Annotated in this window: 43 protein-coding genes; 16 read left to right on the top strand and 27 right to left on the bottom strand. The window is 64.2% G+C overall.

Features of this window, described 5'->3' with window-relative positions:
• From Q0139_RS09010 to Q0139_RS09025, 4 genes are all read right to left on the bottom strand, one after another.
• A partial coding sequence (locus Q0139_RS09010) for an acyl-CoA dehydrogenase family protein (protein ID WP_298020418.1) occupies positions 1 to 802 on the bottom strand: 802 nt, incomplete at its 3' end.
• A gap of 38 nt (positions 803 to 840) precedes the next feature.
• Positions 841 to 1,269, bottom strand: a complete 429-nt coding sequence (locus Q0139_RS09015) for a MerR family DNA-binding transcriptional regulator (protein WP_298020421.1) — start codon at positions 1,267 to 1,269, stop codon at positions 841 to 843.
• A 68-nt stretch (positions 1,270 to 1,337) separates the two neighbouring features.
• Positions 1,338 to 1,703, bottom strand: a complete 366-nt coding sequence (hisI, locus tag Q0139_RS09020; protein WP_298020424.1) for a phosphoribosyl-AMP cyclohydrolase — start codon at positions 1,701 to 1,703, stop codon at positions 1,338 to 1,340.
• An 8-nt stretch (positions 1,704 to 1,711) separates the two neighbouring features.
• A complete protein-coding gene (locus tag Q0139_RS09025) occupies positions 1,712 to 1,960 on the bottom strand; it encodes a Rho termination factor N-terminal domain-containing protein (RefSeq protein ID WP_298020427.1) in 249 nt (82 codons plus the stop codon).
• A gap of 137 nt (positions 1,961 to 2,097) precedes the next feature.
• Between Q0139_RS09025 and purF the strand changes: the two genes are divergently transcribed.
• From purF to Q0139_RS09040, 3 genes are read left to right on the top strand one after another with little or no spacing between them, the layout of a single operon-like run.
• The gene (purF, locus tag Q0139_RS09030; RefSeq protein WP_298020430.1) at positions 2,098 to 3,570 is read left to right on the top strand and encodes an amidophosphoribosyltransferase; all 1,473 of its coding nucleotides are present in this window, start codon (positions 2,098 to 2,100) and stop codon (positions 3,568 to 3,570) included.
• The gene (locus Q0139_RS09035) at positions 3,567 to 4,277 is read left to right on the top strand and encodes an SDR family NAD(P)-dependent oxidoreductase (RefSeq protein ID WP_298020432.1); all 711 of its coding nucleotides are present in this window, start codon (positions 3,567 to 3,569) and stop codon (positions 4,275 to 4,277) included. Before purF ends, Q0139_RS09035 begins: the two co-directional genes overlap by 4 nt.
• A 13-nt stretch (positions 4,278 to 4,290) precedes the next feature.
• Positions 4,291 to 4,929, top strand: a complete 639-nt coding sequence (locus Q0139_RS09040; RefSeq protein WP_298020435.1) for a metallophosphatase domain-containing protein — start codon at positions 4,291 to 4,293, stop codon at positions 4,927 to 4,929.
• Here Q0139_RS09040 and Q0139_RS09045 read toward each other — a convergent pair.
• The 6 genes from Q0139_RS09045 to Q0139_RS09070 all read right to left on the bottom strand — a co-directional run bounded on the left by Q0139_RS09045 (position 4,926) and on the right by Q0139_RS09070 (position 11,036).
• Positions 4,926 to 5,402 (bottom strand): glutathione peroxidase, encoded by a 477-nt coding sequence (locus Q0139_RS09045; RefSeq protein WP_298020438.1) that lies wholly within the window; start codon positions 5,400 to 5,402, stop codon positions 4,926 to 4,928. The genes Q0139_RS09040 and Q0139_RS09045 overlap by 4 nt on opposite strands.
• A gap of 94 nt (positions 5,403 to 5,496) precedes the next feature.
• Positions 5,497 to 6,171, bottom strand: a complete 675-nt coding sequence (locus Q0139_RS09050; protein WP_298020441.1) for an ABC transporter ATP-binding protein — start codon at positions 6,169 to 6,171, stop codon at positions 5,497 to 5,499.
• Positions 6,164 to 7,414 (bottom strand): lipoprotein-releasing ABC transporter permease subunit, encoded by a 1,251-nt coding sequence (locus tag Q0139_RS09055; RefSeq protein WP_298020444.1) that lies wholly within the window; start codon positions 7,412 to 7,414, stop codon positions 6,164 to 6,166. The genes Q0139_RS09050 and Q0139_RS09055 overlap by 8 nt, the downstream gene beginning before the upstream one ends.
• Positions 7,411 to 8,730 (bottom strand): proline--tRNA ligase, encoded by a 1,320-nt coding sequence (gene proS / locus Q0139_RS09060; protein ID WP_298020447.1) that lies wholly within the window; start codon positions 8,728 to 8,730, stop codon positions 7,411 to 7,413. Before proS ends, Q0139_RS09055 begins: the two co-directional genes overlap by 4 nt.
• A 388-nt stretch (positions 8,731 to 9,118) precedes the next feature.
• Positions 9,119 to 9,793 carry a class I SAM-dependent methyltransferase gene (locus Q0139_RS09065; protein WP_298020451.1) on the bottom strand — a complete coding sequence of 225 codons (675 nt, stop codon included), beginning with the start codon at positions 9,791 to 9,793 and terminating at the stop codon, positions 9,119 to 9,121.
• A complete protein-coding gene (locus Q0139_RS09070) occupies positions 9,777 to 11,036 on the bottom strand; it encodes a DUF3419 family protein (protein ID WP_298020453.1) in 1,260 nt (419 codons plus the stop codon). The genes Q0139_RS09065 and Q0139_RS09070 overlap by 17 nt, the downstream gene beginning before the upstream one ends.
• A 161-nt stretch (positions 11,037 to 11,197) precedes the next feature.
• Here Q0139_RS09070 and Q0139_RS09075 point away from each other — a divergent pair, with 161 nt between their 5' ends.
• Positions 11,198 to 12,712 (top strand): MFS transporter, encoded by a 1,515-nt coding sequence (locus Q0139_RS09075; protein ID WP_298020456.1) that lies wholly within the window; start codon positions 11,198 to 11,200, stop codon positions 12,710 to 12,712.
• Between the two features lie 30 nt (positions 12,713 to 12,742).
• Here Q0139_RS09075 and Q0139_RS09080 read toward each other — a convergent pair whose 3' ends face one another.
• From Q0139_RS09080 to tpiA, 5 genes are all read right to left on the bottom strand, one after another.
• Positions 12,743 to 13,444, bottom strand: a complete 702-nt coding sequence (locus Q0139_RS09080; protein WP_298020460.1) for a Crp/Fnr family transcriptional regulator — start codon at positions 13,442 to 13,444, stop codon at positions 12,743 to 12,745.
• Between the two features lie 54 nt (positions 13,445 to 13,498).
• The gene (locus Q0139_RS09085; protein ID WP_298020463.1) at positions 13,499 to 15,130 is read right to left on the bottom strand and encodes a CTP synthase; all 1,632 of its coding nucleotides are present in this window, start codon (positions 15,128 to 15,130) and stop codon (positions 13,499 to 13,501) included.
• A gap of 143 nt (positions 15,131 to 15,273) precedes the next feature.
• Positions 15,274 to 15,660, bottom strand: a complete 387-nt coding sequence (gene secG, locus Q0139_RS09090; RefSeq protein ID WP_298020466.1) for a preprotein translocase subunit SecG — start codon at positions 15,658 to 15,660, stop codon at positions 15,274 to 15,276.
• Between the two features lie 119 nt (positions 15,661 to 15,779).
• Positions 15,780 to 16,106, bottom strand: a complete 327-nt coding sequence (locus Q0139_RS09095; RefSeq protein ID WP_298020470.1) for a HigA family addiction module antitoxin — start codon at positions 16,104 to 16,106, stop codon at positions 15,780 to 15,782.
• Between the two features lie 35 nt (positions 16,107 to 16,141).
• Positions 16,142 to 16,900, bottom strand: coding sequence for a triose-phosphate isomerase (gene tpiA, locus Q0139_RS09100; RefSeq protein WP_298020472.1), 759 nt, complete (start codon positions 16,898 to 16,900; stop codon positions 16,142 to 16,144).
• A 172-nt stretch (positions 16,901 to 17,072) separates the two neighbouring features.
• On the opposite strand from tpiA, the gene Q0139_RS09105 reads away from it, so the two are divergent.
• The 3 genes from Q0139_RS09105 to Q0139_RS09115 all read left to right on the top strand — a co-directional run bounded on the left by Q0139_RS09105 (position 17,073) and on the right by Q0139_RS09115 (position 21,995).
• Positions 17,073 to 19,007 (top strand): peptidylprolyl isomerase, encoded by a 1,935-nt coding sequence (locus Q0139_RS09105; RefSeq protein ID WP_298020475.1) that lies wholly within the window; start codon positions 17,073 to 17,075, stop codon positions 19,005 to 19,007.
• A gap of 17 nt (positions 19,008 to 19,024) precedes the next feature.
• On the top strand, positions 19,025 to 20,620 hold the full coding sequence (locus tag Q0139_RS09110) for an anthranilate synthase component I family protein (RefSeq protein ID WP_298020478.1): 1,596 nt from the start codon (positions 19,025 to 19,027) through the stop codon (positions 20,618 to 20,620).
• Between the two features lie 100 nt (positions 20,621 to 20,720).
• Positions 20,721 to 21,995, top strand: a complete 1,275-nt coding sequence (locus Q0139_RS09115; RefSeq protein WP_298020481.1) for a S41 family peptidase — start codon at positions 20,721 to 20,723, stop codon at positions 21,993 to 21,995.
• A gap of 55 nt (positions 21,996 to 22,050) precedes the next feature.
• Here Q0139_RS09115 and Q0139_RS09120 read toward each other — a convergent pair whose 3' ends face one another.
• On the bottom strand, positions 22,051 to 24,123 hold the full coding sequence (locus Q0139_RS09120) for a M13 family metallopeptidase (protein ID WP_298020484.1): 2,073 nt from the start codon (positions 24,121 to 24,123) through the stop codon (positions 22,051 to 22,053).
• 161 nt (positions 24,124 to 24,284) lie between these two features.
• Between Q0139_RS09120 and Q0139_RS09125 the strand changes: the two genes are divergently transcribed.
• The 6 genes from Q0139_RS09125 (at position 24,285) to lexA (ending at position 29,098) form a co-directional block, all read left to right on the top strand.
• On the top strand, positions 24,285 to 24,875 hold the full coding sequence (locus tag Q0139_RS09125) for an aminodeoxychorismate/anthranilate synthase component II (protein ID WP_298020487.1): 591 nt from the start codon (positions 24,285 to 24,287) through the stop codon (positions 24,873 to 24,875).
• A gap of 71 nt (positions 24,876 to 24,946) precedes the next feature.
• Complete coding sequence (trpD, locus tag Q0139_RS09130) at positions 24,947 to 25,933, top strand: anthranilate phosphoribosyltransferase (RefSeq protein WP_298020490.1); 987 nt, start codon at positions 24,947 to 24,949, stop codon at positions 25,931 to 25,933.
• Entirely contained in the window at positions 25,930 to 26,727 is a 798-nt protein-coding gene (gene trpC, locus Q0139_RS09135; protein ID WP_298020493.1) for an indole-3-glycerol phosphate synthase TrpC, read from the top strand. The genes trpD and trpC overlap by 4 nt, the downstream gene beginning before the upstream one ends.
• The gene (gene moaC, locus Q0139_RS09140; protein WP_298020496.1) at positions 26,720 to 27,193 is read left to right on the top strand and encodes a cyclic pyranopterin monophosphate synthase MoaC; all 474 of its coding nucleotides are present in this window, start codon (positions 26,720 to 26,722) and stop codon (positions 27,191 to 27,193) included. Before trpC ends, moaC begins: the two co-directional genes overlap by 8 nt.
• Positions 27,190 to 28,380 carry a gephyrin-like molybdotransferase Glp gene (gene glp, locus Q0139_RS09145; protein WP_298020499.1) on the top strand — a complete coding sequence of 397 codons (1,191 nt, stop codon included), beginning with the start codon at positions 27,190 to 27,192 and terminating at the stop codon, positions 28,378 to 28,380. The genes moaC and glp overlap by 4 nt, the downstream gene beginning before the upstream one ends.
• Before the next feature lie 58 nt (positions 28,381 to 28,438).
• Positions 28,439 to 29,098, top strand: coding sequence for a transcriptional repressor LexA (gene lexA, locus Q0139_RS09150; protein WP_298020502.1), 660 nt, complete (start codon positions 28,439 to 28,441; stop codon positions 29,096 to 29,098).
• Here the strand turns inward: lexA and Q0139_RS09155 are convergent.
• Positions 29,092 to 31,194, bottom strand: a complete 2,103-nt coding sequence (locus Q0139_RS09155) for a ComEC/Rec2 family competence protein (protein ID WP_298020504.1) — start codon at positions 31,192 to 31,194, stop codon at positions 29,092 to 29,094. The two genes, lexA and Q0139_RS09155, sit on opposite strands and share 7 nt — an antisense overlap.
• 55 nt (positions 31,195 to 31,249) lie before the next feature.
• Between Q0139_RS09155 and gltX the strand changes: the two genes are divergently transcribed.
• Both gltX and Q0139_RS09165 read left to right on the top strand, forming a co-directional pair.
• On the top strand, positions 31,250 to 32,665 hold the full coding sequence (gene gltX, locus Q0139_RS09160) for a glutamate--tRNA ligase (protein WP_298020507.1): 1,416 nt from the start codon (positions 31,250 to 31,252) through the stop codon (positions 32,663 to 32,665).
• Positions 32,666 to 32,680: 15 nt separating this feature from the next.
• The gene (locus Q0139_RS09165) at positions 32,681 to 33,961 is read left to right on the top strand and encodes a citrate synthase (RefSeq protein ID WP_298020510.1); all 1,281 of its coding nucleotides are present in this window, start codon (positions 32,681 to 32,683) and stop codon (positions 33,959 to 33,961) included.
• On the opposite strand, the gene Q0139_RS09170 is transcribed toward Q0139_RS09165, so the two are convergent.
• From Q0139_RS09170 to Q0139_RS09185, 4 genes are all read right to left on the bottom strand, one after another.
• Complete coding sequence (locus tag Q0139_RS09170) at positions 33,958 to 35,316, bottom strand: HAMP domain-containing sensor histidine kinase (RefSeq protein ID WP_298020513.1); 1,359 nt, start codon at positions 35,314 to 35,316, stop codon at positions 33,958 to 33,960. The genes Q0139_RS09165 and Q0139_RS09170 overlap by 4 nt on opposite strands.
• A gap of 8 nt (positions 35,317 to 35,324) precedes the next feature.
• Positions 35,325 to 36,437, bottom strand: coding sequence for a DUF2336 domain-containing protein (locus Q0139_RS09175; RefSeq protein WP_298020516.1), 1,113 nt, complete (start codon positions 36,435 to 36,437; stop codon positions 35,325 to 35,327).
• Between the two features lie 35 nt (positions 36,438 to 36,472).
• Positions 36,473 to 37,726 (bottom strand): hypothetical protein, encoded by a 1,254-nt coding sequence (locus Q0139_RS09180; protein ID WP_298020518.1) that lies wholly within the window; start codon positions 37,724 to 37,726, stop codon positions 36,473 to 36,475.
• Between the two features lie 89 nt (positions 37,727 to 37,815).
• A complete protein-coding gene (locus tag Q0139_RS09185) occupies positions 37,816 to 38,133 on the bottom strand; it encodes an Hpt domain-containing protein (protein ID WP_298020521.1) in 318 nt (105 codons plus the stop codon).
• 98 nt (positions 38,134 to 38,231) lie between these two features.
• Between Q0139_RS09185 and Q0139_RS09190 the strand changes: the two genes are divergently transcribed.
• A complete protein-coding gene (locus tag Q0139_RS09190) occupies positions 38,232 to 40,523 on the top strand; it encodes a hypothetical protein (protein ID WP_298020524.1) in 2,292 nt (763 codons plus the stop codon).
• 10 nt (positions 40,524 to 40,533) lie between these two features.
• On the opposite strand, the gene Q0139_RS09195 is transcribed toward Q0139_RS09190, so the two are convergent.
• The 6 genes from Q0139_RS09195 to Q0139_RS09220 form a co-directional block, all read right to left on the bottom strand.
• On the bottom strand, positions 40,534 to 40,812 hold the full coding sequence (locus tag Q0139_RS09195) for a DUF1467 family protein (protein WP_298020527.1): 279 nt from the start codon (positions 40,810 to 40,812) through the stop codon (positions 40,534 to 40,536).
• A 2-nt stretch (positions 40,813 to 40,814) separates the two neighbouring features.
• Positions 40,815 to 42,455 (bottom strand): ribonuclease J, encoded by a 1,641-nt coding sequence (locus tag Q0139_RS09200; protein ID WP_298020531.1) that lies wholly within the window; start codon positions 42,453 to 42,455, stop codon positions 40,815 to 40,817.
• 51 nt (positions 42,456 to 42,506) lie between these two features.
• Positions 42,507 to 43,286, bottom strand: a complete 780-nt coding sequence (locus Q0139_RS09205) for a type III pantothenate kinase (RefSeq protein ID WP_298020534.1) — start codon at positions 43,284 to 43,286, stop codon at positions 42,507 to 42,509.
• 20 nt (positions 43,287 to 43,306) lie between these two features.
• Positions 43,307 to 44,017, bottom strand: a complete 711-nt coding sequence (locus Q0139_RS09210) for a biotin--[acetyl-CoA-carboxylase] ligase (RefSeq protein ID WP_298020537.1) — start codon at positions 44,015 to 44,017, stop codon at positions 43,307 to 43,309.
• Between the two features lie 46 nt (positions 44,018 to 44,063).
• The gene (nuoN, locus tag Q0139_RS09215; RefSeq protein WP_298020543.1) at positions 44,064 to 45,506 is read right to left on the bottom strand and encodes an NADH-quinone oxidoreductase subunit NuoN; all 1,443 of its coding nucleotides are present in this window, start codon (positions 45,504 to 45,506) and stop codon (positions 44,064 to 44,066) included.
• Positions 45,503 to 46,746: NADH-quinone oxidoreductase subunit M (locus Q0139_RS09220; protein WP_298020540.1), on the bottom strand; the 1,244-nt coding region annotated here is incomplete at its 5' end. The genes nuoN and Q0139_RS09220, both read right to left, overlap by 4 nt.

The following is a 46,746-nucleotide window of genomic DNA, read 5'->3' on the forward strand; positions in this document are numbered from 1 at the left end:
TGACGCAGGTCGAATTGCCGTGAATGCCCATCTTCTCTTCGATCGAGCCGCAGGAGACTGCGTTGCGATCGCCGAGCGAACCGTCGTCGTTGACCATGAACTTGGGCACGATGAACAGCGAGATGCCCTTCACGCTGTCGGGCGCATTCGGTGTCTTCGCCAACACGAGATGGATGATATTCTCGGTCAGGTCGTGCTCGCCCGAAGAGATGAAGATCTTTGTGCCGGTGATGGCATAGCTGCCATCGCCCTGCGGCTCGGCCTTGGTGCGGATGAGGCCGAGATCGGTCCCGCAATGCGGCTCGGTCAGGTTCATCGTGCCGCCCCATTTGCCGGCGACCATGTTGGGGACGTATTTGTCCTTCTGCTCCTGCGATCCCTTGGCCATGATCGCGGCCGTCGCGCCCATGGTGAGGCCGTTATACATGGCGAAGGCCATATTGGCGGAGATCATATACTCCTCGATCGCCTGGCCGATGACATGCGGCAGGCCCTGGCCGCCGAATTCCTCCGGCCCGGTCAGCGTCGACCAGCCGCCCTCGACGAACTGGTTATAGGCTTCCTTGAACCCGTCCGGCGTCGTAACCGAACCATCGTCGTGCCGCGTGCAGCCCTGTTCGTCGCCGATCTGGTTGAGCGGGAACAGCACTTCGCTGCAGAATTTGCCGCCTTCGGTCAGGATCGCGTCGACCATGTCGGTCGAGGCGTTTTCGAAGCCGGGAAGGTTTGAATAGCGATCGAGCCCGACAATGTGCTCGAGCACATACTGGCTGTCACGAACGGGGGCGGTGTAGCTGGGCATGGGGGATCCTGCTCCTTGCGTTTCTGTCTTGGCGGATTTCAGGCCTTGTCTTCGGCTTCAACCTTGTCGAGCACTTCGAGAAAGCCCTTCAGCTCCTCGATCGCCGAATCGATATCGGTCCGCTGCTCGCTGAGCGCGGCGATTCGCTCTTCGCACTTTTCGCGTGTCACGGCGCGCTGCTTCGTCCGGCCGTCGCCGAGGTCGTAGAGATCGATCATCTCGCGAATATCGGCCAGGCTGAAGCCCACCCGCTTGCCGCGGAGGATCCAGGCGAGCCGCGCCCGGTCGCGCTTGTGATAGACGCGCGTCATGCCATGACGTTCGGGCTGGATCAGCCCTTCGTCCTCGTAGAAGCGCAGCGCGCGCGGCGTCACGCCGAACTCGTCGGAGAGATCGGAAATGGTATAGGTTTCGCGATTATGCTCGTCGGGCGTTTCGATACCCGCATGGTTGAATTCGGTAGCCATCAACATCCCATAAGTTCCGTTCACGTTAACGTCAAGCTATGACGCTACGGCAGGGCCGTGGCTATTTGTTACCGTTCCGTGTCGATGCTTTCCAGAGCCCTCCCAGATACCCGTCGATAAAAGCAGCTTCGCTCGCCGGTATGGCAGACCGGCCCGGCCGGTTCGGCGATCAGCCAGACAGCATCCTGGTCGCAATCGATACGGATATCCCGCACAGCGAGCGTATTTCCAGACGTCTCGCCCTTTTTCCAGAGCTCCTGCCGGCTGCGCGACCAGAAATGCGCGACGCGGGTCTCGATCGTCCGGTCTAGCGCCTCACGGTTCATATGGGCGAGCATCAGAACGTCGCCGCTCGCGGCGTCCGTAACCACCGCCGTGATCAGGCCATTGGCGTCGAATTTCGGATCGAGGCTGTCGGTGTTTTCGCGGTCCATTGGCCCTGCTAGTGCGAACGGATAGCCTCGATCAACTCTTCCTTGTTCATTTCCGACCGCCCCTCGATGCCGATCTCCTGCGCTTCCTCGTAAAGCTCGTCCTTGGTCCGGTCCTCGAGCTTCGTGCCTTTCGCGTCGACCGAATCGTTGGCCTGCGCGTTGGCGATGCGGGCCGCCTTCTCTTTCGAGGCGCCCTGCTTGCGCAGCTCTTCATAGGTCTCGTCGTCCTTGATCTGCGTTCCATGGTCCTTGGCCATGACAATCTCCTTTCCTATATGCGCGCCAACGCATCAGGAGCCCCAAGGCTCCCCCGCGAAATTATGACAGGGGCGAGACAAAGCGGTTCCGCCTCCCTATATGGCGGGCGAACGCCGACCGATGCGCCGGAGCGAGCATGATCAGCACCAATCCGTTCGACACTTTCGATGCCGATGGCGACACGCTGCACGAGGAATGCGGCGTGTTTGGCGTTTGGGGCACCGAGACCGCCGCCGCGGCCGTGGCGCTCGGTCTTCACGCGCTCCAGCATCGCGGACAGGAAGCGGCCGGAATCACCAGCTTCGACGGCAAATGGTTCCACAGCCACCGCGCCGTCGGTCATGTCGCCGGCAATTTCGACGAGGACCGGATCATCCGCCAACTTCCCGGCGAAGCGGCCTGCGGTCATGTCCGTTATTCGACGACCGGCGAGAGCGGACTAAGGAACGTCCAGCCGCTCTATGCCGATCTGGCGACGGGCGGCTTTGCGGTCGCGCATAACGGCAATATCTCGAACGCAATGGCGCTGCGCCACGACCTCGTCAAACACGGCGCCATCTTCCAGTCCACCTCGGACACCGAAACGATTATCCACCTTGTCGCGACGTCCGAATACAAGCTGCTGCTCGACAAGTTCATCGACGCGCTGAAACAGGTCGAGGGCGCCTATTCGCTCGTCTGCCTGACGCCCGAGGGCATGATCGGCTGCCGCGACCCGCTCGGCATCCGCCCGCTCGTCATGGGAAAACTCGGCGACAGCTATATCTTCGCGTCCGAAACGGTCGCGCTCGATGTCGTCGGAGCGGAGTTCGTACGCCAGGTGGAGCCGGGCGAGCTCGTCGTCGTCAACGATACCGGTATCAAGTCCCACCGCCCCTTCGCCCCACACGCGCCGCGCCCCTGCATTTTCGAACATGTCTATTTCTCGCGCCCCGATTCGATCGTCGACGGCATCTCGGTCTATTCGGTGCGCAAGGAGATCGGCGCGCAGCTCGCCATCGAATCGCCGGTCGATGTCGATCTCGTCATCCCCGTACCCGACTCGGGCGTGCCCGCCGCGATCGGCTATGCCCAGCAATCGGGTATCCCCTTCGAGCTTGGTATCATCCGCTCGCATTATGTCGGCCGCACTTTCATCCAGCCCGGCGACAAGGTCCGCCATCTCGGCGTCAAGCTGAAGCACAATGCCAACAAGTCGCTGATCGAGGGCAAGAAGATCGTGCTGATCGACGATTCGATCGTGCGCGGAACGACGTCGACGAAGATAGTCGAGATGATGCGCGAAGCGGGCGCGAAGGAAGTCCATATGCGCATCGCCAGCCCGCCGACGACGCACAGCTGCTTTTACGGCGTCGACACGCCCGAGCGCGAAAAGCTGCTCGCCGCGAAAATGGATGTCGAGCATATGCGCGAATATATCGAGGCCGACAGCCTCGCCTTCCTCTCGATCGACGGCCTCTATCGCGCGATGGGCGAAGAAGGGCGCAATGACGCGCATCCGCAGCGCTGCGATGCCTGTTTCAGTGGCCAGTACCCGACCACGCTGACCGACCATGACGAAAAGGCCGGCAAGGCCGACCTTCCCCTCCTCGCCGAACGCGTCAAATGACCAAGCCTCTCGAAAACAAGCTCGCGCTGGTGACCGGTGCGAGCCGGGGGATCGGCGCGGCCACGGCGAAGGCACTGGCCGCAGCGGGTGCGCATGTGATCCTTGTCGCGCGCACGGCGGGCGGGCTCGAAGAGGTCGAGGACGCGATCCACGAAACCGGCGGCAGTGCCACCATCGCGCCGCTCGACATCGCCGACGGCGACAGCGTCGCGCGGCTCGCGGCAGCCGTGGGCGAACGCTGGGACGCGCTCGACATCCTCGTTCTCAACGCCGCGACGCTCGGTTCGCTGACCCCGCTCGTGCAGATCGATCCGAAGGAGCTGAGCCAGATCTTCACGCTCAACGTGCTGGCGCAGCAGGCGATGATCGCCGGATTCGATCCGATGCTGCGCAAGAGCGAGGCGGGCCGCCTGATCGCGCTGACATCGAGCGTCGGCCGCAATCCGCGTGCCTATTGGGGCGCCTACGGCGGTTCCAAGGCGGCTCTGGAGACGATGGTCACTTCCTATGGCGAGGAGGTGAAGAACCTGTCGTCCGTTCGTACGGCCATCGTCGACCCAGGCGCCACGGCAACGACCATGCGCGCCAACGCCTATCCGGGCGAGGATCCCGCGACGCTGAAATCCCCTGATGTCGTGGCCGACGCGATCGTCGGCCTCGTCACCGGCGATTTCGAGACGGGCCACCGGGTTCGCATTGAAGGCTGAGCACCGCCTGCCAATGGCAGTTTCGATCACCATCATCAGCGACACCCATCAGATGCACGAGGATCTCGTGCTGCCGGGCGGCGACATCCTCATCCATTGCGGCGATTTTCTCGAGCTATTCGATCGCGATGGGCCGGGACTCGGGCCTATGGACGAATGGTTCGGGCGGCAAAACTACCACCATGTTCTCGTCACCGGCGGCAATCATGACATTGCTTTGGAAAACGCATGGCAATTGGGCGTGAAATCATTCGAAAACGCGGAGCTTCTGATCGACGAAGAAGTCACCGTCAGCGGACTACGCATTTACGGCGCGCCATGGCTGCCCGACCTGCCGGGACACGCCTTTTATCTCGATGACGAGGGACTGCGCCGGAAATGGTCGGCCGTTCCGTCGGACGTCGACATCCTCATCACCCATGTCCCGCCCTTCGGCATCCTCGACCGGTCGAGCCGCGGCATGCAGTTCGGATGCGCCCATCTGCGGGACAACCTGCCGCGCATTGCGCCGCGATTGCACTGCTTCGGCCATGTCCATGCGAGCGCGGGCGAGATGCAGAGCGGCGCGACGCTCTTCGTCAACGCGAGTTCGGCGATCAGCGGCCAAAAGGCCGTCCGCCCGCCCTTCACGATCGAGATGGCGCCGCGCTAGAGCAGCTTTTCGATATCGCGTCGCAATTGCTCGGGCTTGGTCGCCGAGCCGTGGCGGGAGACGACATTGCCTTCCCGATCGACGAGGAACTTGGTGAAGTTCCACTTGATCGCCTTGGAACCCAGCACCCCCGATTGCTGCGCCTTGAGATGATTCCAGAGCGGATCGGCATCGCTGCCATTGACCTCGACCTTTCCCAGCACCGGAAACGTCACGTCGTAGGTCAGCGTGCAGAAACTCGCGATCTCTTCGGCATCGCCCGGCTCCTGATGGCCAAACTGGTTGCACGGGAAGCCCAGCACCTCGAACCCCTTGTCGGCATAGTCGCGGTGCAGCGCCTCCAGCCCTTCATATTGCGGCGTAAACCCGCATTTCGACGCGGTGTTGACGATCAGCAGCACCTTGCCGGCATAGGCCGAGAGGTCGAGATCGCTGCCATCGGCGGCTTTCACGGTGAAATCGGTGACCTTCATCTACTTTCTCCCTATGCGCTCAGGCCGAGCCTGTCGAAGCCTCCACCGTGGCGCTTGCACCCTTCGACGAGCTCGGGGTCAGCGCAAGTGGACGCTATTGCAGCCGCCCTTCGTGCAATCGGACCATGCGATCCGTCTTTGCAGCGAGACGCTCATTGTGGGTCGCGATCAACGCCGCGCTTCCCTCCTCGCGAACCAGCGACAGGAACTCGCCGAGCACGACATCGGCCGTTGCCTCGTCGAGATTGCCGGTGGGTTCGTCTGCCAGCACCAGCGCCGGACGGTTGGCCAGCGCGCGTGCCACGGCCACGCGCTGCTGTTCGCCACCCGACAGCGCCGAGGGACGGTGGTCCAGACGGTGGCCGAGGCCGAGCCGGTCGAGCAATTCGGATGCGCGTGCCTCGGCCGCGTCGGTTTCGGTCCCGTAGATCAGCTGCGGAATGACGACATTCTCGCGCGCTGAGAAATCGGGCAGCAAATGGTGGAACTGATAGACGAAGCCCATATGCTCGCGCCGCACGGTAGTACGCGCATCGCCGTTCATCTCGACGACCTGCACGCCGTCAATCTCGATCGACCCGCCGAAGCCGCCTTCGAGCAGCCCCACCGCCTGCAGCATCGTCGACTTGCCCGATCCCGACGGGCCGAGCAGCGAGACGATCTCGCCCTTGCCGATGTCGAGATCGACGCCGCGCAGCACGTCGATGGTGACGCCGCCCTGTTCGAAGCTGCGCGTGAGTTCGCGGACGGAAAGCACGCGGTCACTCATAACGCAGCACCTCGACCGGATCGGTCCCCGCCGCCTTGAACGCCGGGTAGAGGGTGAAAATGAAGGCCGAACCCAGCGCCAGCGCGACGATGCCGAGCACCTCAAACGGGTCGGTGCGCGCGGGCAGCTCGGTGATGAAACGGATCGACGGGTCCCAGAGTTCGGCGCCGGTAACGGTCTGGACGAAACCCACCACCTGTTGCCGGAAACGCAGCAGCAAGAAGCCGAGGATCAGGCCGGCAATCGTCCCGAGCGCGCTCGTCGTCATGCCGATGGTCAGGAAAATCCGCATGATGCCCCGCCGCGTCATCCCCATCGTCCGCATGATGGCGATGTCGCGCCGTTTCGCGCGCACCAGCATTATGAGCGAGGAGAGGATGTTGAACACGGCGACGAGGATGATCAAGGACAGCACCCAGAACATGACGACGCGCTCGACCGCCAGCGCATCGAAGAGCTGGCTGTTCATCCGCCGCCAGTCGGTGAGTTCGGCCCGCCCGGCAACGGCAGCCTCGATCGGCGCCAGGATCTCACCGACATTTTCCGGATCGGTCGTATCGATCTCGATCATGCCGACATCGTCGTCGAGCATCAGCAACGTCTGCGCATCGCCCATCGGCATCAGCACGAACGCCTTGTCGAAATCGTAGATGCCGATCTCGAAAATCGCCGCGACGGTATAGGATACGATGCGGGGGACGGTGCCGAATGGCGTCGAGCGGCCCTGCGGCGAGATCAGCGCAATTTCGCCCCCAGGCACCGCGCCCAGCGTCGTCGCGAGGCGAGAGCCGATGGCAACGCTGTTCGATCCCGGCTGTAGCCGGCTCATGTCGCCGGCGACGATGTTCGAATTGATCGTTTCGTTGGCGCGAATATCCTCGATCTGCATTCCCCGCACGAGCACGCCCTCGACGCGGCCGTCATAGCTCGCCATCAGCGGCTGTTCGATCAGCGGGGTCGCGGACACGACGCCAGGCGTCTCGCGCGTCTGTTCGAGGATTTCCTCCCAGTCCGGAAGGCGGCCGCCATAGCCCTGCACGACCGCATGGCCGTTCAGCCCCACGATCTTGTCGAACAGGTCGGCGCGAAAGCCGTTCATCACGCTCATGACGACGACGAGCGCCATCACGCCGAGCATCACGGCGACGAGGCTGATCGACGCGACGACGAAAATGAACCGCTCGCCCTTGCCGGGGAGCAGATAGCGCTTGGCGATCATCCGCTCGGAGCGGGAAAGGATCACGCGAGCTTCTCCAACGCGGCTTCGGCGCTGAGTTCTTCGCGGTCGCCGGTGGCACGGTTCTTGAGTTCGACGACGCCGTTCTTTATGCCGCGCGGGCCGATCACGAGCTGCCAGGGCAGGCCGATCAGATCCATCGTCGCGAACTTGGCACCGCCGCGTTCGTCGCGATCGTCGTAAAGCACCTCGACCCCGGCGGCCTCCAGCTTCGCATAGAGATCGTCGGCCGCCGCCGCGCACGCATCATCATCGACGCGCATATTGATGAGGCCCACCTTGAACGGCGCCACGGGCTCGGGCCAGACGATGCCGTCATCGTCGTGACTCGCCTCGATGATCGCGCCGACGAGCCGCGATACGCCGATGCCGTAACTGCCGCCCACAGGCGTCACCATCTCGCCATCCGGTCCGGGCAGCTTGAAATCGAGCGGCTTCGAATATTTGTCGCCGAAGTAAAAGATGTGCCCCACCTCGATCCCGCGCGATCGCCGCAGGTCGTCGCCGAGCGCGGCCTCGGCCGCCTCGTCGCGCTTTTCGTCGGTCGCGGCGTAATCGGCCGTCATCGCATCGACGAAGACCTGCAAAGCCTCGGTGTCGTCCGCATCGACCGCATAATCCTCGGCCGAGCGCGCCTCCTCCCAGCTCTTGTGGAAGAAGACCTCGCTCTCGCCCGACGGCGCGAGGATGATGAATTCATGGCTGAGATCGCCGCCGATCGGCCCGGTATCGGCCTGCATCGGAATCGCCCGCAATCCCATCCGCGCAAAGGTGCGCAGATAGGCCGCGAACATGCGGTTGTAGCTGACCCGCGCGCCCGCCTCGTCCAGGTCGAAGCTGTAAGCATCCTTCATCAGGAACTCGCGCCCGCGCATCACGCCGAAGCGCGGGCGGATCTCGTCGCGGAACTTCCACTGGATATGGTAGAGGATGCGCGGAAGGTCGCGATAGCTGTTCGACGCATTCCTGAAGATCGCGGTCAGCATGTCCTCGTTCGTCGGGCCGTAGAGCAGATCGCGATCCTGCCGGTCCGTAATCCGTAGCATTTCAGGGCCATAGGCGTCGTAGCGGCCGGTATCGCGCCAGTAATCGGCCGACTGGATCGTCGGCATCAGCATCTCGATCGCTCCGGCCCGGTCCTGCTCCTCGCGGACGATCTGCTCGATCTTTCTGAGGACGCGATGGCCCATCGGCAGCCAAGCATAGATGCCCGCCGAGGTTTGCCGCACCAGCCCGGCGCGCAGCATCAGCTTGTGGCTGACGATCTGCGCATCGGCCGGCGGCTCCTTGGTCACGGGAAGAAAATAGCGGGAAAGGCGCATCGAAAGCGGGTCCATCAAAGGCAACAATCCGCGCGTCTCTAGGCGGCGCCGGTGGCCACGGCAACCATTTGCGGGCCCCCTCCCCCTGTTGCGCGATTCCCACAGCTTCCAACATATTGAAGCATAAGGACCGGAAAGCCGGTGACATTCGGACCGGCGCGACATAGCAACACTCCCACGAAACACGAGTCACAGGCCGTGGTTCAGGGAGGTTTCCCGCGCAGCGTCCGCATCGGGGGATTGCAGGAGGCGCGACGAGGAAACCAACCAAGGGGGCTGACGAACGTTCGTCACGCATTGTGCCCGGGTCGAAAGGCCCGGGCACTTGCTTTTTGGGGCTCCGGACAATGACGCAACGCGCTATCCGCCCGGACGGCGCCGATGTCTTCTACGGCGTCAAACGGCGGATCACGGCATTCCACGCATAGCCGCGGTAAAGTGGCGCGAAATCCGCGCGCAGGCCTTCATTTTCCGCGGCAAGACTCTCGACCGCTTCTCGCAAGTCGCCGCGCGGCTCGACATGGAAGCGCGCCAACCAAGCAAACAGTATCGCGCGAAACGCGCGCGGCAATCGCTCCTGTTGGCCGAAATCGACGATATGCGCTGCACCACCGGGGGCCAACACCACAGGCAGATGCGCGATTGCCATTCGCCAGGGCGGAGTCATCGAGAGCGTGTAGCTCATGAACGCCCGGTCGAAGCGCGCGAAGCCGAAGGCGCGCGCGGGATCGAAGCGCGCGGCATCGCCCTGCGCCAGCACGATCTGCCCGTCGAGACCGGCGCGCGCGATTTTCGCCCGGGCCGTGGCCAGCATCTCTTCGGAAATGTCGAGCCCGTAAAGCCGCGCCTTCGGATAGCGGCGCGCGGCCAGGATCAGATTGCGCCCTGTACCGCAGCCGATCTCGACAACGCTGCCCCCCTCCGGCGGATCGAGATCCGCAATCAGCCGGTCGCGGCCCAGCAGATAATATTTGCGCGTGATGTCGTAGAAGTGCCGCTGATAGCGATAGACGGCGTCCATCTGCCCCGCATGGCCGGCAGCCGTTTCAGCCTTTGCGGACATAGAGGTGGACGCCTCCATAGATGGACGATCGATCGCGCGCGGTGAGATCGGCCGATGCTTCGGCGCGATAGTCCCAAAGATCGAGGTTGGCATCCGGCACCCGCCCGGGGAGCAAAGTCGGTTCGGCGGCGGTCCGGAACAGCACGCGCGATCCCGGCTTCGCGGTGCGCGTGATCTCCCCCCACAGCGCGGTCAGTTGCGCGTCGGTCATCCAGTCCTGCGCGTCGAGCAGCACATAGCGATCGAGGCTCGCATCGGGCTGTCCGGCCAGATGTTCGCCGTAATTGGCGTGATGGATCGCGATGCGGTCGAGCCGCGCGACGACGTCTTCATAATGCGCCTCCTGCAGATAGGGTGGCAGCGGGGCCGTTTCGCCCTTGCCATAGCCCCTGCCAAAGGCCTGCCAGGCGAAATAATTGTCGGCATAATCGAAATCGCAGGCGAGCTTTTCTAGCCGACGCCGCAACACCGATGACATGCCCCCGGGATCGCCGCCGACCAGCGCTTCATATTGCGCCGGCGGGATGCCCAGGCCGAACAGCGAGGCGGGCTGATCGGTCAGCCAGCGCACGAACTTCTTGTCGAAGATTGGCGAGAGCTTCTCTTCGAACAGCCGCCGTTGCTCCTCGCGCGTTTCGGCGGCAAGCATATCACGCGGATCGACGCCGTAGAGACGGGCAACGAGATGCGCCGCAGTGATGAAGCGGCCGAGCAGACCCCGCCGGTAGAAATGCCGTGCGAAGCCACCGATGCGGCGGCGGCCGAGCGCATCGCGGCCTTCCCAGTAGCGGCGCGTTGCCGCGTCGAGATGCGGCGCGACGTGATCTCGATAGGCGGCGAGGTTTTCCTTCGCACCGGCTTCGGCGAAAAAGCGGCGAAAATGTTCGTAATCGGGGAGGTGCCGGGCTGCGGCGAGCTTGAGCCGCATTAGCGCGACATGGGCGGGATTGAGATCGACCGCGACGATTTCGGCCGGATCGGCGGTCAGGTAGCTCATCGCGTTGCAGCCGCCCGACGCGATGGTGATCATCCGCGAATCGGCTTGCAGTTGCAGCGCCTCGAGATCGACGACCGGATCTTCCCATATCTGCGCGTAGACGAGGCCGCGAAAGGCGAAAGTGAAAGCCCGTTCGAGCAACCCCTGGCGAGACAGATGGCGATGCTGATGAACGGCATTGCGAACGGCGCCATTGCGGGCGGAGCGGCGGAAGGGCGCGGGAGCAACAAGCGACGAAACGGCCATTGCGGGTCTCCTTTCGCCGCCTTTAGGCGATCGCGGTGACGCGAAAATTGCAGCGATGTTGCAGGGATAAGACGGGGGTTCCGCCCCGCCTTTCGTCGAAGCGCCATTGCCGAGCCGCTTGCGCTATGTCAGGCGCAAAAGAAAAAAGTCCGGAGAGTGACATGGCTGAAGGGATAGAGGCCGAGCCCGGCGTGCTCGAAGAGCGCGTATTGGTCGCCGAAACACCCGCCCGCGCGCAAGGCCGCCGCGTGCCGTTGCTGAGCAAATTCGCCTATGGCGTCGGATCGATCGCCTACGGGATCAAGGATCAGGGGTTCAAATATTTCCTGCTGCTCTTCTACGCGCAGGTAGTGGGTCTCGATGCCCGGCTCGTCTCGCTCGCCATCCTCATCGCGCTGATCGCCGATGCGTTCAGCGATCCGATCGTCGGCTATTGGTCGGACAATCTCCGATCGAAATGGGGCCGCCGCCACCCCTTCATGTACGCTGCCGCCATCCCGATCGTCGTCACCTATTATTTCCTCTGGGTGCCGCCGGAGGGGCTGAGCCAGACCCAGCTTTTCTGGTATGTCGTGCTGCTCTCGATCCTGATCCGCACGATCATCACCTTTTACGAAACGCCCGGCGCCGCGCTCGCCGCCGAACTGACACAGGATTACAACGAACGGTCCTCGCTTCTCGGCTGGCGCTATTATTTCGGCTGGTCAGGCGGCAACATCATGACCGTCGTCAGCTTCTCGCTGATTTTCCCCGTTTTCGCGACGGCCTCGATCGACAACGGCCAGTTCAACCCCGATGCTTATCGCGTCTACGCGCTGATCGCCTGCGCCATCATCTTCTGCTCGATCATGGTCTCCGCGCTCGGCACGCACCGGCACATCAAGGATTTGCCCAAAGCGCCGCCCAAACGCCATCTGACGCTCGGCGTCATATTTCGCGAGATCGGGGAGACGTTCAAGACGCGGTCTTTCGCCGCCCTCTTCATCGCCTCCTTGCTAGGCTATATCGCCAGCGGGCTCGGCGCCGGCCTCGCCTTCTATTTCTCGACATTCTTCTGGGGGTTCAGCCCCCAACAGATCGGGATGATCACCGCAGGCGTGTTCCTGTCGGCGCTGATCGGTGCGCCGATCGCGGCGATCGCCAGCCGGACGATGGGAAAGAAGCGCGGCGCGATCATCATCGGCCTCATCGCCTTTATCGGCTCGCCGCTGCCGATCTTTCTGCGGCTGATCGGGGTGATGCCGGAAAATGGCGATCCGATCCTGTTTCCGTTGATCTTCGCGGCGGTCACGATCGATGTCGCGCTGATCATCTGCTACCAGATCCTCGCCGCTTCGATGATCGCCGATCTCGTCGAAGAAGCCGAACTCCGCACACATCGCCGCTCCGAAGGCCTGTTCTTCGCCGCCGCGACCTTCATGCGCAAATGGGGTGAAGGCTTCGGCATCGTCGTCGCCGGCTTCGTCATTTCCACGGTCGGCCTCGCCACGGGTGCGCAGCAGGGCCAGGTGCCCGATGTCACGCTGTTCGATCTCGGCGTGACCTATATTCCGATCTATCTCGGGCTCTATCTCGCAATGATCGGCTGCATCACATTCTACAAGCTCGACAAGACCGAGCATGAGGAGAATTTAAGGCGGCTCGACGAGCGGAAAATCGCGCAGCCGGCGGAGTAGGTTTATCGTCTGAGTTTCACCGGAGCGAAATCATTCGCCCATCGCGGCGATATCCCATAGCGCTTCGGCGTCGAGGATCCGGATCTTCCCCTGGTCGAGCTCGATCAGCCCCGAATCGGCCCAGGCCGATAGCTGCCGGTTGATGTTCTCGCGGCTGATGCCGACGAAATTGCCGAGCTCGCCCTGGCTGATCGATATTCTGAGCTGCTGGCTCGCCGCCTCGGCATCGGTCAGGCGCTGCAGATAGCGGGCAAGGCGCGGGCCTGCGGAAAAGGCACGGTCGCTTTCCACCGTGGAATTCATTTGCCGCAGCCGGCGCGCCATTTCCTGCAGCATACGAAAGAGCACCATCGGATGGCGGATCAGAAACCGTTCCGCCGCATCACGCGACAGCCGCATGATGCTGCCATCTTCGACCATCGTAACGGTGGCCGTCCTGTCTCCGCCGTCGAGCAGTGCGATCTCGCCGACAATCGTACCAGGCTCCAGATAATCGAGCACGATTTCACGTCCGTTGGATGACACCAGATTGATGCGCGCCGTACCTGTTATCAGCACCACCGCCGAATCGCCCGGCTCGCCCTGATGCATCAGCACCTTCTTCTTGGGCGCGAATTCGACCTGGCTTGTCGAAAGCAGATCGTCGAGTTCTTCCGGTTCGCACGCCGCGAGCAGCGAGCCTTTGGGCAAAATCGCCAGCAAATCCTGCGCGCGCATTTTCTCGATCGCCATAATGCCCCTCGCCTTTCCTGTTGTCCGAACCGGCGCGACGCGACTCCGTGCGCGTCAGACCAGCCGGGACTGTTTTACAGCCGCTTCGATGAAGCTGGCAAATAGCGGATGCGGATCGAAGGGGCGCGATTTCAGCTCGGGGTGGAACTGGACGCCGACAAACCAGTCGTGATCGGGCCGTTCGACGATCTCTGGGAGCTGGCCGTCGGGCGACATGCCGGAAAAGACGAGTCCGCCTTTCTCCAGCGGTTCCACGTAATGCGTGTTGACCTCGTAGCGGTGGCGGTGCCGTTCGCTAATCGTCGTCTTGCCGTAGATCGAGGCGACACGGCTGTTGCCATCGAGCTTGGCCTCATAGGCGCCCAATCGCATCGTGCCGCCCAGATCGCCGCCTTCCTCGCGCTTCTGGATACCCTCTTCGCTCATCCATTCGGTGATCAGGCCGACCACGGGCTCCGGCGTCTCACCGAATTCGGTCGACGATGCGCCTTCGATCCCGGCGGCGCGGGCCTCTTCGATACAGGCCATCTGCATCCCGAAGCAGATGCCGAAATAAGGGACGTTGCGTTCGCGCGCAAAGCGGACAGCCGCGATCTTTCCCTCCGCACCGCGTTCGCCGAACGCGCCGGGGACCAGGATCGCATGCATCGGCTCGAGCTGCGAAGCGAGTTCGCTGTCATCGCCTTCGAACACCTCGGCATCGATCCATTTGATATGGACTTTCACCCGGTTGGCGATGCCGCCATGGACGAGCGCTTCGTTGAGCGACTTGTAGGCATCCTGCAGCCCGACATATTTGCCGACGACGCCGATCGTGACTTCGCCCTCGGGGTTTTCGAGAGCGTCGTTGATGTCCTCCCATTTCGTCAGGTCCGGCGCCGCCGCGCCTTCGATCCCGAACGCCTTGAGCACCTCGTCGTCGAGTCCGACGGCATGATAGGTCAGTGGCACGGCATAGATGCTTGATGCGTCGAGCGCCGGGATGACAGCGCTTTTCCGCACGTTGCAGAAGGCGGCGATCTTCGCGCGCTCGCTGTCGGGTAGCGGATGCTCGCAGCGGCAGACCAGCACTTCGGGCTGGATGCCGAGCGATGTCAGTTCGCGCACGCTGTGCTGGGTCGGCTTGGTTTTCAGTTCGCCCGCCGCGGCGATATAGGGCACCAGCGTCGTATGCACCGAGATCGACTGGCCGCGCCCCAGCTCGTTCCTGAGCTGCCGGATCGCCTCCATAAACGGCAGGCTCTCGATATCGCCAACGGTGCCGCCGATCTCGCAGATGACGAAATCGAGATCGCCGAGATCGGCCTTGGCGAAATCCTTGATCGCGTCGGTGACGTGCGGGATCACCTGCACGGTCGCGCCGAGATAGTCGCCGCGCCGTTCCTTGGTGATGATCGTCTGGTAGATGCGGCCCGAAGTGACGTTGTCGCTCTGATGCGCCGACACGCCTGTGAACCGCTCATAGTGACCAAGGTCGAGATCGGTTTCGGCCCCGTCATCGGTGACGTAGACCTCGCCATGCTGATAGGGCGACATCGTCCCCGGATCGACGTTCAGATAGGGATCGAACTTGCGGATGCGGACCTTGTAGCCGCGCGCCTGCAGCAGCGCCGCGAGCGATGCCGCCATGAGACCCTTGCCAAGCGATGAGACCACGCCGCCGGTGATGAAAATGAACCGCGCCATGGGAGGATAGCCTTAGGCGTGCTTTCCGATTCTGGGCAAGCCGGGAAATGCCTGCGGCTGTGATTTATGTGGAGGATTGAGCTTGGGGGTGCGGGCCGGTGCGGCGCTCGACCGACAGGTCGAGTCTGACAAACAATCAGCGCCTATTCCCCTTCGCCCGAATCGCTGCCGAGCGAGCTCAGGATGTCGTCATCGCCGACCGGGTCGGTCGCCGGCGCGGCGTCATCCGCCGGGGCAACCGGAGCCGCCCCCGCATCGCCTTCGGCTGGCGCGACCAGGCTCGTGTCGATCGACGACCCGCGCTGCTGCTGCGTCGCAAGCCCGGCAAGCGCGATGCTCAGGCCGACGAACAGGATTGCCATGAACGCCGTCGCCCGCGTCAGGAAATCGGCCTGCCCGCGCGCCGTCATCAAGCCGGAGCTCGATCCGCCGACCCCCAACCCGCCCCCTTCGGAGCGCTGCATCAGGATCAGCGTGACCAGAACGACGGCGACGACCGCCTGCACGACGAGGAGAAAGGTGAAAAGCATGGCTGTTGTCTCGTTAAATCGCGGCGGCAATCCCGCCGCCCTGTTCGGCGCGCGAGATAGCGATTTGGTGCGGTTTGTTCAAGCGAGGCTCGTTGGGACGATCCTTTGGCAGCAACTGATCACGCATATGCCGCAAATTTCTCGTCCATGGGTTTCGCAATTCTTCTTACCTTGATGTTCTTCGCCGCCGCCTGCGTACGAGCGAGGTCGTGAGAAGACTGCATACGCAGCAGCGTCTTTGCAGATACACGAAACGCCTTTTCGAAGCGGATCGCCATTTCAGGAGAAAGCGCCGACTTCCCGTTCAACAAATTGCTGAGTGCGACGCGCGTTACTCCAAGACGCTCGGCACACTCGGCCTGAGTCAGGCCATAGGGCTCTACGAAATTGCGGCGAAGCCAAGGTCCAGGATGAACCACGATGCTTTTGTGAAGCTTGATAGCCATCAGTGGTAACCTCCAAATTGAGGTCGCCGATCGTTTCATCGTCGACCGTAGAGAAAGCCAGCCGCCTCGATAATCGGCACGAACTTGTCGGCGCTCAGGCTTGCGCCGCCGACCAGCCCGCCATCGACATGGTCGACCGCCAGCAGCTCACCTGCATTGTCGCCGTTCATCGACCCACCGTAGAGGATGCGAATCCCGTCGGCCTCACCGGCGACGAGTTCGCTCAGCTTGGCGCGGATCGCGGCGTGCATCGCGGCGACGTCGTCCATCGTCGGGATGCGGCCGGTGCCGATGGCCCAGACGGGTTCGTAGGCGATCACCGTGTTCGCCGCCGTCGCATCGGGCGGCAGCGAGCCTTCGACTTGCCCCGTCACCACGCTTTCCGCCTCGCCCGCATCGCGCTGTTCCTCGGTTTCGCCGACGCAGATGATCGCGGTCAGGGCATGGCGGTGCGCGGCCTCAGCCTTGCCGCGCACATCGGCATCGGTCTCGCCCTGATCGGCCCGCCGCTCGCTATGGCCGACGATGGTGCATTTCGCGCCCGCCTCGGCCAGCATCGGCGCGGCGAGGCAGCCGGTATGCGCACCGCGGTCCTCGGCATGGCAATCCTGCGCACCGATGGTCAGGCCCGGCACCCGCTGCACCGCCGGCGCGATCAGTGTCGCGGGCGGGCAGATCGCGACATCGACATCGGGATGCGCCTCGGCCGCATTGGCGATCTCGTCCAGCTCGCGCAGGTGATCGAGATGCCCGTTCATCTTCCAGTTGCCGGCGATCAGCTTGCGGCGCGTCATAAATCCACCCTTCCGTTCAATCGGTTCGGCCGCGCTGATAGCGTGCACCCCTGCCCCTGCCAATCGTCCGCCCTTCGCCCAGCTCTTCGCCTCGCTCTTCGCAACGCCGCTTGAAGGGGCGCGGGCACATCCCTAAAGCAACGCGAAACTTTCCCTTCAGGGCGCGGCATCCATGATTCAGTTCTTCCGAAACCTCTTCTCGTCGAAAATCGGTGCGGTCTTCGCGCTGCTCTTCGTCGTGCTGATCTTCTTCGCCTTCGCGCTGGCCGATATCAACGCGCCGGGCGGCATGTTCTCGAGCACCAACGCGATCGCCACGGTCGGCGATCAGGAGATCACCGAGGAACAGATCACCGACCGCCTCAACCAGCGGCTGCAGGCGATCCGGCAGCAGCAGCCCGGCGTCGACATGAACATCCTCGTCCAGCAGGGCGAGCTCGACAATCTGATCGACACCTATGCGCGCATCTTCGCGATGCGGCAGTTCGCCGAGGATAACGGGCTCGTCTTCACCAAGGCGCTTGTCGACGCGGCCATCGCATCCGACCCCAATTTTCGCGGACTGACGGGCGAATTCGACGAGACCGCCTTCCGCCAGATCTTGGCCGCGCGCGGTATTACCGAAGCCAATGTGCGCGAAGACCTGACGTTCCAGCTGGTCGAGCGGCTGGTGCTGAGGCCGATCCAGTCCGGTTTCGTCACGGCCGCCGCGGCCCGCCCGATCGCTGAACTGTTCCTCGAACGGCGTCGCGGCCGTATCGCGGCGGTGCCGGCCGAAGCGATGCCCGAAGGCGATCCGCCGACGGCCGAACAGCTGCAGCGCTATTATAACGACAATATCGATCGTTATACGCTGCCCGAACGGCGCGCGGTGCGTTACGCCGCATTCGATCTCTCGAACGTCGACGTGCCCGATCCGACCGAAGAACAGGTCCGCGCATATTATCGCGAGAACCAGGACGAATATGGCGGCACCCAGACGCGGACGCTGTATCAGGTCATCCTTCCGAGCGAGGGAGAGGCCAACGCCTTCTACCGCGCCGTCAACGGCGGCACGGATTTCGCCGCTGCAGCGCAGGAACGCGGCTTTTCGTCCTCGGCGATCACGGTCAGCAACGTGACGCAGGAGGTCTATGCCCGCCAGTCCGACGAAGCCGTGGCGCGCGCCGCATTTGGCGCGGACGAGGGCGCGCTGGTCCGGCCCGTCGAATCGGACCTTGGGTGGCACGTCGTCAGGGTCAACACGATCACGACACGCGATGCGACGCCGCTGGCCGCCGTGCGCCCCGAAATCACGCAGGCACTGCGCGAGGAATTGTCGCAGCAGGCCTTGGCCGAATTCTATCTCGAGATCGAAAACGCGATCGAGGATGGTGCTTCCTTTGAAGAAGTGGTGGAAGCCAAGGGGCTTCAGGTCCGCAACAGCCCGCTCGTCACCCCCGGCGGCGTTTCGCCGACACGCCCCGACTACCGACCCGATCCGGAACTCGGCCCCGTGCTCCAGCTCGCCTTCCAGATGGACGAGGACGACGATCCCGAGCTCGTCGCGATCACGCAGGACGAACGCTTCGCGCTCGTCGATGTGACGCAGGTCGCGCAGACGGGTCCGCAGCCGCTGCAACGCATCCGGGAGATCGTCTCGGCGCAATATATCGCCGAGCGCGCCAACCGCCGGGCCCGCCGCGTCGCCGACGGGATCGTCGAGAAGGTCAATGACGGCACGCCGCTGACCGAAGCGATGGCCGAGGCCGGGGTAACGCTGCCGCCGCCCGAACAGGTGGCGATGAGCCGCGCGCAACTGCTGCAGATGGGCGAGAACATTCCCGCCCCGCTCGAACTGCTGTTTCAGATGGCGACCGATACGGCGAAACTCATCCGGCTGCCGCAGGATCGTGGCTGGTTCATCGTCATCCTCGACGAGATCATCGCCAGCGACGAGGAATTGCCCGACGGCCTGATCGAACAGACGCGCGAGGAATTCGCGACGATTACCGGCAACGAATATGCGCAGCAGTTCGTCAATGCCGTGCTCGCCGATTACCCGCTGACGCGCGACGAGGCGGCGATCGAGGCGCTCGGCGCGAGACTGACCGGCCGCGCGCCCTGATATGAGCGCCTTGTGACATGAATTGGCGCGCCGAAGCCATTGCGGCGCTTGAAGCGGGCCGGTCGACGGCGATCTGGCGGCGCCAGCTCGCCGATCTCGACACACCGATCGCGGCGGCATTGAAGCTGTTCGAGGCGGATCGCGGCGATTTCATCCTGGAGTCGGTCGAGGGCGGCAATGTGCGCGGCCGCTACAGCTATATCGGTCTTGCACCCGATCTCGTCTTTCGCGCCACCGGCGACCGGCCGGCGATCAACCGCAATTGGCTGAACGACCGGGACGATTTTGTGGATATCCCCGGGGGCAGTATCGCCGCGCTGCGTGCACTGGCCGCCGAATGCCGGTTCGACATGCCCGAAGGCCTCCCCTCCTCGCTCGCCTGTCTCGTCGGCTATTTCGGCTATGAAACGGTCGGACTGGTGGAAAAGCTGCCGCGCCCTGCCGAAAACCCGCTCGAACTTCCCGACATGATGTTCGTGCGGCCGACGCTGATCCTGATTTTCGACAGGCTGGCGGACGAACTCCACTTCGTCGCCCCGCTCTGGGCCAAAGATGGGGACGAATCTGTGGATAAGATCGTGGACGACGCGGTGGAACGGATGGAGGCCGCCGCAGCCCGGCTCGCCCAGCCCTATCTGCCGCGTCATGATTTCGCGCCGTCCGGATCAAATACTACCGATGGCCCTGAGCTTGTCGAAGGGCTGCTTTCTTCCAGGGACAAGAAAGAAGGACAGGGCTTCGACACGCCCGGCCCGAACGGATCATTCAAGCCCGGACTCTCTTCCGAACGCTACCGCGAGATGGTCCTTGCCGCGAAGGAATATATTGCGGCCGGCGACATCTTTCAGGTCGTGCTGGCGCAGCGTTTCACGCGCCCCTTCCCGCTCCCGCCCGTCGATCTCTACCGCGCGCTGAGGCGCATCAACCCCTCCCCCTTCCTCTACTATCTCGACCTGCCCGGCTTCGCGCTGATCGGTTCGTCGCCCGAAATCCTCGTCCGCGCACGCAATGGCGAAGTGACAATCCGCCCGATCGCCGGCACCCGCCCGCGAGGAGCGACGGCGAGCGAGGACGCCGCCAACCGCGAAAGCCTGCTCACCGACCCCAAGGAGCGCGCCGAGCATCTGATGCTGCTCGATCTCGGTCGCAACGATGTCGGCCGCGTCGCCGAAGCGGGCAGCGTCACGGTCACCGACAGCTACACCGTCGAAATGTACAGCCATGTCATGCACATCGTCTCGAACGTCGTCGGCGCGCTTTCGCCCGAATATGACGCACTCGACGCCCTGTTCGCGGGCTTCCCGGCCGGCACGGTCTCCGGCGCGCCCAAGGTCCGCGCCTGCGAGATCATCGCCGAACTCGAGCCCGAAACGCGCGGCGCCTATGCCGGCGGCGTCGGCTATTTCTCGCCCGATGGATCGATGGACAGTTGCATCGTGCTTCGAACCGCGGTGGTGAAGGACGGCGAAATGCACGTGCAAGCCGGCGCCGGCATCGTCGCCGACAGCGACCCGGCCTATGAGCAGCGCGAATGCGAGGCGAAGGCGGGCGCGCTATTTGCTGCGGCCAGGGAAGCGGTGGAACGAGCGGACGAGCCTGGCTTCGGACAGTAACGTCCATCGGCATATAACGACATTTGTCGAAATGGCGTTGCTTCGATCCGGGACGGCGGTGATGACACGCCGACCGCCACATCCGGGGAGAAATTTCGTCATGGCACGCCTGTTACCGGCCCTTTTCCTTGCCTTTTTCATGCACGCCGCCGCCATTGCCCAGGACTGGCAGCCGCGAGACATTGCCGACAGCGTCGCGGCGCAGATCGAAGAGAATTACTTCGACGAGGCAAAGGCGACGGAAGTCGCTGGCGTCGTGCGGCAGCAGGCAAGCGGCGGAGCCTATGACGGCATCACCGATCCGTTTCGTCTGGCAAGCGCGCTCACCGAGACGATCGCCCCCTATGATGGCCATTTCCGCGTGACGTGGTCGCCGCCCGACGAGGCGATCGATGGCGACGATGCTCGCGGCCGCGAACTTTACAGCTTTCCCGACATGATCCGCCGCAACGGCAACGGCTTCCGGCGGGTTTCGAGTCTGCCCGCCAATATCGGCTATATCGAGATGTCCAATTTCGCGAATATCGACTTCGGCGATCCGAACGACCCCGTCCGCCAGTCCGCCGATGCCGCGCTGGCACTCGTTTCCGAGGCGGACGCCGTCATCATCGATCTGCGCGACAATGGCGGCGGTGCGCCGAGCATGGTCGGCTATCTGACGAGCGCCTTCACCCCGCCTGACGCCGACATCTACAATGTCTTCATCGGTCGCGGTCCCGATCAAAGCGAAGCGCCGGAGATATTCTATCCCCACCCGCGGCTCGAAATACCCCTCTACGTCCTCATCAGTGCAAGGACTGGCTCGGCCGCCGAAGCCTTTGCCTACACGGTCAAGAATGCAGGCCGCGCAACCGTGATCGGTGAAGCGAGCGCGGGAGCGGCCAATCCCGGCGGATTAGTCGATGCCGGCAATGGTTTTGCCGTATTCGTTTCATTCGGCGCACCGCGCAGCCCGGTGACGGGCACCAATTGGGAGGGCGACGGCGTGGCGCCGGACGTCCAGGTCCCCGCCAACGAAGCTCTGACTACGGCGCAGCGCATGGCGCTCGATCGCCTCGCCCGATCTTCCGATGCGGCATACCGCCAAGCCATTGCATGGGCGCGGGAATCGCTCGACCAACCTGTCCCGGCTACCGGTCTTGCAGCCTATTCGGGGACCTTCGGGCCTTACAGTTTCGAAGCGGCGGACAATGTCCTGCACCTGTCGCAAGGCCGCCGCCCGGTGCTCACGCTGTTGCCGCTTGGCGACGACACATTCTTCCGGTCCGACGACCCGCTCGTCCGCTACCACTTCATCCGGTCGGACGGTTCGATCGAGGCGGTGGAATCGATGAATGCCCGGGGCACGGTGACGCGGCACGACCGCAGCGAATAGAAAAAGGCCCCGGCGCGTTTTCGCTCCGGGGCCTGATCTTGGGTCGGCGCTGTTCCTACCAGATCCGCACGCGCTCTTCCGGCGGAATGTACATCGCATCGTCCGGGCCGACATCGAACGCTTCGTACCAGGCGTCGATATTCGGGACGACACCATTGGTCCGATATTCGCCCGGGCTGTGCGGATCGGTGAGGAGCCGCTCGCGCAGCGCGTTGTCGCGGATCAGCCCGCGCCACACCTGCGCCCAGGCGAGGAAGAAGCGCTGGTCGCCGGTCAGGCCGTCGATCACCGGCGGCTCGCCATGTTCGGCGACGTACCGGCGATAGGCGCCATAGGCCATTTCGAGCCCGCCCAGATCGCCGATATTCTCGCCCATCGTCAGCGAACCGTTGATGTTGACGCCGGGGATCGGCTCGTAGCTGTCATATTGCGCGCCGAGGCGGCCGGAGCGTTCCTCGAACTGCGCTGCCGTCGCTTCGCTCCACCAGTCGCGGAAGACGCCGGACCCGTCGAACTGCCGGCCCTGATCGTCGAAGCCGTGGCCGATCTCATGCCCGATCACGCCGCCGATGGCGCCGTAATTGACCGCCGGATCGGCATTCGGATCGAAGAAGGGCGGCTGCAGGATCGCGGCCGGGAAGGTGATCTGGTTGAGCAGCGGATTGTAATAGGCGTTCACCGTCTGCGGGTTCATGCCCCACAGGCCGCGATCGACCGGATCGGGCAGCCGTTCCAGATCGAGATCGAAGGCGAACTGACGCGCCCGCATCACATTGCCGAGCAGATCGCCGCGATCGATTTCGAGGCTGCTGTAATCGATCCATTCTTCCGGATGGCCGATCCGCGGTTCGAAGGCGGTGAGCTTGCGGAGCGCCTCGGTGCGGGTCGCCTCGTCCATCCAGTCGCTATTCTCGATCCGCTCGTGCAGCGATGCGCGCAGGTTCGCGATCAGCTCGGTCATCTGCCGCTCGGCCTCGGGCGGATAGTGGCGCTGGACATAAATCTGCCCGATCGCCTCGCCCATATTGTTGTTGACCAGCTCGACACCGCGCTTCCAGCGATCGCGCTGTTCGGGCGTGTCGCGCAGCGTCGCGGTGAAGAAGTTGAAGTTTGCCTGGTCGAACGCCTGCGGCAGATAGGGCGCGTTGTCGCTGAGGAAATGGAAGGTCAGATATTCCTTCCATGTGTCGAGCGGCACGCTCTCCAGCAGTTCCCCCGCTGCCGTGATGGCGGTTGTTTCGGCGGCGATGATCGTACCGACTTCGCCAAAGCCCATGCCGGCAAGCCAGTCGGTCCAGTCGAACTGCGGCGCAAGTTCGGCCAGCTGGTCGCGGTTCATCGGGTTCATGATCTGCTGCATGTCGCGCTGGCGGGCCGGTTCCCACTGGGTTTCCGCCAATTGCGTTTCGAGTGCGATGATGCGGTCGGCGCGGCCAGCCGGATCGTCGAGACCGGCAAGCTCCGAAATCTGAACGATGTAATCGCGATAGGCCGAGCGGAAGGCGTCATATTCCTCGCCCTCTTCGAGATAATAGTCTCGGTTCGGCATACCGAGACCGGCCTGGCCGGCGGCCGCGATCCACTGGGTCGGATCGGCCGGATTGGGCAGCACGCCGACACCCACGGGCGAAGCGTAGCCCACGGTCCCGAACAGTTCGAGCAGGCCGTCGCGATCGCTCACTGCGGCGATGCGATCGAGATAGGGCTGCGCGGGCGCAAGGCCGCGCGCTTCGATCGCGTCGGTGTCCATCCAGGAGGCGTAGAAATCGCCGACCTTCTGCCCCATCGGGCCGGCGCTGGCCGGATCGGCGGCGAGATCGTTGAGGATGTCGTGCACCTGCTGCTCGGAGCGTTCGCGCAGGATGTCGAACGAACCGTAGCGCGAGCGATCGCCCGGCATCTCGGTGTTCGCCATCCAGGTGCCGCCGGCATATTCGTAAAAATCGTCGCCCGGATCGACCGACATGTCGCGGGCATCGAGATCGACGCCCCAGGCGCCGATTTCGGCATGGTCTGCAGATGCCTCGGCGGATGCGGCTTCTTCGTGATGGTCGGCAAGTGCAGGCGATGCCGTGGCAATGGCAAGCAGCGAGGCGGCGGCGGACAACAGGATCGAACGGGTGGTCATCATATACTCCCAAGATGATGAGAAATCGTTGCAAATGCGACGGATATTCCCGGCTATGACTGTCTTACTAACGCCGAACAGTGGCCTTCTGCAAGCCGCCCTTCCGCTTCGGCGAACGACCGGGCTTGGCCTGCCCCGCGCCGCCGGATAAAGCCGTTCGCATGATCCTCGTCGTCGACAATTATGACAGCTTCACCTGGAACCTCGTTCACTATCTGCGCGAGCTGGGGGCCGAGGTGCGGGTCGAACGCAACGATGCGATCAGTGCCAGCGCAGCGTTGGCAAGTGAGGCTCAGGCTTTCCTGATCTCTCCCGGCCCCTGCACGCCGAACGAGGCCGGGATCAGCCTCGATCTCGTCGCCGCCTGCGCCGAAGCGAAACGGCCCCTGCTCGGCGTGTGCCTCGGCCATCAGGCGATCGGACAGCATTTCGGCGGCAAGGTCGTCCGTGGGGGTCTGATGCACGGCAAGACCTCTCCGGTCGAACATGACGGCAGCGGCGTCTTCGCCTCGATCCCCTCGCCTTTTGCCGCGACACGCTATCACTCGCTGATCGTCCCGGCGGACGGCTTGCCCGGCAGTCTGCTGATCAATGCGCGCGGACCCGACGGAACGGTGATGGGCTTTCGCCATCGCGAACTGCCGATCCACGGCGTCCAGTTCCACCCCGAAAGCATCGCCACCGAGCATGGTCACAAATTGCTGGCAAACTTCATGACGCTCGCGGGAATGAAGGCGAAGGCCAGCGCCTGATTCTTCCTCTCCTGCCTGCGGGACGGGAAAAGGCTGGCCATCGGCGCCGGTCCGTGCTTTCAGCCGCCCCGATGACCCACCTTCCCGATCCCACGAAGCCGCTCGACAGCGACACCGCCTATCAGGCTTTCGCCGACCTGCTCGACGGCAAGCCGTCCGAGGACGAGATTGAACGCTTTCTGACGATCATGACCGAGCGCGACGAGAGCGCCGTCGAGATCGCAGCCGCTGCCTCTGCCATGCGCGAGCGGCTGATCCCAATCGACGCGCCCGACGGCGCCATCGACGTGTGCGGTACCGGGGGCGACGGGCAGCATACGCTCAATGTGTCGACCGCGGTTTCGATCGTCATCGCTTCGCTCGGCGTGCCCGTCGCCAAGCATGGCAACCGCGCTGCGTCGAGCAAGGCGGGCGCGTCGGACACGCTGGAAGCGCTGGGCCTCGACCTCCCCCATGCCGGAGAAATCGCAGAACGCTCGCTGGCGCAGCTCAACATCTGCTTCCTCCACGCCGCCAACCACCACCCGGCGATGGCCCGGATCACGCCGATTCGGAAACGGATCGGCAAGCGCACCATCTTCAACCTGATGGGGCCAATTTCTAATCCGGCAGGCGTGACGCGTCAGCTGATCGGTATCGCCCGGCCCGACTATGTGCCAATCTACGCTGCGGCGCTGAAGGAGCTGGGCGCCGAGGCAGCCATGGTCGTCTCGGGCGAGGAAGGGCTGGACGAGCTTTCGATTTCCGGGCCCAGCCGCATTGCCGCCTTCGGCCGGATCGACACCGGCGATCGCGTCGAGCCCGACGATGCGGGCCTCGCCTCCCACCCGATCGAGAAGATTCGCGGCGGCGATGCCGCCCATAACGCCGCGGCGCTGCGCCGGTTGCTCCGAGGCGAGCGCAGCGCGTATCGCGATGCCGTGCTGCTCAACGCGGCGGGCGGGCTGATCGTGGCCGGCCGGGCTGGCGGTTGGGAACATGGTGTCGCGCAGGCGGCGAGCGCCATCGACCAGGGGATCGCCATCGACCTGCTCGACCGCTGGATCGCCTTCCGGTGAGTGACAAGCTTGCCGAAATTTGCGCGGTCAAACGCGAGGAAGTCTCGCGCCGGAAGAGCGTCACATCTCTGGCCGAGGTCGAAGCGGCGGCCTCCGGGCAATCCGCGCCGCGCGGTTTCCGTGCCGCGCTGGACGCCAAGGCCGCAACCGGATTCGCGCTGATCGCAGAGATCAAGAAGGCCAGCCCGTCCAAGGGCCTCATCCGTCGCGATTTCGATCCGCCCACGCATGCTAGGGCCTATGCGGCGGGAGGCGCCGTCTGCCTGTCCGTGCTGACCGACGAGCCCTTTTTCCAAGGCAGCGACGCCTATCTCGCCGCGGCGCGCGATGCCGCCTCGCTGCCTGCCTTGCGCAAGGATTTCATGGTCGATCCTTGGCAGGTGCTCGAAGCCCGCGCCATTGGCGCCGATGCGATCCTGATTATTGTCGCGGCGCTGGATGACGGCGTGATGGGGGAAATCGAGGCCGCGGCAATCGAACAGGGCATGGATGTGCTCATCGAGGTGCATGACGGAGCCGAACTCGATCGCGCCTTGGCCCTCCAATCGACGCTGATCGGCATCAACAATCGCAACCTCCGGACGTTCGAGACCCACCTTTCAACCACCGAGAAACTGGCCGCGCGCGTTCCCGAAGAATATCGCCTCGTCTCGGAAAGCGGCATCGCCACGCATGACGACTTGCTCCGGCTCGCCGATCACGGCGTCCGCGCGTTCCTGGTCGGTGAATCGCTGATGCGCGCCGACGATGTCGAAGCTGCGACCCGCATGCTACTAACCGGCCATCATGGCTGACAAACTCACCCATATCGATGCGACAGGCGAAGCGCGCATGGTCGACGTTTCCGCCAAGGCCGCCACGGCACGCGAAGCCGTCGCGACCGGATCGATCACCATGACCGACGAAGCGCTGGCGGCGATCCGCGCCGGCAATGTGAAGAAGGGCGATGTGCTCGGCACGGCCCGCATCGCCGGCATCATGGCAGCAAAGAAGACGAGCGATCTGATCCCGCTCTGCCACCCGCTGCCGCTCGACGGGGTGACGCTCGACCTCGAAATCCGCAGCGATGATATCAGCGCGACCGCAACCGTCCGCACCACGCACAGCACCGGCGTCGAGATGGAAGCGCTGACCGCCGTCTCGGTCGCGCTGCTGACGATCTACGACATGGCCAAGGCGCTCGATCGCGGCATGGCCATCGGCGGCATCCGCCTGCTCGCGAAATCGGGTGGCCGGTCGGGCGAATGGCGCGCCGAATGAACGCGCTCCTCCCCGTCGACGAAGCGCGCGAGCGGCTGCTGTCGCTGGCCGCACAGTGCGACGAAGAAACGCTTGCCATCGGCAATGCTGACGGACGCTGGCTCGCCCGGCCCGTCCGCGCGCGGCGTAGCCAGCCGCCCGCCGATCTTTCGGCAATGGACGGCTATGCGATCCGCTTCGCCGATATGCCTGGCCCATGGCGCGTGATCGGCGAGAGTGCGGCGGGTCGGCCGTTCGGCAAGACCGTCGGCCAGAAGGAGACGGTGCGCATCTTTACCGGCGCACAGATGCCTGAAGGCGCCGACACGGTCCTCGTTCAGGAAGATACGGATAGCGATGGCGCGCAGGTCAGACTGACTGGCGAAGGTCCCGGCGAACCGGGCCGGCACGTGCGAGCGCTCGGCGGCGATTTTTCCAAGGGCGACGCGATCCTGCCCGCCGGCAGCTTCCTCAATTCCCGGCGGATCGGGTTGATGATCTCCGCCGGGCACGACGATGCGGTGGTCCGCCAGCGCCCGAAGCTCGCGCTGATCTCGACCGGCGACGAACTCGCGCTTCCCGGCAAAGCCGTGGACGACCCCGCCGTCATCCCCGCATCGAACGGCCCCGCATTGATTGCACAGCTTGCGCATCTCCCGGTTCAGATCAGCGATCACGGCATCGTCGCCGACGATCTGGAAGCCCTCGCCAAGGTGCTCGAACGCGCGCGCAAGGCGGATATCATCGTCACCATCGGCGGGGCATCGGTCGGCGATCACGATCTGGTGCAGAAGGCGCTGCGTGCCGCCGGAGCGCGGATCGATTTCTGGCGGATCGCGATGAAACCGGGAAAGCCGCTGATGGCCGGAACGCTCGGCAAGGCGGTGGTGCTCGGGCTTCCCGGCAACCCGGCCTCGGCCTACGTGACGGCGAAGCTGTTCCTCGAACCGCTGATCGCGAAAATGGGCGGCGCCGCCGATCCGGGCCCCGCCTTCGTCCCCGCCATGCTCGCCTCATCGCTTCCCGCTACCGGTGATCGTGAGGAATATCTGCGCGGGCATTGGACCGACGGCGGGGTCTCGCCGCTGGACGGACAGCAGAGCTCACTGATCCGGGCCCTTGCCGATGCCGAGCTGCTGATCCGAAGAAGCGCCGCCGCATCCGAGGCCCGCCCCGGCGATCACATCGAAATCCTCGGCCTGACTTGACAGCGAATCTTTTGTTTCCTAACCGTTCTCCGTCTGTTCCATAGGATGGGGACGAGGAATGTTGACGAAGAAACAGCATGAACTGCTGACCTTCATTCATGATCGGTTGGCCGAGACGGGCGTTTCACCGTCTTTCGAGGAAATGAAGGACGCGCTCGAGCTCAAGTCGAAGTCCGGCGTGCACCGGCTGATTTCGGCGCTCGAGGAACGCGGCTTCATTCGCCGCCTGCCCAATCGGGCCCGCGCGCTCGAAGTCGTGAAGATGCCCGAGCAGATGAGCGCCAAGGGCAAGTCGCCGATCGGCAAGGCGCCGGACATCATGCCGGTCGCCGCAAACGATATTCTCGAATTGCCGCTGCACGGCCGGATCGCCGCCGGCCAGCCGATCGAAGCGATCGAAGGTCAGGACAGCCTCTCCGTCCCAGCCGCGTTCCTCGGATCGGGCGAACATTATGCGCTAGAGGTGTCGGGCGATTCGATGGTCGATGTCGGCATTCTCGACGGCGATTATGCGCTGATCCGCAAGTCGCAGGTCGCGCGCGAGGGCGAGATCGTCGTCGCACTCGTCGACCGGAACGAGGCGACGCTCAAGACCTTCCGGCGCGAAGGCAAGATGGTGCGGCTCGATCCGGCCAATAGGCAGTATGAGCCGCAACGCTACGCCCCCGAACAGGTCGAGATCCAGGGAACGCTGGCAGGATTGCTTCGCCGCTACTGAACGCGGCGCCAGGGGTGATCCTCGCCCGGCGTCCGAACGGTTTCGACCGAAGCCCTGTCGAGGTCGATCGAGACACCGCCGGTTTCGCGCAGCATGTCGCGATCGATCTTCAGCCAGCGCGGCGTGCAGGTCGCCGGCAGTCGCCGGTCGCTGACGACGATATCGGCGGCGGCGCATTCGGACCGCATCGCTTCGATCGGCAGATAATAGGAGCTGCGCGTCGCGAAAATGCGCCATTGCCGCCCTCCCCGCCACATCGTCCAGCGACAGCTGTCGCCATTGCACCACGCCGCCGGCAGATCCGCGAGATCGGTTGCCAGCGCTTCGGTACCCGCCGTCTCGTTGAGCATATCGCGCACATAGTCGCCGGCGCGCGGCCGCAGCAACGCGAGATCGCCGGACGCCGCGCGCACGGCCACATGGCGACCGTCGCCGGTCACATAGACGTCCGGGCTGCCTGCAAGAAAAACGCTCAAGCCGCCGGCGACGACGGCCACCAATCCCCATCGTCTCCACGGGGTTTTCCACAGACATAGCCACAAGCCGCCGGCGACGATGAGGAGGAACGACCCGATCGCCATGGCGGGGAGCAGCGCGACCGCGCCTGGGGCGTTCGACACGAAATGCGCCAGGCCGAGAACGCCGCCCAGCGCACGCTCTACGAGCCACCAGACCGGTGCGCCGAGGCCGATGATGTCGAGCAGCAACGCCAGCGCTTCGAGCGGGATCACGATGAAGGTGGTCAGCGGGATGGCGACGATGTTGGCAAGCGCACCGTATAATCCAGCCTTGTTGAAGTGGTAGAGCGCAATCGGCATCAGCGCGATCTCGACTGCGAGTCCGGTCAGGAACAGACCGAGCGCGAAACGACCGAGTTTGCGCGCCCACGCCTCGTCGCGGCGCGACAAGAGACGCTTCGTCCATTGCTGTTCGTGCAGCGCCACGATCGCGATGACGGCGGCGAAGCTGAGCTGGAAGCTCGGACCGACGAGCGTTTCCGGCCAGAACAGCAGGACGACCAGCGCACCGGTCGCCACCAGCCGCAGCGTGATCGCCTCCCGGCCGAGCGCGATCCCGCCCAGGATAAGCATCGCCGCGACACAGGCGCGGACGGTCGGTACCTGCGAGCCGGTGAACAGCGTATAGGCCAGTCCCGTCAACGCTCCGACGCCCGCTGCGATCAGCACCAGCGGCCATCGCAGCGCCCAACCCGGGTGCAGCGCCAGCAATTTGAGGACGATCAGCATCGTCACGCCGATGACCGCTGTCACGTGAAGCCCGCTTATCGCGAGCAGATGCGCCAATCCGCTGCGCCGCATAGCTTCGGCATCGGCTTCGGAGATGCCGGACCGGTCGCCCGTCGCCAGCGTCGCGGCGATCCCACCCGCACCACCATCCACCGCGCTGCGAATATGATCGGCCATCCGCGATCTCGCAGCAGCCATCGCGGGACCGACGCCGCGCTCGCCATCTGCACGCACGATCTCGATGTCGCCGAATGCACGCCCCGTCGCGCCGAGCCGGTCGAACCACGCCCTGCGCGCAAAGTCATATGCTCCCGGCACTCCCGCTTCGGGCGGCGGCATCAGCCGGGCGCTCATCTGCACCCATGTGCCGGGCCGAAGGCCGGCTGGTGCATCTTCTGCAGCGACGTTGACGCGAAATCGATCGGGAAGATTCTCGCCGCTCGGCCGGACGACCGTCAGGCGCACCGCTTCGCGCGCGGGCAATTCCTCGACAGCCTCGATTTGAGCCACAAATGTCTCGACCACGGGACGGTCGAGCGTCCCGACATCGATCGACACCGCGCGCAACCAGATCAGCGCGATACCCAGCGCAAAAGCAGCAGCCAGCCACATCGCCGCCCGTCCCGTCCGCGTCGTTCTTCCGAGCGCCCATCCGCCAATGAACGCCGACAGCGCACCGCAGAGCGCGGCGATCCAGTGTTCGCGAAACGGCAGCAGGAACCAGCTCCCGATCCCGGCAGCAAGCCCGACGGGCAGCCATAGGGGCAGCTGGTCGCGTTCCGCCTCCAGCCGCGATTCGATCCAGGCCGGCAGCGACGCTCGCGTCGATTGCCGCCCGCCCGCCGCCATGCTAGGCGCTGCGCCGAATAGCCCCCTCATCGTTACAGTCTTGGAGAATGCGCGCATGGGCGCAACCGAAAACGTCGTCACCCGCTTTGCCCCCTCGCCCACCGGCTTTCTGCATATCGGTGGCGCGCGCACGGCGCTGTTCAACTGGCTCTTCGCGCGGCACCATGGCGGCGAGTTCAAACTGCGCATCGAGGATACCGACAAGGCGCGATCGACCGATGAGGCGATCGCGAAGATCCTCGAAGGCATTCGCTGGCTCGGCCTGGATTGGGACGGCGAGGAAATCTACCAGTCGCAGCGCGTCGGCCGCCATGTCGAAGTGGCGCAGGCGTTGCTCGAGAAGGGCGCGGCCTATCGTTGCTATCTGACGCAGGAAGAGCTGCAGGCGATGCGCGAAAAGGCGCAGGCGGAGCGCAAGCCGTTCCGCGTCGAAAGCCCGTGGCGCGACCGCGATCAGTCCGACGCCCTGGAGGGAACCGCGTCGGTCGTTCGCCTGAAGGCGCCGCGCGACGGCGAAACGACGATCGAGGACGCGGTGCAGGGAAGCGTCACGGTCAGCAATGCCGAGATCGACGATTTCGTCATGCTGCGCGGCGACGGCACGCCGACCTATATGCTCGCCGTCGCCGTCGACGATCATGACATGGGCGTCACCCACTGCATTCGCGGCGACGATCATCTCAATAACGCCTTTCGCCAGCGTGTGCTGATCGATGCGATGGGCTGGGACCGGATGACCTATGCCCATGTTCCGCTGATTCACGGATCGGACGGCGCGAGGCTGTCTAAGCGCCACGGCGCGCTCGGCGTCGAAGCCTATCGCGACGAGATGGGGATGCTGCCCGAAGCGGTGTTCAACTATCTCCTCCGGCTGGGCTGGGGCCATGGCGACGCCGAGATCATTTCGCGCGAAGAGGCGACCGAATGGTTCGATCTCGCAGGCGTCGGCAAGTCGCCCGCCCGCTTCGACGTCAAGAAGCTGGAAAACCTCAACGGCCACTATCTGCGCGAGGCCGATGACGGGCGGTTGGCCGACATTGTCGCCCCGATGATTGCCGCGCATATCGGTCGCGATCTGCACGAGAACGACCTTGATCTACTGCAACGCAGCATGGGCGCAATCAAGCCGAGAGCCAAGACAATCCACGACCTTGTGACCGGCGCCCTGTTTCTTTTTCGCACCCGCCCTCTCGATCTGGACGACAAGGCGAAAATGCTGCTAGATGCCGATGCGAGGGCGCTCCTCGCCAGGCTCCAGCCGGTGTTGAACGGGTTGGCGGACTGGACCGAAAGCGCTCTCGATACCGCCGTAAGGGAGTTCGCCGAGTCCAGCGATCTGAAACTGGGCAAGGTTGCACAGCCCCTCCGCGCGGCGCTGACCGGAAGCGCGCAGTCTCCGGGGATTTTCGATGTGCTGCTACTCCTCGGCCGCGAGGAGTCGCTGGCACGGATTGCCGACCAGGCAAATTGACGAGGAGCAGACCAGATGTCCGATGACGCAACCTACACGGTCGGGAACCAGGAATATCCGTTGCTGGAAGGGACGATCGGGCCGAAGGTTGTCGACATCCGGGCGCTCTACAAGGACACCGGGATGTTCACCTACGACCCCGGCTTCAAGTCGACGGCGAGCTGCGAATCCGGCCTGACCTATATCGACGGTCATGAAGGCGTCCTGCTGCATCGCGGCTATTCGATCGAGGACCTGTCGGAGCGGTCGAGCTTCATGGAGACGTCCTATCTGCTCCTGAACGGCGAACTTCCGACCAAGTTCGAACTCGACGATTTCATCTACACGATCACGCGCCACACCATGGTGCACGAGCAGCTCAAGACGCTCTACAACGGCTTCCGCCGCGACGCGCATCCCATGGCCATCATGTGCGGGGTCGTCGGCGCGCTATCCGCCTTCTATCACGATTCCACCGACATCACCGATCCCGAGCAGCGCAAGATCGCCTCGCACCGGCTGATCGCCAAGATGCCGACGATTGCCGCGATGGCCTACAAATATTCGATCGGCCAACCCTTCCTCTATCCGGACAACGATCTCTCCTACACGGGCAATTTCCTGCGTATGACCTTCGGCGTCCCAGCCGAGGAATATGACGTCAACCCGGTCGTCGAGCGGGCGCTCGATCGCATCTTCATCCTGCACGCCGATCACGAGCAGAACGCCTCGACCTCGACCGTGCGGCTCGCCGGCTCGTCGGGTGCGAACCCCTTCGCCTGTATCGCTGCGGGCATCGCCTGCCTTTGGGGCCCGGCGCATGGCGGCGCGAACGAGGCGGCGCTCAACATGTTGCACGAGATTGGCCATCCCGACCGGATCCCCGAATATATCGCCCGCGCCAAGGACAAGGACGATCCGTTCCGGCTGATGGGCTTCGGCCACCGCGTCTACAAGAATTACGACCCCCGCGCCTCGGTGATGCGCAAAACGGTCCGCGAGGTGCTGACCTCGCTCAATGTCAGCAACCCGGTGTTCGACGTCGCGCTGCAGCTTGAGGAAATGGCGCTCAACGACGATTATTTCATCGAGAAGAAGCTGTTCCCAAACGTCGATTTCTATTCGGGAATCATCCTGTCGGCGATCGGCTTCCCGACGACGATGTTCACGGCGCTGTTCGCGCTCGCCCGCACCGTGGGCTGGGTGGCACAGTGGAACGAGATGATCTCCGATCCAGGTCAGACGATCGGCCGTCCGCGCCAGCTCTATACGGGCCCGGCGGCGCGCGATTACGTCCCGCTCGAAAACCGCGGCTAGGCCGAAAGCGGCAGCGTCAGCACGAAGCGCGCGCCCTGCCCCGGCGCGCTGTCGACCTCGATATCGCCGCCCATGGCGCGCGCGAGCCTGCGCGAGATATAAAGGCCGAGGCCGCTGCCCGGTTCATTGGCCGATAGCCGCTCGAACTTCTCGAAAATCTTCGGCTGATCTTCCTTGGCGATTCCGCGCCCCTGATCGGCGACGATCACGGCGGCCAGATCGCCCTCATGCTCGCAGCGGATCCAGACCTGGCTGTCGGCCGGCGCATAGCGGACGGCGTTGCCGACCAGATTGACGAGGATCTGGAGCACGCGGCGATAGTCGCCGGTCGCGGCCAGCGCTTCGTCATCGGCGGGCCGGTCGATCCGGATGCCCTTTTCATCGGCGCGAACCGAAAGCAGCCCCGCCGCCGCCCGCGCGACATCGGCGAGATCCATCGCCTCGCGGCGCGGCTCGAAATCCTCGCGCTCGATCGCGTTCAGGTCGACCAGATCCTCGATCAGCGCCAGCAGATGACGGCCTGCCGCCGCGATATCGCCGGCATATTCGGAATAGTCGCTGCGGATCGGCCCTTCGGTCTGCGCCTGTATACTCTCGGCATTGGCGACGATGCGGTCGAGCGGCGATCGCAGCGCCTGGTCGAGCTGGCGGCCGAACGCATCAGGCACGTCGACGGCGAGCGCCGTTTCGCGCGACCCGGTATCGGGCGCATCCTCAAGCTCCTCCGCCGTGCCGCGAAAGCCCGCGAACCGGCCATGGCCATCGGTCAGCGGCACGGCTGAAAGGCGGACACGCGGCGCGGCCTCGGTGCGAACCGTGCCAAGCTGCCCTTCGAAACGGCGATGCTCGGCCAGCGCGGTCAGGATCGGCAGGTCCCCGCCCTCTCCCTCGCTGAAGCGAAAGAGACCGGTGAGCGGCTGGCCGATAAACGGATCGATCGACCCGAGCGCCTTGGCTGCCTCTTTGGATATCGCCGTGATCCGCAGCGATTGATCGGTTTCCCAGAGCCAGTCGGCCGCGGCGCGCAGGAAATCATGTTCGCGACGCCCCGTATCGCCGGACACAGTGACGGCCGGTCGGGTATTCCAGCCCGCTATCGTCAGATCGACACCATCGCCTTCGGGCTGGGCGCGAACCCACAGGTCGAGATCGTTTTCGCCGTCGGCCGCGAGAACCGACCGCGACACGAGGATGCCGAGCTTGCCGGCCAGCGCAACTAGCGCGGCGATCTGCGGCACGGCGATCGGCCCGCCTTCGGTGCCTCCCGCGCGCCGTTGCAGCTCCGCGAGGCGCGGCTCGGCAGCGACGAGACACCCGTTTCCGTCGACCCGGCCCGAAACGGTATCGTCTGGCATCGCGACGCTCACTGCCGCGTTCGCGTCGCCGGATCGGCGAGCGCCGCGACGGTTTCGCGATAGAGCGCGTCGGACTGCCAGACCTTCAGGGCCTCCCGGGCGGCCTCAGCATCGATCGCATCATATCCCGTCATCACATCGACGAGAGCATCGTCGCCGCCGCCATGCGCGCCGGACAGCCCTGCAAACAGCATCAGGATCCCCGCCGCGCTCTCGCGCCTCATTCCGCACGCCGCAAGGACCAGCGCATGAGCCGCGATATCTCCACCGGTGAGAAAGTCCGCCACCGTCTCGACCGAGAGGTTCGCGCGTTTGGCCAGCATCGCCGCATAGGGCCATATATGGCCCGCCCGGGCGCAGCGCACGCACATCGCATCGGTCGCGTCGATACCTTCGGCCAGCGCGATGGCCGCCGAAACGAGCGGAGAACCATGGGGCGCCGACAGAACCGTCTCTACCGCCGAGACGGCGATCCGGTCCATCGCCGCCGCATCGGCGCCATGAATGCCGACGGCATAGTCGCGCAATGCCGCCGCCACACGCCAGTAAAGCATGCGCCGCTGCGCATCGGAGAGGTCGCCTTCGTCGAATTGCGGTACGCCCGACATGTCGCGTTCGCCGTTGCGCGCGATCATCATCGCGGTCGCAGCCCGTGAAACAGCGGGGTCTTCGCTTTCGATCAGCTCTTCGAACAGGTCGGCCTCGTCGCCACCTTCCTGCCGTTCCAGCATCGAGCCGAGCCGATGTATCGCAATATGGCGGAGAATGGCGCCCACCAGTTCCGCATCGATCGCCAGCCCGGCCGATGACAGGATCTTGGCGGCGATGGCCACGCGTATCGAACCGAATGACTGCCGCAGTTCCTCGCCATCGGGAAAGTCGGGATGGAGCAGCATCCGCGCGCGCAAATCCGCCTCGACGGCATGGAAAAGCCGCTCGATGCTCCGGTCTGCCGCAAGCCGTTCGATATCCGATAGCGGCCGTTCTTCGGGCGACCGCAAGGTCGCAATGGCAAGCGCGACGCGGCGCGGCATCGCGATCATCGCGCGCGCGGGTGCGCCGAGCAGCGCAAGAGCGTGCTCGTCCGCCATTTCCTGTTCGGGCGGAACCGGGTCAACCATCGGTTTTCCCTAGCCCAATCGTCGTTAAAACGGTGCTAATCCTCGCAATGTCCCGTTTCCGCCGTCTTCGGCACGGGAGCAGCGAATTCGATCAGCAAGAATGCGGACAACAGGCCATAGGCGGCGGCGAATGCCGGCCACCAGATCCACCATCCGAAAGCACCGAAGAGCGGTAGCAGCCAGAATATTCCCGTGGCGGTTGCCCGCGCGGCGGCATAGGGCACTGCCGGGCCGCCCAGCTTCGCCAGTTTGCGCATCGTCCGCTCGACGAGAAGGAGCAACAGCATCGCCGCGCCGACAAAGGCCCAATAGAGCGGATTTCCGGCCATTTCCACAACCGGACGTCCGAAAACAGCGATCGCCGCACCATAAACGGCAGGCAGCGCGAGCCGGGTCCGCCAATTGTTATGTGGGTCGCACAAACGCGCGACATCGATCCTCGTGGCGATCGCCGCCAACAAACCCGGCAGGAGGAGCAGGATCGCTCCTGTCCATAACCAGTTGAAATAAAAGGCGACCGCGCCCCCAATCGCCAGCGCCACGGCCGCCAGACGCAACCAGTTCGGCTCGATCGGGCGATCGATCAGCAGCGGCGCGATGATGCCGGCAGCGGGCGCCAGCACGAACCGCTCGATCCAGCTTGCATCATCGGTACGCGCGGGCAGCATGTCGGCGCGCCCCGCCCGGCGGCTCGCCGCTTCGTCGTCGGCGATCACGATCGACGCACGGCCCTCCTTGGCGTCGGCATCGTTGTTCGAGGAAACGAAACGCGGGCCCGACTGGACGATCCGGCGCATCAGCGTCGATTGCAGGTCCCAATCGCCGAGCATGGCCGCCGTTTCGGAGAGCATGTTCGCATCGGTCAGCGCCAGCCCCGCCCAGCGCCATTGCGAGTCGACGCGCTCGAAACCGGCATTTTCCGGGATGTCGGGCACGACGAGAACGGCCGGCGGCCGTTGGGCGGCGAGCGCTTCGAAACAAGGCGGCGCGGCAATCAGCCCGTCCGCGACGAGGATAATCGCCTCTTCGGGATGAAAACGGTCCGCCGCATCGGCGGGCGTCCGTGCAATTTCGACGGCGATCCCGTCGCGCCGCAGCCGGTCCAGCGCTTCATTGAGCGCCGCCGGAACCCGTTCGACGAGGATCACCGCATGGCGGGCACCGGCGCCGATCGCCCGGCGCACCTGATATTCGAGCAGCGTGCGCCCCGCCATGGGCAGCAGCGCGCGCAGGCCGCTCTCCGTCCCTTCCGCTTCCTGATAGGCGGCGATCAGCGCCGCAATGGCCATGATGTCGTCCCGGCTTGCATCGCCGGTTCGATACGCGCCTTGCGGCCCCCGTGCAAAGCCGGTGGCCGCGCATTACCGGGGATTGATCGCTATTCGCCGTCCTGATTTTCGCGGGCGAAGCTGGCCATGGCCTTGTCGAGGCGGCGCAGAAGCGTGCGGCTGAACGGTGTTCCTTCCGACGCTTCTTCGGCGAGACTCATCAGGTCCGTGACCCCGAAACTCGCCGCCAGTCCTTTGAGCCGCCAGGCAGCGACCTGCCATTGCTGGTCGTTAACGGCATTGTGGAGCGAGGCGACATGGCGCTGCGCGCTCTCATAGAATGCGGCGCGAAGCTCGGCAATCAGCCGATTATCGTCGCCCGCGGCAGCCGCCAGCGTCTTGTCCAGAGCTCCAGGATCATATGCCATGCTGTGACATTAAAGCATCGCTGTTAACGCTCCGTTTCCATGCCCGGCTTTCTCCGCGACAATATCATGGTAAATATGGCGTTTGCGGGAGGGCTCTCATGGGCGAAGCGGCGCGCGATATCGCGGACGAAACCGACGAGGCGGAGGCTTCGGTCGAGACGGAAGGCTATGATGCGTCCGACGACTGGGTCGTTCCGGACGACGAATATTTCGCGATCGAAGGCGCGAGCTGGGGCGAACGCCTGCCGATCATCGCCCTCCTGCTGCTCGGGCTCAGTTGGATCGGCTTTGTCGGCTGGGCGGCTTTCGACGCGATGCAGGCTGCACCTGCCACGCCGACGCAGATCGCCAACTGGATCGCCATCGGCACCATCCCGCTCGCGCTGCTCGGCATCATCTGGCTGCTCTTGCTGCGCACAAGCCGGCGCGAGGCGATGCGATTCGGCCGGACATCCGAAGCAATGCGCGCCGAAGCCGTCCGGCTCGACCGCGCGATGCACGATGTCGAATGCCGCCTCGCCGATCTGCGGCAGGAAGTCTCGAACGAGACCGACCGGTTGATCGCGCTCGGCGAGGAAGCCGCCGACCGGCTGGGGTCGATCAGCGCCGATATGCGCAGCGCAGGCGGCGTGATCGAGGAACGGTCGAACATGCTCGATTCGAGCGCGAAATCGGCCAAGCGCGACATGGACGTACTGCTCTCCGATCTCCCCCGCGCCGAACGGCAGGCGAAGGATCTCGGCGAGAAGTTGCGCAACGCCGGAACGACCGCGCACGAACAGGCCGGTGCACTCGATGCGCAAATTGCAGCACTCGCCACGCGCGGCCGCGAAGCCGACGAGATCGCGGGTGGCGCCGCGCAAAGGCTCGCCGCCACGCTTTCGCGGATCGAGGGCGTCAGCGAAGTGGCAGCGCGCCAGCTCGATGAAACCGGCGAGCATATCGACGCCGCCGTCGAAGCGGCATTGGAAAAATCGAGCGCGGCGGTCGAGGAAACGCGCCGCGCGATAGCCGAGATCGGCAAGACATTGTCCGGCCTGGCCGACAATGCGCGGATCACCGTCGAACAGGGAGGTGCCGATGCGGCAGCGGCGCTCGAGGCGAAAATCGCCGCCACCGAACAGGCCCTGACGGCGATGGAGGCGCAGTTCGGCGAACAGGGGCGGCAGGTCGAAACGCTGCTCGATCGCGTCAATGCGCGGCTGGGCGAAGCGGAGACGCAGTTCGCATCGCTTGGCTCGGACGGCGAGGTGCATGTCGAAAAGCTGCGCCAGGCTGTCGAGCGGCTCGAAGCGGACATGGCCGGGCTGTCGGGCACGATGGGGCAGAATGACGAGCGCGCCGTTCACCTGATCTCCCGCGCGGCCGAGGTGCAGGCGGCGCTCGACCTCAACAGCGAGGCGTTGACGGGCGCCTTGCCCGAACAGTTCGAAGCTCTGGAAACCCGCAGCGCTCAGACGCGCGAGGCGATCGCCGCGCTCGGCCCGGATCTCGAAACGCTGGTCGAATCGGCAGAGACCGTTTCCTCCTATGTCGCGACCAGCGGCGAGAGCCTGAGCGACCAACGCGAGCGTGTGGAACGGTTCGTCGAGCAGTTCGGCGAACGGATCGATACCATCCGCGCGGCGATCGAGAATTTCGAGGCGTCGCTCGTCGAAACCGACGAACGCGCGCAGAGCATTGCCGATGCCGCCGCGCCCCGCCTTGTCGAAATACTGATGAAGGTGCGCGAGACGGCCGATCAGGCGGCGGAAAAATCGCGCGCGGCGTTCGGGGACATCATCCCGCAAAGCGCCGCCGCGCTGGGCGAGGCGACCCGAGAGGCGCTGGAAAACGCGATGCAGACCGATATCGAGGCGCGAATCGGCGATATCAATGCGGCCGCCGAGCGGGCGATCGCAAGCACGGAAGAAGCGTCATCACGCCTCCGCGAACAGCTGGCGGAAGTCGAACGATTGACCGAAGCGATGGAAGCGCGTGCCGAGCGGGCACAGGCAACGGCGGCCGATGCGGATATGGACGGTTTTGCGCGGCAGGTGACGCTGCTGATCGAGTCGCTGAATTCGACGGCCATCGATGTCACCAAGATCCTGTCGAACGACGTCACCGACACGGCCTGGGCCGCCTATCTGAAGGGCGATCGCGGCATCTTCGCGCGGCGCGCGGTGAAGCTGCTCGACACTGGCGAGGCGCGCGAGATCGCCAGCCAATACGAATTCGACGCCGAATTCCACGGCCAGGTGAACCGCTATATCCACGATTTCGAAGCAATGCTGCGCCGCGTGATGGCGACACGCGACGGTTCGCCACTGGCCGTGACGCTGCTGTCTTCGGACAATGGCAAGCTCTACGTGGCGCTGGCTCAGGCGATCGAACGGTTCCGGGATTGAGGCGACAGGCCTAGTTCCGCATCGACTCCGGCTTTATGAAGTCCAGAAAATCGGTGCCGATCCAGCCATAGACATAATTGGCGTAGAACAGCCCGAAGAAGATCGCGGCAAGGATCGTCGTCCGCAGCGCAATGCGGCCGGCCGGAAATCGGTGCGGCGCGCTTTCGGCATGGCCCTGCTCGATCTCTTCTCCGGCCTCGCGCGCCGTCTTCGCGTAAAAGGGCAGCACGAAAAACAGGCTGAGGAACCAGCACAGGAAGAAGATCGCGACGATCGATGTAAGCTGCATTGTCAGACCTCGATCACCGACACCTGGACGACGGGCTTCTTGCCCGTCCATTCGGTCGCGCAGCGGCGCACGGCGAGGCGGACGGATTCACGCAACGCTTCGCCGCTTTTCTTGCCGCGCCCGACCACATCCGACGCCGCGGCGATCAGGTCATCGACACATTCCTCGCGTTCATCTTCGACCGGGATACCGGCCAGCGTGACGACAGGACTGCCGCGCAACTTGCCCTTTGCATCGAGCGCGATGGTGACGGCGATCAGGCCGCGATAGCCGATCCGCCGCCGCTCGTTCATCGTCTCGCCATCGGCGGGCAGGATCACGTCGCCATCGAGCACGAGGCGGCCAGCGCGTTCGTGACCGGTAATCTCCGGCCCGTCGGGCGCAAGCCGCACGACGTCGCCATTCTGCTGGACGATCGTATGCGGAACGCCCCGGGCGGCGCCGAAGCGCGCCTGTTCGGCCATGTGCCGCATCTCGCCGTGAACCGGCACGAGGATCTCGGGACGAATCCACTCATACATTGAGGCGAGTTCCGGGCGGCCGGGATGGCCTGAAACATGGATATCGGCCTGACGGTCCGTCACCATCGTCACGCCCTTTTCGGCGAGGAGGTTCTGGATCCGTCCGATGGCGAGTTCGTTGCCGGGTATCTGCTTCGAGCTGAACACGACCGTGTCCCCAGCGGTCAGCCGGATCGGATGATTGTCTTCGGCGACCCGTGCCAGCGCGGCGCGCGCTTCCCCCTGCCCGCCCGTCGCGATGATCATCACCTTGTCGCGCGGCAGCTTCATCGCCGTGTCGAAATCGACCGTCTCTGGAAAGTCTTTCAGATAGCCGGTTTCCTGGGCGTTCTCGATGATCCGGTCGAGCGAGCGGCCGGCCACGCACAGCGTACGCCCGCAATCCTGCGCCACCGCCCCCAGCGTCTTCAGCCGCGCCGCGTTCGAGGCGAAGGTCGTGACGAGCACCCTGCCCGTCGCCTCCCCGATCACCGCGTCGAGTTCCTCGCGCACCATGCCTTCGCTGCCCGAGGCACTTTCGTTGAAGACATTGGTCGAATCGCAGACGAGCGCCAGCACGCCCTTGTCGCCGATCGCGCGCAGTTCCTGCTCGGTGCTCGGCGTGCCGAGCTGCGGGTCCTCGTCGAGCTTCCAGTCGCCGGTGTGGAAGATATTGCCATAGGGCGTGCCGATCAGGACGGCGTTGCCTTCGGGAATCGAATGAGCCAGCGGCACGTAATCGAACGAGAACGGCCCGAGCTCGAACGTGCCATGTTCGCGCGGGATGATGTTGAGTTCGATCTCGCCGGCCAGCCCCGCTTCTTCGAGCTTGCGACGGATCAGGCCCGCCGTGAACGGCGTTGCATAGAGCGGCACGCCGAGATCGCCGGCGAGATAGGGCAGCGCGCCGATATGGTCCTCATGACCATGGGTCAGGACGATGCCGAGCAGGTCGTCGCGCCGATCTTCGATGAACTCCAGATCGGGCAGCACCAGTTCGATCCCGGGATAATAGGGATCGCCGAACGTCATGCCGCAATCGACCATCACCCATTTGCCCTGGGTGCCGTAGAGATTGACGTTCATGCCGATCTCGCCCGATCCGCCGAGCGCGAGGAAAATCAGTTCATTTTTGGGGGTCATGCGCGCCTATTGACGCATCCATCCGACGAACGCCAGCCACATCGCCAGTTTTCAGGATTTGGAACGCTCGTAGAGCATGGCCAGGCCCTGGATCGTCAGGTCGGGCTCGATCGCGTCGAACACCCGTGTATGCTCGTCGAACAGCGTCGCGAGGCCGCCCGTGGACACCACCTTTGCCGGACGGCCAATTTCAGCGCGCGTGCGCTCGACCAGCCCCTCGATCATCGCGACATAGCCCCAGAACACGCCGATATGCATCTGGCTTTCCGTCGTCGTGCCGATGACGGACATGTTGCCCTCGGGCGCCTCGATCGCGATGCGCGGCAGCTTGGCGGCGGCGTTGACGAGCGCATCGAGCGAGAGGTTGATCCCGGGTGCGATGATCCCGCCCTTGTAGGCGCCGCTGTAATCGATGACATCGAAGGTCGTTGCCGTGCCGAAATCGATGACGATCAGGTCTTCGGGATAAAGCGCGTGCGCGGCAATCGCATTGACCGCCCGGTCCGCGCCGAGGCTACCCGGTTCGGGAATGTCGAGCTGAATGCCCCAGCTTACCGGGTCATGCCCGGCAATCAGCGGGTCGCAATCAAAATATTTGGTCGAAAGCACCTCGAGATTATGGAGCGCCCGAGGGACCACGGTGGCGATGATCACGGCTTCGATATCGGCCGGCCCCTTCCCCTCCAGTGCCATCAGATTATGCAGCCAGACCGCATATTCGTCGCCCGTCCGCCGCGGATCGGTGGCGATGCGCCAGCGCGCCTTAATCTCGCGACCTTCGACAAGCGCGAAGACGACATTGGTATTCCCGGCATCGATGGCGAGCAGCATGGGCGGTTCCTTGCGCGAATTCAGACCAAAAACACGTCGCCTGCGTGAATGACACGAACCTCGCCGTCTTCCAAGCGCAGCCGCAACGCGCCGTCTTCGTTCAGGCCGTCGAAGACGCCGGCAACCGGATCGCCTCCGCCGTCATGCACTGTCAGCGGCGTTCCCTGCGCATGCGCCCGGCCCTGCCATTGCGCGATCGTCGCGGAGAGCGGGTTGGAGCGCCAGTGATCGAGCACGCGCGCGAATTGGGGCGCGAGGTCCGCGATGAAGATATCCGGCGGAATATGCCCGCCATGGGCGGCAAGGCTGGTGACCGGGCGATCGAGACCGGTCGGATGGCTCGCAAGATTGAGCCCCATGCCGACGACCACGGCGTCACCCTCCCGCTCCAGCAAAATGCCGCTGACCTTGGCGCCGTCGAGCATCAGGTCGTTCGGCCATTTGAGCACGAAACGCCCATAGGGGAGATAGGACAGGGCGGTGTCGAACAGCGCGATCGCGGCGACCATCGCGAGCGATGCGGGCGGCGGATCACCGTCTTTGAGCCTCACAAGCGTGCTGGTGTAGAGGTTGCCCTTGGGCGACGTCCAATCCCTGCCCTGCCGACCGCGTCCGGTCGTCTGCACATCGGCGCGCAGCCAGAGTCCTTCCCCCGCGCCCTCGCGCGCAAGAGCCATGAGATCGTCGTTGGTCGAACCGGTCTCGGCGACCGAACGAATTTCGGGCTTCATCAGATTGTCGCCGTCATCGCAGCGAAAGCTGGGATGACGCAACGCGTCAGAACAGCACCGCCGCCGCGTTGCCCGCCGTCAGCGCGAGGAACGGCACGGCGAGATAGCCGAGCGGCGACACCGCTGCCGCAGTGAGCGCAATGATGCCGTTTTCGATGACGCTGTCGGCGCGAACATAGTCCTCGGCCGGATCATCGAAGTAGATCGTCTTGATGACGCGCAGATAATAATAGGCACCGATCACCGAGAGCGCGATGCCGATAACGGCGAGCGGGAACAGACCGGCCTGCACCGCCGCATCGAAGACGAGGAACTTGCCCCAGAAGCCGAGCAGCGGCGGGATTCCGGCAAGGCTGAACATGAAGATCGCAAAGGCGGCTGCGAGCGCCGGCTGCGATTTCGAGAGGCCCGCCAGACTCTCGATCGTTTCGACCGGACGACCATTCGTATCGCGCATCTGCAGCACGCAGACGAAGCTTCCCACCGTCATCACGACGTAGATAGCCATATAGCTGAGCGTCGCTGCGACGCCCGCTTCGGTAGCGGCGGCGAGACCGATCAGCGCGAAACCGATATTGTTGATCGAGCTGTAGGCGAGCAGCCGCTTGATGTTGTTCTGGCCGATGGCGGCGACGGCGCCAAGCGCGATCGAAGCGAGCGCGACGAAAATCACGATCTGCTGCCAGTCCGAGGATGCCGGACCGAGCGCTTCGAACACGACACGGATCGACAGCGCGACGGCGGCAACCTTGGGTGCCGAAGCGAAGAAGGCGGTGACGGGTGTCGGGGCACCTTCGTACACATCGGGCGTCCACATATGGAACGGCACGGCGCTGATCTTGAAGGCGAGACCCGCCAGCAGGAAGACGAGGCCGAACAGCTTGCCGGTCGACATCTCGGCGGCGAAGGACTGCGCGATGCCCTCGTAACTCGTCGTGCCGGTAAAGCCGTAGAGCAGCGAAACGCCGTAGAGCAGGATGCCGCTGGCAAGCGCGCCGAGGACGAAATATTTGAGCCCTGCCTCGGCCGAACGCGTGTCCTTGCGCATGAAACTCGCGAGGACATAGGCGCTGAGGCTCTGGATCTCGAGGCCGATATAGAGCGTCATCAGGTCGCCCGACGACACCATGAACCCCATGCCGAGCGCGGCAAATAGGATCAGCACCGGATATTCGGGCTGCATCTCGCCCGCACGTTCGAAGAAGCGGAGCGCCATCAGAATCGACGCGATCGCGGTGCCGTAGATCAACACCTTGGAGAAGGTCGAGAAAGCATCGGCGTTATAGAGGCCGCCGAAAACCGGGCCTGCATGGCCGGCCGGCCCGATCAGCGAAAGCCCGCAGGCAATCAGCAGCAGCACCGCGTAAATCGAAACGCGACGACCGATATTGTGCTTCTTGCCAAAGGCCGCGACGAGCAGCAGGTCCGTCCCGCCCAATGTCAGGATCAGTTCGGGCGCGACGGCGAGAAGCGTTTCCCATTCCATCAGTGCGCGCCTTCCGTTTCATGCGATTCTTCCGAACCGTGATGTTCGTCCTCCGGCATACCCGCACCCATGGCGAGCTGGCCATCACCGGCGGGCGCGGCACTCTCGATCCGATCGAGCAGCACGCCGATATCCTGCCGCATCGGCGCCAGGAAGCTTTCGGGATAGACGCCCATCCAGAGCACGACGGCCGCGATCGGGCCGAGCGTCAGGAATTCGCGTGCCGAAAGATCGGGCATCGCGCGCACCTCGTCGCTGTCGATCGTGCCGTAACAGATGCGCCAGTAGAGATAGAGCATATAGGCGGCGCCGAGGATGATGCCGGTCGTGCAGACGAAGGCGACCCAGCTCTGCGCCTCGTAGGCGCCGACCAATGCGAGGAATTCGCCGACAAAGCCGCTCGTGCCCGGGAGGCCGATCGAGGCCATGGTGAAGAGCAGGAAGAGCAGCGCGTATTTGGGCATGTTGTCGGAAAGCCCGCCATATCGGTCGATCTCGCGCGTATGCAGGCGATCGTAGATCACGCCGACGCACAGGAAGAGCGCGCCCGAGACGAGGCCATGGCTCAGCATGACAATCATCGAGCCTTCGAGACCCTGCCGGTTGAACGCGAACAGGCCGATCGTCACGAACGCCATGTGCGCGACGGACGAATAGGCGATCAGCTTCTTCATGTCCTGCTGCACCAGCGCGACGAGCGAGGTGTAGACGACGGCGACCATCGACAGGCCGAAGACGATCCAGACCAGCTCCGCACTCGCATCGGGGAACATCGGGAGCGAGAAGCGGATAAAGCCGTAACCGCCCATTTTGAGGAGCACGCCGGCCAGGATGACCGAACCCGCGGTCGGCGCCTGGACGTGCGCATCGGGCAGCCAGGTATGGACCGGCCACATCGGCATTTTGACCGCGAAGCTGGCGAAGAAGGCGAGCCACAGCCAGATTTGCGCGTTAACCGGGAAATCGTACGCCATCAGCGTCGGGATGTCGGACGTGCCCGCCTCGTTCACCATCCACAGCATCGCGATCAGCATCAGCACCGATCCGAGCAGCGTGTAGAGGAAGAATTTGTAGCTGGCGTAGATCCGTTCCGCACCGCCCCAGATACCGATGATCAGATACATCGGGATCAGCCCGGCCTCGAAGAAGATGTAGAAGAAGAACAGGTCCTGCGCGACGAACACGCCGATCATCAGCGCCTCCATCGGCAGGAAGGCGGCCATATATTCGGGCACGCGCGTCT

Origin of the sequence: uncultured Parasphingopyxis sp., assembly GCF_937129435.1 — a bacterium.
GTDB lineage: Bacteria > Pseudomonadota > Alphaproteobacteria > Sphingomonadales > Sphingomonadaceae > Parasphingopyxis.

Bases quoted from the DNA above. Each gene is read 5' to 3' on its own strand.
- Q0139_RS09185 (WP_298020521.1), bottom strand. From the start codon at position 38,133: ATGGCATATGATCCTGGAGCTCTGGACAAGACGCTGGCGGCTGCCGCG.
- glp (WP_298020499.1), top strand. From the start codon at position 27,190: ATGAACGCGCTCCTCCCCGTCGACGAAGCGCGCGAGCGGCTGCTGTCG.
- Q0139_RS09070 (WP_298020453.1), bottom strand. From the start codon at position 11,036: ATGGCCGTTTCGTCGCTTGTTGCTCCCGCGCCCTTCCGCCGCTCCGCC.
- Q0139_RS09120 (WP_298020484.1), bottom strand. From the start codon at position 24,123: ATGACCACCCGTTCGATCCTGTTGTCCGCCGCCGCCTCGCTGCTTGCC.
- Q0139_RS09180 (WP_298020518.1), bottom strand. From the start codon at position 37,726: ATGGCCATTGCGGCGCTGATCGCCGCCTATCAGGAAGCGGAAGGGACG.
- Q0139_RS09170 (WP_298020513.1), bottom strand. From the start codon at position 35,316: ATGCCAGACGATACCGTTTCGGGCCGGGTCGACGGAAACGGGTGTCTC.
- Q0139_RS09105 (WP_298020475.1), top strand. From the start codon at position 17,073: ATGATTCAGTTCTTCCGAAACCTCTTCTCGTCGAAAATCGGTGCGGTC.
- Q0139_RS09200 (WP_298020531.1), bottom strand. From the start codon at position 42,455: ATGACCCCCAAAAATGAACTGATTTTCCTCGCGCTCGGCGGATCGGGC.
- Q0139_RS09040 (WP_298020435.1), top strand. From the start codon at position 4,291: ATGGCAGTTTCGATCACCATCATCAGCGACACCCATCAGATGCACGAG.
- Q0139_RS09075 (WP_298020456.1), top strand. From the start codon at position 11,198: ATGGCTGAAGGGATAGAGGCCGAGCCCGGCGTGCTCGAAGAGCGCGTA.
- lexA (WP_298020502.1), top strand. From the start codon at position 28,439: ATGTTGACGAAGAAACAGCATGAACTGCTGACCTTCATTCATGATCGG.
- Q0139_RS09025 (WP_298020427.1), bottom strand. From the start codon at position 1,960: ATGGCCAAGGACCATGGAACGCAGATCAAGGACGACGAGACCTATGAA.
- secG (WP_298020466.1), bottom strand. From the start codon at position 15,660: ATGCTTTTCACCTTTCTCCTCGTCGTGCAGGCGGTCGTCGCCGTCGTT.
- proS (WP_298020447.1), bottom strand. From the start codon at position 8,730: ATGCGCCTTTCCCGCTATTTTCTTCCCGTGACCAAGGAGCCGCCGGCC.
- Q0139_RS09210 (WP_298020537.1), bottom strand. From the start codon at position 44,017: ATGAAGCCCGAAATTCGTTCGGTCGCCGAGACCGGTTCGACCAACGAC.
- Q0139_RS09115 (WP_298020481.1), top strand. From the start codon at position 20,721: ATGGCACGCCTGTTACCGGCCCTTTTCCTTGCCTTTTTCATGCACGCC.
- gltX (WP_298020507.1), top strand. From the start codon at position 31,250: ATGGGCGCAACCGAAAACGTCGTCACCCGCTTTGCCCCCTCGCCCACC.
- tpiA (WP_298020472.1), bottom strand. From the start codon at position 16,900: ATGACGCGCCGCAAGCTGATCGCCGGCAACTGGAAGATGAACGGGCAT.
- Q0139_RS09085 (WP_298020463.1), bottom strand. From the start codon at position 15,130: ATGGCGCGGTTCATTTTCATCACCGGCGGCGTGGTCTCATCGCTTGGC.
- Q0139_RS09155 (WP_298020504.1), bottom strand. From the start codon at position 31,194: ATGGCGGCGGGCGGGCGGCAATCGACGCGAGCGTCGCTGCCGGCCTGG.
- Q0139_RS09110 (WP_298020478.1), top strand. From the start codon at position 19,025: ATGAATTGGCGCGCCGAAGCCATTGCGGCGCTTGAAGCGGGCCGGTCG.
- Q0139_RS09015 (WP_298020421.1), bottom strand. From the start codon at position 1,269: ATGGCTACCGAATTCAACCATGCGGGTATCGAAACGCCCGACGAGCAT.
- Q0139_RS09045 (WP_298020438.1), bottom strand. From the start codon at position 5,402: ATGAAGGTCACCGATTTCACCGTGAAAGCCGCCGATGGCAGCGATCTC.
- trpD (WP_298020490.1), top strand. From the start codon at position 24,947: ATGACCCACCTTCCCGATCCCACGAAGCCGCTCGACAGCGACACCGCC.
- Q0139_RS09050 (WP_298020441.1), bottom strand. From the start codon at position 6,171: ATGAGTGACCGCGTGCTTTCCGTCCGCGAACTCACGCGCAGCTTCGAA.
- Q0139_RS09190 (WP_298020524.1), top strand. From the start codon at position 38,232: ATGGGCGAAGCGGCGCGCGATATCGCGGACGAAACCGACGAGGCGGAG.
- Q0139_RS09065 (WP_298020451.1), bottom strand. From the start codon at position 9,793: ATGTCCGCAAAGGCTGAAACGGCTGCCGGCCATGCGGGGCAGATGGAC.
- Q0139_RS09080 (WP_298020460.1), bottom strand. From the start codon at position 13,444: ATGGCGATCGAGAAAATGCGCGCGCAGGATTTGCTGGCGATTTTGCCC.
- moaC (WP_298020496.1), top strand. From the start codon at position 26,720: ATGGCTGACAAACTCACCCATATCGATGCGACAGGCGAAGCGCGCATG.
- hisI (WP_298020424.1), bottom strand. From the start codon at position 1,703: ATGGACCGCGAAAACACCGACAGCCTCGATCCGAAATTCGACGCCAAT.
- Q0139_RS09035 (WP_298020432.1), top strand. From the start codon at position 3,567: ATGACCAAGCCTCTCGAAAACAAGCTCGCGCTGGTGACCGGTGCGAGC.
- Q0139_RS09175 (WP_298020516.1), bottom strand. From the start codon at position 36,437: ATGGTTGACCCGGTTCCGCCCGAACAGGAAATGGCGGACGAGCACGCT.
- Q0139_RS09095 (WP_298020470.1), bottom strand. From the start codon at position 16,106: ATGGCTATCAAGCTTCACAAAAGCATCGTGGTTCATCCTGGACCTTGG.
- Q0139_RS09205 (WP_298020534.1), bottom strand. From the start codon at position 43,286: ATGCTGCTCGCCATCGATGCCGGGAATACCAATGTCGTCTTCGCGCTT.
- Q0139_RS09195 (WP_298020527.1), bottom strand. From the start codon at position 40,812: ATGCAGCTTACATCGATCGTCGCGATCTTCTTCCTGTGCTGGTTCCTC.
- purF (WP_298020430.1), top strand. From the start codon at position 2,098: ATGATCAGCACCAATCCGTTCGACACTTTCGATGCCGATGGCGACACG.
- Q0139_RS09125 (WP_298020487.1), top strand. From the start codon at position 24,285: ATGATCCTCGTCGTCGACAATTATGACAGCTTCACCTGGAACCTCGTT.
- Q0139_RS09165 (WP_298020510.1), top strand. From the start codon at position 32,681: ATGTCCGATGACGCAACCTACACGGTCGGGAACCAGGAATATCCGTTG.